47 protein-coding genes and 1 tRNA gene (1 of these 48 running past the window's edge) are annotated in these 57,671 nt (G+C 69.0%); 24 read left to right on the top strand and 24 right to left on the bottom strand.

Annotated elements, in window-relative coordinates; all coding sequences use genetic code 11:
- Positions 1-324: 324 nt before the first annotated feature.
- Positions 325-1,221: a transcriptional regulator GcvA gene (gene gcvA, locus BUE30_RS03800; RefSeq protein ID WP_170865607.1), complete on the bottom strand. Its 897-nt coding sequence runs from the start codon at positions 1,219-1,221 to the stop codon at positions 325-327.
- Positions 1,222-1,388: 167 nt separating this feature from the next.
- Here gcvA and BUE30_RS03805 point away from each other — a divergent pair, with 167 nt between their 5' ends.
- The 13 genes from BUE30_RS03805 to BUE30_RS17465 all read left to right on the top strand — a co-directional run bounded on the left by BUE30_RS03805 (position 1,389) and on the right by BUE30_RS17465 (position 17,383).
- Positions 1,389-2,567, top strand: a complete 1,179-nt coding sequence (locus BUE30_RS03805; RefSeq protein WP_212590705.1) for a hypothetical protein — start codon at positions 1,389-1,391, stop codon at positions 2,565-2,567.
- A 5-nt stretch (positions 2,568-2,572) separates the two neighbouring features.
- Positions 2,573-3,655 (top strand): ketopantoate reductase family protein, encoded by a 1,083-nt coding sequence (locus BUE30_RS03810; protein ID WP_073326551.1) that lies wholly within the window; start codon positions 2,573-2,575, stop codon positions 3,653-3,655.
- Positions 3,652-4,761 carry a Gfo/Idh/MocA family protein gene (locus tag BUE30_RS03815; RefSeq protein WP_139300478.1) on the top strand — a complete coding sequence of 370 codons (1,110 nt, stop codon included), beginning with the start codon at positions 3,652-3,654 and terminating at the stop codon, positions 4,759-4,761. Before BUE30_RS03810 ends, BUE30_RS03815 begins: the two co-directional genes overlap by 4 nt.
- Positions 4,758-6,353, top strand: a complete 1,596-nt coding sequence (locus BUE30_RS03820; RefSeq protein WP_073326553.1) for a DUF885 family protein — start codon at positions 4,758-4,760, stop codon at positions 6,351-6,353. Before BUE30_RS03815 ends, BUE30_RS03820 begins: the two co-directional genes overlap by 4 nt.
- Complete coding sequence (locus tag BUE30_RS03825) at positions 6,350-7,360, top strand: ABC transporter ATP-binding protein (RefSeq protein ID WP_073326554.1); 1,011 nt, start codon at positions 6,350-6,352, stop codon at positions 7,358-7,360. The genes BUE30_RS03820 and BUE30_RS03825 overlap by 4 nt, the downstream gene beginning before the upstream one ends.
- On the top strand, positions 7,357-8,343 hold the full coding sequence (locus BUE30_RS03830) for an ABC transporter ATP-binding protein (protein WP_073326555.1): 987 nt from the start codon (positions 7,357-7,359) through the stop codon (positions 8,341-8,343). Before BUE30_RS03825 ends, BUE30_RS03830 begins: the two co-directional genes overlap by 4 nt.
- 100 nt (positions 8,344-8,443) lie before the next feature.
- Complete coding sequence (locus BUE30_RS03835) at positions 8,444-9,370, top strand: 2-hydroxyacid dehydrogenase (RefSeq protein ID WP_073326556.1); 927 nt, start codon at positions 8,444-8,446, stop codon at positions 9,368-9,370.
- A gap of 71 nt (positions 9,371-9,441) precedes the next feature.
- Positions 9,442-11,052 (top strand): ABC transporter substrate-binding protein, encoded by a 1,611-nt coding sequence (locus BUE30_RS03840; RefSeq protein ID WP_212590706.1) that lies wholly within the window; start codon positions 9,442-9,444, stop codon positions 11,050-11,052.
- 85 nt (positions 11,053-11,137) lie between these two features.
- Positions 11,138-12,091 (top strand): ABC transporter permease, encoded by a 954-nt coding sequence (locus BUE30_RS03845; RefSeq protein ID WP_073326558.1) that lies wholly within the window; start codon positions 11,138-11,140, stop codon positions 12,089-12,091.
- Positions 12,084-12,971, top strand: coding sequence for an ABC transporter permease (locus BUE30_RS03850; protein WP_083601111.1), 888 nt, complete (start codon positions 12,084-12,086; stop codon positions 12,969-12,971). Before BUE30_RS03845 ends, BUE30_RS03850 begins: the two co-directional genes overlap by 8 nt.
- Positions 12,972-13,004: 33 nt before the next feature.
- Positions 13,005-14,228, top strand: a complete 1,224-nt coding sequence (locus BUE30_RS03855; protein ID WP_073326559.1) for an aminotransferase class I/II-fold pyridoxal phosphate-dependent enzyme — start codon at positions 13,005-13,007, stop codon at positions 14,226-14,228.
- 815 nt (positions 14,229-15,043) lie between these two features.
- Positions 15,044-16,369 carry a DUF6538 domain-containing protein gene (locus tag BUE30_RS03860; protein WP_073326560.1) on the top strand — a complete coding sequence of 442 codons (1,326 nt, stop codon included), beginning with the start codon at positions 15,044-15,046 and terminating at the stop codon, positions 16,367-16,369.
- A 129-nt stretch (positions 16,370-16,498) separates the two neighbouring features.
- A complete protein-coding gene (locus tag BUE30_RS17465) occupies positions 16,499-17,383 on the top strand; it encodes an AcrVA2 family anti-CRISPR protein (protein WP_139300479.1) in 885 nt (294 codons plus the stop codon).
- A gap of 50 nt (positions 17,384-17,433) precedes the next feature.
- Here the strand turns inward: BUE30_RS17465 and BUE30_RS03865 are convergent, their stop codons facing one another.
- The 3 genes from BUE30_RS03865 to BUE30_RS03875 form a co-directional block, all read right to left on the bottom strand.
- On the bottom strand, positions 17,434-17,697 hold the full coding sequence (locus tag BUE30_RS03865) for a hypothetical protein (RefSeq protein WP_073326561.1): 264 nt from the start codon (positions 17,695-17,697) through the stop codon (positions 17,434-17,436).
- 196 nt (positions 17,698-17,893) lie between these two features.
- Complete coding sequence (locus tag BUE30_RS03870; protein ID WP_139300480.1) at positions 17,894-18,322, bottom strand: hypothetical protein; 429 nt, start codon at positions 18,320-18,322, stop codon at positions 17,894-17,896.
- Between the two features lie 236 nt (positions 18,323-18,558).
- A complete protein-coding gene (locus BUE30_RS03875) occupies positions 18,559-19,776 on the bottom strand; it encodes a plasmid recombination protein (RefSeq protein ID WP_139300481.1) in 1,218 nt (405 codons plus the stop codon).
- A gap of 484 nt (positions 19,777-20,260) precedes the next feature.
- Between BUE30_RS03875 and drt3a the strand changes: the two genes are divergently transcribed.
- The 4 genes from drt3a (at position 20,261) to BUE30_RS03895 (ending at position 24,733) form a co-directional block, all read left to right on the top strand.
- Positions 20,261-21,535, top strand: a complete 1,275-nt coding sequence (gene drt3a, locus BUE30_RS03880; RefSeq protein WP_083601113.1) for an antiviral reverse transcriptase Drt3a — start codon at positions 20,261-20,263, stop codon at positions 21,533-21,535.
- A complete protein-coding gene (drt3b, locus tag BUE30_RS17470; protein ID WP_139300482.1) occupies positions 21,528-23,444 on the top strand; it encodes an antiviral reverse transcriptase Drt3b in 1,917 nt (638 codons plus the stop codon). The genes drt3a and drt3b overlap by 8 nt, the downstream gene beginning before the upstream one ends.
- Before the next feature lie 296 nt (positions 23,445-23,740).
- Entirely contained in the window at positions 23,741-24,238 is a 498-nt protein-coding gene (locus tag BUE30_RS03890) for a hypothetical protein (protein WP_073326566.1), read from the top strand.
- Between the two features lie 54 nt (positions 24,239-24,292).
- Positions 24,293-24,733 (top strand): hypothetical protein, encoded by a 441-nt coding sequence (locus tag BUE30_RS03895; protein WP_073326567.1) that lies wholly within the window; start codon positions 24,293-24,295, stop codon positions 24,731-24,733.
- A 219-nt stretch (positions 24,734-24,952) separates the two neighbouring features.
- Here the strand turns inward: BUE30_RS03895 and BUE30_RS03900 are convergent.
- From BUE30_RS03900 to BUE30_RS03910, 3 genes are all read right to left on the bottom strand, one after another.
- A tRNA-Ser gene (locus BUE30_RS03900) sits at positions 24,953-25,042 on the bottom strand.
- A gap of 119 nt (positions 25,043-25,161) precedes the next feature.
- Positions 25,162-27,156: a putative bifunctional diguanylate cyclase/phosphodiesterase gene (locus BUE30_RS03905; protein WP_073326568.1), complete on the bottom strand. Its 1,995-nt coding sequence runs from the start codon at positions 27,154-27,156 to the stop codon at positions 25,162-25,164.
- 11 nt (positions 27,157-27,167) lie between these two features.
- A complete protein-coding gene (locus tag BUE30_RS03910) occupies positions 27,168-27,686 on the bottom strand; it encodes a molybdopterin-dependent oxidoreductase (RefSeq protein ID WP_073326569.1) in 519 nt (172 codons plus the stop codon).
- A gap of 136 nt (positions 27,687-27,822) precedes the next feature.
- Here BUE30_RS03910 and BUE30_RS03915 point away from each other — a divergent pair, with 136 nt between their 5' ends.
- Both BUE30_RS03915 and BUE30_RS03920 read left to right on the top strand, forming a co-directional pair.
- Positions 27,823-29,058 carry a putative DNA modification/repair radical SAM protein gene (locus BUE30_RS03915; protein WP_073326570.1) on the top strand — a complete coding sequence of 412 codons (1,236 nt, stop codon included), beginning with the start codon at positions 27,823-27,825 and terminating at the stop codon, positions 29,056-29,058.
- 4 nt (positions 29,059-29,062) lie between these two features.
- Positions 29,063-30,559 carry a UdgX family uracil-DNA binding protein gene (locus BUE30_RS03920; RefSeq protein WP_073326571.1) on the top strand — a complete coding sequence of 499 codons (1,497 nt, stop codon included), beginning with the start codon at positions 29,063-29,065 and terminating at the stop codon, positions 30,557-30,559.
- A gap of 3 nt (positions 30,560-30,562) precedes the next feature.
- Here BUE30_RS03920 and BUE30_RS03925 read toward each other — a convergent pair whose 3' ends face one another.
- The 6 genes from BUE30_RS03925 to BUE30_RS03950 all read right to left on the bottom strand — a co-directional run bounded on the left by BUE30_RS03925 (position 30,563) and on the right by BUE30_RS03950 (position 37,291).
- Entirely contained in the window at positions 30,563-31,498 is a 936-nt protein-coding gene (locus BUE30_RS03925; RefSeq protein WP_073326572.1) for a phosphatidate cytidylyltransferase, read from the bottom strand.
- Positions 31,495-32,172, bottom strand: a complete 678-nt coding sequence (locus BUE30_RS03930; RefSeq protein WP_073326573.1) for a lysophospholipid acyltransferase family protein — start codon at positions 32,170-32,172, stop codon at positions 31,495-31,497. Before BUE30_RS03930 ends, BUE30_RS03925 begins: the two co-directional genes overlap by 4 nt.
- Before the next feature lie 209 nt (positions 32,173-32,381).
- Positions 32,382-33,704, bottom strand: coding sequence for an extensin-like domain-containing protein (locus BUE30_RS17265; RefSeq protein ID WP_083601115.1), 1,323 nt, complete (start codon positions 33,702-33,704; stop codon positions 32,382-32,384).
- Complete coding sequence (locus BUE30_RS03940; RefSeq protein WP_073326574.1) at positions 33,701-34,639, bottom strand: prephenate/arogenate dehydrogenase family protein; 939 nt, start codon at positions 34,637-34,639, stop codon at positions 33,701-33,703. Before BUE30_RS03940 ends, BUE30_RS17265 begins: the two co-directional genes overlap by 4 nt.
- On the bottom strand, positions 34,636-35,727 hold the full coding sequence (gene hisC / locus BUE30_RS03945; protein WP_073326575.1) for a histidinol-phosphate transaminase: 1,092 nt from the start codon (positions 35,725-35,727) through the stop codon (positions 34,636-34,638). The genes BUE30_RS03940 and hisC overlap by 4 nt, the downstream gene beginning before the upstream one ends.
- Positions 35,728-35,860: 133 nt before the next feature.
- Positions 35,861-37,291 (bottom strand): homospermidine synthase, encoded by a 1,431-nt coding sequence (locus BUE30_RS03950; RefSeq protein WP_073326576.1) that lies wholly within the window; start codon positions 37,289-37,291, stop codon positions 35,861-35,863.
- 193 nt (positions 37,292-37,484) lie between these two features.
- Between BUE30_RS03950 and BUE30_RS03955 the strand changes: the two genes are divergently transcribed.
- Complete coding sequence (locus BUE30_RS03955; protein ID WP_073326577.1) at positions 37,485-38,342, top strand: DUF4394 domain-containing protein; 858 nt, start codon at positions 37,485-37,487, stop codon at positions 38,340-38,342.
- A gap of 277 nt (positions 38,343-38,619) precedes the next feature.
- On the opposite strand, the gene rpsD is transcribed toward BUE30_RS03955, so the two are convergent.
- The 8 genes from rpsD to selD all read right to left on the bottom strand — a co-directional run bounded on the left by rpsD (position 38,620) and on the right by selD (position 49,729).
- The gene (gene rpsD / locus BUE30_RS03960) at positions 38,620-39,240 is read right to left on the bottom strand and encodes a 30S ribosomal protein S4 (RefSeq protein WP_073326578.1); all 621 of its coding nucleotides are present in this window, start codon (positions 39,238-39,240) and stop codon (positions 38,620-38,622) included.
- A gap of 238 nt (positions 39,241-39,478) precedes the next feature.
- Complete coding sequence (locus BUE30_RS03965) at positions 39,479-39,931, bottom strand: cupin domain-containing protein (protein ID WP_073326579.1); 453 nt, start codon at positions 39,929-39,931, stop codon at positions 39,479-39,481.
- A 68-nt stretch (positions 39,932-39,999) separates the two neighbouring features.
- Positions 40,000-41,043, bottom strand: coding sequence for a Hint domain-containing protein (locus tag BUE30_RS03970; protein ID WP_073326580.1), 1,044 nt, complete (start codon positions 41,041-41,043; stop codon positions 40,000-40,002).
- A 468-nt stretch (positions 41,044-41,511) separates the two neighbouring features.
- The gene (locus tag BUE30_RS03975; RefSeq protein WP_073326581.1) at positions 41,512-42,438 is read right to left on the bottom strand and encodes a lipid A-modifier LpxR family protein; all 927 of its coding nucleotides are present in this window, start codon (positions 42,436-42,438) and stop codon (positions 41,512-41,514) included.
- Between the two features lie 445 nt (positions 42,439-42,883).
- Positions 42,884-45,451: an HWE histidine kinase domain-containing protein gene (locus BUE30_RS03980; protein WP_073326582.1), complete on the bottom strand. Its 2,568-nt coding sequence runs from the start codon at positions 45,449-45,451 to the stop codon at positions 42,884-42,886.
- Positions 45,448-46,113 (bottom strand): heme oxygenase-like domain-containing protein, encoded by a 666-nt coding sequence (locus BUE30_RS03985; RefSeq protein WP_073326583.1) that lies wholly within the window; start codon positions 46,111-46,113, stop codon positions 45,448-45,450. The genes BUE30_RS03980 and BUE30_RS03985 overlap by 4 nt, the downstream gene beginning before the upstream one ends.
- A gap of 211 nt (positions 46,114-46,324) precedes the next feature.
- Positions 46,325-46,954, bottom strand: coding sequence for an SOS response-associated peptidase (locus BUE30_RS03990; protein WP_073326584.1), 630 nt, complete (start codon positions 46,952-46,954; stop codon positions 46,325-46,327).
- A gap of 645 nt (positions 46,955-47,599) precedes the next feature.
- Positions 47,600-49,729, bottom strand: coding sequence for a selenide, water dikinase SelD (gene selD / locus BUE30_RS03995; protein ID WP_073326585.1), 2,130 nt, complete (start codon positions 49,727-49,729; stop codon positions 47,600-47,602).
- 379 nt (positions 49,730-50,108) lie between these two features.
- Between selD and BUE30_RS04000 the strand changes: the two genes are divergently transcribed.
- Complete coding sequence (locus BUE30_RS04000) at positions 50,109-51,314, top strand: TCR/Tet family MFS transporter (RefSeq protein WP_073326586.1); 1,206 nt, start codon at positions 50,109-50,111, stop codon at positions 51,312-51,314.
- Between the two features lie 47 nt (positions 51,315-51,361).
- On the opposite strand, the gene BUE30_RS04005 is transcribed toward BUE30_RS04000, so the two are convergent.
- A complete protein-coding gene (locus BUE30_RS04005; RefSeq protein WP_073326587.1) occupies positions 51,362-52,318 on the bottom strand; it encodes a DUF2125 domain-containing protein in 957 nt (318 codons plus the stop codon).
- Positions 52,319-52,398: 80 nt separating this feature from the next.
- On the opposite strand from BUE30_RS04005, the gene BUE30_RS04010 reads away from it, so the two are divergent.
- From BUE30_RS04010 to BUE30_RS04020, 3 genes are all read left to right on the top strand, one after another.
- Positions 52,399-52,926: a gamma-glutamylcyclotransferase gene (locus tag BUE30_RS04010; protein ID WP_073326588.1), complete on the top strand. Its 528-nt coding sequence runs from the start codon at positions 52,399-52,401 to the stop codon at positions 52,924-52,926.
- A gap of 71 nt (positions 52,927-52,997) precedes the next feature.
- Positions 52,998-54,188, top strand: a complete 1,191-nt coding sequence (locus BUE30_RS04015; protein WP_073326589.1) for a biopolymer transporter ExbB — start codon at positions 52,998-53,000, stop codon at positions 54,186-54,188.
- 3 nt (positions 54,189-54,191) lie between these two features.
- A complete protein-coding gene (locus BUE30_RS04020; RefSeq protein WP_073326590.1) occupies positions 54,192-56,294 on the top strand; it encodes a peptidoglycan -binding protein in 2,103 nt (700 codons plus the stop codon).
- Between the two features lie 57 nt (positions 56,295-56,351).
- Here the strand turns inward: BUE30_RS04020 and BUE30_RS04025 are convergent, their stop codons facing one another.
- Both BUE30_RS04025 and clpA read right to left on the bottom strand, forming a co-directional pair.
- A complete protein-coding gene (locus BUE30_RS04025; RefSeq protein WP_073326591.1) occupies positions 56,352-57,317 on the bottom strand; it encodes a M23 family metallopeptidase in 966 nt (321 codons plus the stop codon).
- A 112-nt stretch (positions 57,318-57,429) separates the two neighbouring features.
- Positions 57,430-57,671, bottom strand: partial view of an ATP-dependent Clp protease ATP-binding subunit ClpA gene (clpA, locus tag BUE30_RS04030; RefSeq protein WP_073326592.1) — the 3' portion only. It continues 2,098 nt past the right edge of the window; only the last 242 of its 2,340 coding nucleotides appear in the window; its start codon lies off the right edge, out of view — the gene reads right to left on this strand; it ends in the stop codon at positions 57,430-57,432.

Here is a 57,671-nt window from a genome sequence, read left to right on the forward strand (position 1 = left end):
CCATCCACATTCCGCGCTGGCCATGCGCTCGCCTGTCGAGTTCAGATCAGCGCTCAACCCCAGCCAGGCTGTCCGGTGAAACGGGGGGCACTCCAGCGCGACCGGGCCGATAGCGTGGGATCTGGACGTGCGCCTTTCTGGAAGTTTCAGGCCTGGCCCTCCTTCACTCCAGAGAAGACGCCGATCGATATCGACCCCTCGGATGCAGTCTCGCACGTCCGCACCGCACCCCACCGGGCCGGCAACTTGAGGGCCGCTTTCCCGGCTCATGACCGCGATGACCGGCGAGCCGAGCCGTCTCGCGGCCCGGGCCCCTGTCCCATTTCACCAGTCCTTCGCCTCCTTGGTGATCCAGTCGCTGAAGGCGCGGATCCGGGGAAGGTCCGTCTTGTTCTCGGGCGTGACGAGGTAGTAGCCGCCCGGGCCGTTGACGCGGTTGGGAAAGGGGGCGACGAGGTTGCCCGCCGCAATGTCGCTCTCGACCAGGAAGCTGGGCAGCAGCGCGACGCCGAGGCCCGAGACGGCGGCCTGCAGGACCATGAAGAAATGCTCCAGCTGCAGCCCCCAGCGCATCGCCGAGGGATCGGCCCCGGTGGAGCGGAACCAGTGGTCCCACGCGCGCGGCCGGGTGGAATGGATGATCAGGCTGTGCTTCGCCAGCATGTCGAGATCGACGAGAGGGTAGGGGCCGTCCATGATGCGCGGGCTGCACACGACGACCAGTTCCTCCGACATGATCGGCTGGCCGACATGGCCGGGCCATTCGCCGTAGCCGAAGCGGATCGCGGTATCGAGCCGGGAATCGCCCCCGTCGGGGGCACCGTCGGCAGAAACGACGCTGAGCCGGATATGCGGATGCCGGTCGATGAACGAGCCGAGGCGCGGAATCATCCACTTGGTCCCGAAGGTGGGTAGGATGCCGACAGTCAGCGTCCCGGCCCCGGCGCGGGTGGACATCAGCTCGGTCGTGCCGGATTCGATCCGGCCCATCGCATCGCCGACCACGCCGGCATAGTAGCGTCCCTCGTCGGTCAGCTCGATGATGCGGCTTCGGCGGGTGAAGAGCTCCACCTCCAGGTATTCCTCGAGACTGCGGACCATGCGGCTGGCGGCGCTCTGCGTCACGTTCAGCTCCTCTCCCGCGCGAGTGAAGCTGCCGTGCCTGGCCGCCGCCTCGAAGGTGCGCAGCGCGTTGAGGGAGGGCATCGTGCGTCCGGCCATTTCCCATTCCTTCATCTCATGCATGGTCAAGGTTAAAGCCGGTTGCCGGCCGAGGCCAGATCGTCTGTCATCGGACCGGAACCGGGGGCGATCCCCGTCGAGAAGCCGCCGGCGCGAACATCGTCTCCACATGCCCGAGCGCCCGCCGAATGCAGAGTAGGACAGCCATGTCACTTGCCGATACCGGTCGCCGGATGACCGCCATCACCATGGGAATAGACCATTTCGAACGGTCGAGGAACGACGGGCGGAGCCTGCTGGACGGTGAGGGGCTGGTGCCGATCTACATGGGCGCCGATATCGTGGCGCCCAACGACTACAACAGCTGGGACGAGGTCCAGTCCGATCTCGAGGCTCTGTCGAAGGAGATCGACGGCCTGCCCAAGGGTGAGCGCAAGGTATTCTTCGAAGGCATGCTCATTTCGCTGAAACTGGCGGTGCGGCTGTTCTCGGGTGGCTCGCCGACCTTCGAGGAAAAGGTGGTCGATCTGGTCGGCGCGCCCCGCGGCAAGGTCGATCCCGCAATCATTGAGACAGCGCGCGACAACCTCGACCGGCTGTTGGCCGGCTCGGGCTTCACCAGGGGCTCGCTCCATGACCGCGTCATCGCCTGGGAAGAGGACCGGGCCATCGATGCGGAGCGGTTGGAGGCAGTCTTCACCGAGCTAATGGACGAGGCGCGGCAACGCACCAACGAGATGATCTTCGATACCGGCGACTACACCATGCAGCTGCACCCGGTCTCGGACGTGCCCTACACCGCGCGCTGCAACTTCAACGAAGGCCAGATGGACCTGAACACGGACCTGAGCTTCACGCGCGCCGCGCTGAAGCACCTGGTCTGCCACGAGGTCTTTCCCGGACATTCCACGCAGCTCATCTCGACCCGGGCCGAGGTCGATGCCGGCCGCGCCACCGCCGACGCGCTGCTGATCACCGCCAACGCGATCACCGGCTGCGTGCAGGAGGGGATCGGCGACCAGGGCGTGCAGCTGATCGACTGGATCGAGGACGACGACGACCAGATCCACCTGGAACTGCGCCGCCTGCGCTCGGCCGCGCAGACGACGGCCGCCTGGGTCTACATGGTCGAGGGCAAGCCGGCCGAGGAAGTCATGCGCTACCTGCGCGAGGTCGCGATGGGGCAGGAGGCCTGGGCTCGGGGCCGCCTGCGCATGGCCGCCCACCCGTTCCGGGGCCCGTTCATCGCCAGCTACTGGGCCGGCAACGAAGCGGTTCGTACGGTGCGCGAGCGCATCCGCCCCGCGCAGAAGGCCGACTTCCTCAAGGCGCTCTACGGCCGGGCACAGAGCCCGCGCAGCCTCGACATGTTCCCGGCGGAGTGAGCGCGATGAAGTTCACCATCATCGGATCGGGCGCCATCGGCGGCCTCGCGGGCGCCTGGATGACCGAGGCGGGGCACGACGTGACCCTCGTCGACCGCTGGGCCGAGCATGTCGCCGCCATGAACGAGAGTGGCCTGCGCATCGACGGTGTGCGCGGCGACAAGCACGTGGCGGTGAAGGCGGCGACGCCGGACCAGCTGACGGGGGAGCTGGGCGTGGTGCTGATCGCCACCAAGTCGCAGCACGCGGTCGAGGCAGTGGAAGACATCGCGCCGCTGCTGACGCCCGAGAGCTGCGTCGTCAGTTTCCAGAACGGCTTCAACGAGCCCGACCTCGTCGCCGCGCTGGACGCGGCGGGCCTGCCGGGCGAGCGGATGGTGATGGGGTCGATCCCCAATTACGGCGGGGCGCTGGTCGATCCCGGCGAGATCGAGTTCGTGCACGAGGGTCCGATCCAGCTGGGCGAGATGGACGGCGCGATGTCGGACCGACTGAAGGACATCGCCGAGGCACTCTCGGCGCTGACCGAAGTTCAGGTCTCGGACCGGATCTGGGGCCAGATCTGGGCCAAGGAGGTCTATGCCAGCCAGGTCGTCTTCTCCGCACTGGTCGATGCGCCGATCCGCGAGGCGCTGGGCAACGAGCGCTATGCCCGCATCGCAGGCGCCATCGTGAAGGAGGCGCTGGAGATCGCGGATGCCAACGGCATCGACGTTCAGCCCTTCGACTTCTTCGACCCCGCGAACTACCGGGTGAGGACTGCGGAGGACACGCGAAAGCTGCTGGACAACGTCAATCACGCGATCTGGCTGCTCAAGAAGGACCAGGACACCAAGCCGCAGCACGACTTCAAGAAGAAGGGCAGCGGCATCTGGTGGGACATCGTTTACCGCAAGCGGCCCTCCGAGACGCGCTCGTCCAGCGGCAAGCTGATCGCCTATGGCGAGGCGGTGGGTGCCGATACGCGCCTGAACGCGAAGCTGTTCGAGATGATCTACGAGATCGAGGACGGCAGACGCGAGCTCGGCTTCCACAACTACGACGAACTCGAGGCCTACGTGGCCGAATGCGGAAAGACCCTGCCATGAGTGACACGAAACTCGGCGTCGGCGTGATCGGCACCTTCGCCTGGGCCGACAAGGCGCACCTGCCCGGCTACAAGGCGCATGAGCGCGTCGACCTCGTCGCCGTCTGCGACGTGGACGAGGGGCGGGCGCGCGCAGCGGCCGACAAGTTCGGGGCCCGCAAGGTCTATACCGATGCGGCCGAGCTTATCGCGGATCCCGAGGTGCAGATGGTCGACGTCTGTACGCCGACCCACACCCACCTGCCGTTGTCGCTGGATGCCATCGCGGCGGGCAAGCACGTGCTGTCGGAAAAGCCGCTGCATACGGAGGCGGCGCCCGCTTTCGACGCCGCCGCGCGAGCCGACGCGGCGGGCGTGCGCACCAAGCTGGGCTTCACCTTCCGCTACTCGCCCGCGATCCGCTGGATCCAGCAGGCCGTGGAGAGCGGCGAACTGGGCGAGATCTATCACATCCACGGATTCGAGCAGAACCAGCAATGGCTCGACCCCGACTACCCGCTGCGTCAGGTCGCCCCGGACGCCAAGCGGGACGAGCTGATCCCGTCCTCCATCGTCGGATACGGCAGCCACCTGATCGACCTGATGCGCTGGATCGGGGGCGAGTTCGGCAGCGTCGTCTCCTCGATGAAGAACTTCATCCCCGAACGCGTGATCCGGGGCGAGGAAGGGCGCCAGCGCGTCCTGATCGACGATGGCACCGTGGGACTGGTGGAATATGCCAGCGGTGCGCAGGGCACTTTGCAGACAAGCTACATCGCGGTCGGCAACTACCCGGGCGTCGAGATCCGGGTCTACGGCTCCAAGGGCGCGGCCATCGCGCGGCTGATCTCGGAATACGACGTCCAGGAAACGCTGATGGTCGCCACGAAGGAGAACTACGAGTTCAGGCGTCTCGACCTGCCCGAAAGCACCCTGCCGCCGGGCACCACGCTCGCCACGCCCTGGCCCGAACTCTACTACCGCAACCTGGTGCGGCATTTCGTGGACGAGATCCTCGAGGACCGGCCGCAGGAATGCACCTTTCTCGACGGGGCCAAGAGCCAGCAGATCGTCGACGCCTTCATCCTGGCGCATCGCGAACGCCGCTGGGTCGATATCGACGCATGAGCGGGACGCTGGATCGATACCTCGCTTGCCGGTTCGAATGGCGGCCGGTCGATGCCACCTTCATGGGGGCTTCGGGACACGATCATCGCATGCCGCGCACCGGCCCGGAGGCGGCGGAGGCGGAGCGGGAAGAGGTGGCAGACCTGCTGGCCGCTGTCGGGGCGGCCGAGGACCTGGATCCCGCCGACCGGCAGTTGCTGCTGGGAGAGCTGCGGGTCGAGCATGACGCGCTGGCGTTGCGGCCGCGCCACCGCAATCCCGCGTGGCATACCGGCGAGGCCGCCTTCGGCATCGTCTCGCTGTTGCTGCCGCGGGCCTTGCCCTTCGATACCGGGGCGGTCGCCTCCCGCCTTGCCGCGATCCCCGGCTTTCTTTCCGATGGCGCCGCTGCACTGGCCGGTCACGCCGTACCTGCGGGCTGGGCCGACCGCGCCCGCCGGGAATGCGCCGCGATGGCGACCTTCCTGCGCGAGGACATCGCCCTGCACGAGGGTCACGCCGCGGCCTGGGACACCCCGGCCGAGCACGCGGCGCGGGCCTTCGAGCGTTACGCCGATGCGCTGGACGGTCTGCCGGACGCCGATCCGGCTTGCGGAGCCGACCATCTGTCGTTCGTGATGCGCGAGCAGCACAAGCTGCCCTACGGACCTGCCGAGGCAGTGGAGCGTGCCCGCGCCACCTTCGAAAGCACGGGGCGCGAGCTGCAGGAGATGGCCCACGCCATCGACCCGGGCCGCAGCTGGCAACGGCAACTCGCCGACCTGACCGACATCGGTCCCCGCTCGCAGGACGAGGTGATCGAGGACCTGCGCCGGCTGGACGACGAGGCGCTGTCCGCCGCCGACGGGCTGGTGACGCCAGAGACGGAATACGGGCTGGATTACCGCTTCTTCCCCGACTGGACGCGGACGATCCGCGGCGCGCTCTACTTCCTGTTCTATCGCTCGCCCCCCGCGTTCGCCCCGGGGCAGGGCAGCGTCTACTGGGTCGCGCCCGAGGGTGGCGACCGCGCCGCCTATCTCGCCGCCCATTCCACCGCGATGCTCAAGACGATCCATGCCGTCCACCACGGATCGGTCGGCCACCACACCCAGAACGCCAATGCCCGCCGCGCACCGACTCCGCTCGCGCGGATCGCCGGGACGGATTGCGCGATGGGCCTTGCCTTCAACGGCGCGGGCACCCTGATCGAGGGCTGGGCCTGCTATGTCGAGGACCTTCTGATGGAAGCGGAGGGGTTCTACTCGCCCGCGGAATGCCTTCTGCTCAAATCCTTCGAGCGCCGCAACGCGGCCAGCGTGCTGGTCGACGTGAACCTGCATACCGGGACGTGGAGCCAGGACGAGGCGACCCGCTTCTATGTGGATGAGGCGGGCTTCGCCCCCGCACGGGCGCCGGGCGAGGTGGTGCGCAACTCGATGTTCCCGGGCTCTCGGCTGATGTACTGGGCGGGGGTCGAGGGGATCCGCGCGCTGCGCCGCCGCTGGACCGGCAATCTGCAGGACTTTCACGACCGCTTGCTGGCGCAGGGGCACGTGCCGCTCGCCGTGGTGGGAGAGGCTATGGACGCGGAAGGATCCTTGCGCGCATGAGTGCCAAGTTGCTCGATATCCGCGACCTGGTGGTGGAATTCCGGACCGAGGCGGGATTGCTGCGCGCGGTGAAGGGGGTCGACCTATCCATCGCCGCCGGCGAGACGCTGGCCCTTGTCGGCGAGAGCGGGTCGGGCAAGTCGGTCACCTCGCTGTCCACGATGCGGCTGATCCCCGAGGGCGTGGGCCGGATCGCGGGTGGCGAGATCCTGTTCCGGGGCCGTGACGGCACGGTGCGGGATCTGGTGCACCTGCCGGGGCGCGAAATGGCCGGCATCCGGGGCAGCGAGATCGCGATGGTCTTTCAGGAGCCGATGACCTCGCTCAACCCCGCGCACCGGATCGGCGCCCAGATCGCCGAGGCCGCGCGTCTGCACGAGGGGTTGGGCCGCAAGGCTGCCCGCGCCCGCGCGGTCGAGATGCTCAAGCTGGTCGATATCCCCGAGCCCGAACGCCGGGCCGAGGCCTATCCGCATCAGCTGTCGGGCGGGATGCGGCAGCGGGTGATGATCGCCATCGCGCTGGTCTGCAACCCGACCCTGCTGATCGCGGACGAGCCGACGACTGCGCTTGATTCCACCGTCCAGCTGCAGATCTTGGTGCTGCTGCGCCGCCTGCAGGACGAACTCGGGATGGCGATCCTCTTCATCACCCACAATCTCGGCGTGGTGGCCGAGATCGCCGATAGGGTCGCCGTCATGTATGGTGGGCGGATCGTCGAGGATGCGCCGATGGCCGAGATCCTGACCGCCCCGCGCCACCCCTATACGCGCGGCCTGCTGGCCAGCGTGCCGCGCACCGATCACGCCGCCCGCGCCGCCGGCCGGCGCGACCGGCTGCAGGCCATCCCCGGCAGCATGGTCGATCCGCTGAAGCCGCCGCCGGGTTGCGACTTCGCCCCCCGCTGCGCCTGGGCGCAGGAGGCCTGCACCGCGGCGGTCCCCGTGCTGGAGGGCGTCGCGTCCGGCCACCATGCCCGCTGCCGCCGCTGGAGGGAGATCGTATGACCCAGCCGCTGATCGAGGTGCGCGACCTTGAGGTCCACTTCCCGGTCGGGCGCACGATGTTCAACGCCGGCGCCACGGTGCGCGCGGTGCACCGCGTGTCGTTCGAGATGGGGCGCGGCGAGGTCGTGGGCCTCGTCGGCGAGAGCGGCTCGGGCAAGACGACACTGGGCCGATCGCTGCTCCGCCTGATCGAGCCCACGGGGGGCTCGGTCCGGTTGAACGGGAAGGAGGTGACCGGGATGTCGCCCGCCGATCTGCGCCGCGCCCGGTCGGACATGCAGATCATCTTCCAGGACCCCTTCGCCAGCCTCAATCCCCGGATGAGCGTGGGCGAGATCCTGTCCGAGGCGCTGCACCTGCACTCCATCGGCAGCCGCGCCGACCGCCGCGACCGCGTGGCCGCGCTGCTGGAGACGGTCGGCCTGCCGCCCCAGGCGGCCGAGCGCTATCCGCATGAGTTCTCCGGCGGGCAGCGTCAGCGCATCGGCATCGCGCGCGCCCTGTCGGTGGAGCCGGCCTTCATCGTCGCGGACGAGCCCGTCTCGGCCCTCGACGTGTCGATCCAGGCGCAGATCGTGAACCTGCTTGCCGAACTGCGCGAGAAGATGAAGCTGTCGATCCTGTTCATCGGGCACGACCTGTCGGTGATCGAATACCTGTGCGACCGGGTCATCGTCCTCTACCTTGGCAAGGTGATGGAGAGCGGCACGGTCGCCGAAATCTATCAGCGGCCCAGGCATCCGTATACACGTGCCCTTCTGGACGCGGCACCGCAGGTGGACGCGAACAGACGGACCGACCGGATCATGCTGACGGGCGACCTTCCCAGTCCTGTCTCGCCGCCTTCGGGTTGCATCTTCCGCACCCGCTGTCCCTTCGCCCAGCCGGAATGCGCCGCCACCGTGCCGCCGCTGGAAACGAAGGGGGCGGACCACCGCGTCGCGTGCATCCGCGCCGACGAGATCGACCTGGTGCCTGGGTGAGCCGCCCGGTTGCGCCCCGCCCCGTGCATGAGTTCAATGCAGGGCATCACCGATTTTTTGGCGCGTTGTTCGTCCCCCGACACCCGGTAGCGTGATTGTCATGATACGCATCTGCATCGCATCCAAGGGCGACCGCGAAGGCCTCGCCCGCATGTTCCGCCAGGAACTTCCCGAGGCCGAGGTCCTGACCGATCCGGCCGCGACGGGCGACGCGCCCGTGCCCTACATCGTCGTCGGGCGGCCCGATCCCGGCACCATCGCCTCGGTTCCGGGGGTCGAGGTCGTGCTCAGCCTCAATGCCGGGGTGGAGCATCTGCTCGCCTCGGGCGAGGTGCCAGACGGGATGCCGATCGTCCGCATGGTCGATGACGGCCTCGCCCGTGGGATGACCGAATGGGTGCTTGCGCAGGTCATGGCCTGGCATCGCAACATCCTTCATTACCATCGCATCCAGCCGGAGGCCCGCTGGGCGCCCGAGCGCGAGAGGCTCGCCGACGAGCGGACGATCTGCGTCCTTGGTGCCGGCGCCCTCGGTACCCCCGCCGCCCGCGCCTTGGCCGCCCTCGGGTTCATGACGCGGGTGTGGAGCCGGTCGGGCGGCGCGGTCGAAGGATGCGAGGCCTTCGGGGCCGAGGCACTGGGCGAGGCGGTTGCCGGGGCCGACGTGCTCGTCAACCTGCTGCCTCTGACCGAGGCGACCCGCGACATCGTCGATGCCGCCTTGCTGGCGCGGCTGGCGCCGGGGGCGTTCTTCGTCAACGGAGCGCGCGGTGCCCATGTCGTGGACGCCGACCTGATCGCCGCATTGGACAGCGGCCGCCTGTCGTGCGCCGCGCTCGACGTCTTCCGCACCGAACCCCTGCCGAAGGACGACCCCCTCTGGCGCCACCCGAACGTCCTCGTCTCGCCCCATGTCGCCGCGCCGACCCATCCCGGGCCGGCCGTCGCCGAGATGGCCGCCAATATCCGGCGCCACCAGGCGGGCGAGCCCATGCACAACGTCGTCGACCGCGCGGCGGGCTACTGACCCGCCGCGTCCGCGAGAAGCCCGGGGCCAACCCGGCACGATCCATGACATCACCGACAAGGAGACCCTCCATGATGACCACCACCCGCAGAGCCATGCTGAAGGCCGGGGCCGCCGGCCTCGCCCTCGCCGCGATGGGCGGCACCGTCGCGGTCGCGCAGAATTACGGCGGCACGCTCAATGTCGGTCTCACCTACGAGATCGACACGATGAACACCTATTCGACGGGCTATCTCGCCGACGCCCAGCACACGATCATCGAGGGCCTGCTCGCCCCCGACGAGAACGCCCAATATGTGCCCGTCCTCGCCACCGAGGTTCCGACGGTCGAGAACGGTGGCATTGTCGTCTCCGAGGACGGCCAGTCCATGACCATCACCTACACGCTGCGCGAAGGCGTGAAATGGCATGACGGCGAGGATTTCACCTCCGAGGACGTCGCCTTCACCTGGGAAGCGGTTCGCGATCCCGCGTTCATCGCTGAATCGAAGTCCGGCACGGAATCGATCACCTCGATCGAGACGCCGGACGATTACACCGTGATCGTGAACTACGACTCGATCGTGCCGGACTTCGCATCGACCCTGTTCACCTTCGGCATCATGCCCGAGCACATCCTGGCAGGGCAGGACCTGAACACCCACGAATACAACGAGTTGCCCGTCGGGACCGGCCCGTTCATGGCGACCGAATTCGCGCGCGGCCAGTATGTCGTCCTCGACCGGAACCCCGATTACTGGCGCACCGCCGAGAACGGGGACCAGCTGCCCTATCTCGACCGGCTGGTCTTTAACATCGTGCCCGACACCAACACGCTGATGACGCAGCTGCGCTCGCGCGAGCTCGATATGGTCGTCAAGACGCCCTACAACCAGGCCGCTCAGGTCGAGAGCTTCGGCGGCTACGAGCTGATCGTCGGCCCGCTCCTGTCCTGGGGCCATCTCGACTTCAACTTCGAGAACGAGTTCCTGGCCGACATCGCCGTGCGCCAGGCCTTCGCCCATGCGATCGACCGGAACGTCCTGATCCAGGCGCAGGGCGGCTTCCCCGAGGCGATCAAGTCCATCGTCGTGCCGATCTTCGAGTTCTACGACGAGAACACGCCCGAATACGAGTTCGACCCCGAGGAGGCGAACCGGATCCTCGACGAGGCCGGCTACACGATGGGCGAGGACGGCATCCGCACCAAGGACGGCGAGCGACTGTCCTTCGAATACGTGACCGCCGCCGGATCCGCCGATGACGAGAACATCCAGCAGATCATCATGGCCCAGCTTGCGCAGGTCGGGATCGAGATCGTCCCCGACAACCGCGCCGGCGTCGCCCTGCGCGAGGCCCGCTACAACGGCGATTACGACCTCTACTACGGCCGGTGGATCACCTCCGCCGACCCGGTCTACTCGATCTTCTACGGGACCGAGGGCGCGCTGAACGGGCAGGGCTATTCGAACCCCGAGCTCGACGCGGTGTTCGAGACGGTCGAGAACAGCATCGACACCGAGACCCGGATGCGGGCCTTCTCCGACATCCAGCGCATCGTGGCCGAGGACCTGCCGACCCTTCCGCTCACCACCAACGTTTCGCTGATCACGGTGACGGAGCGGCTGCAGAACTTCACGCCGAACCCGACGAACATGACCAACTTCGTCGACACTGCCGAGTGGTATCTCTCGGAGGAGTAAGCTCCCCCTGGGGGCGCGCCCGCAGGCTTCCGCGGGCGCGCCCCCCCTTTTTTTCGATCCTTTCACCGCGAGAGCCCGCCGCCCCGTGAGCCTGTCCTTCCTCATCCGCCGCCTGCTCGGGGCCATCCCGCTCCTCTTCGGGATCTCGCTGGTGCTCTTCACCATCATCCACCTCGCCCCCGGCGGCCCGCTCGATGTCTATGCCGACAATCCCTCGGTCAGCGCCGAGGCGTTGGACCAGATCCGGGCGCGCTACGGCCTCGATGATCCGGTGCCGATCCAGTACGTCAAATGGCTCTCGGCCATGGTCGTCGGCGACTGGGGCCTGTCGATCCGCACCGGCCGGCCCGTCCTCGACGAGATCGTGCTGCGGCTGGGACCCACGCTCCTCCTCGGCGGCATCTCGATGGCGCTGGCCTTCTGCCTGGCCCTGCCGCTGGGCGTCATCAGCGCCGCGCGCCGGGGCAGCCGTCTGGACGAGGCGGTGACGCTGGGGGCCTTCGCCGGCATCTCGCTTCCGGTCTTCTGGTCGGCGCTTCTGCTTCAGCTCATCTTCTCGATCTGGCTGGGCTGGCTGCCCTCGGCGGGGATGAAATCCGTCGGTGACGGCAGTCTGAGCGACCGCCTTCTTCATCTCATCATGCCGGTGACGGTCCTGTCGCTGGCCACGATCGCCAGCTGGAGCCGCTACATCCGCTCGGGCATGATCGACGTGCTGGGACAGGACTACATCCGCACCGCCTATGCCAAGGGACGGCGCGAGACGGCGGTCATCGCGCTGCACGCCCTGCGCAACGCGATGATCCCGGCGGTGACCGTGATCGCCATCGACTTCGTCACCATCATCTCGGGCGCCGTCATCACCGAGACCGTCTTCGCATGGCCGGGCATCGGCCGTCTCTTCATCGAGAGCATGAACGGCCGCGACTACCCGATGCTGATGGGTTTGATGATGATGGGATCCGTCGGCGTGGTGCTGGCCAACATCATCGCCGACCTCGCTTATGCCGCGCTCGACCCGAGGATCCGCCATGGTTGACCTGACCACCCAGACGCTCGAGGTCGAGACCGCCCGCAGCCGGCGGCCCTACCGCCAGATGGCCGCGCGGTTCATGCGCCATCGCCTGGCCGTCGTCGGCGCCGTGGTGCTGATCCTGATGGCGCTGATCGTCATCGCCGCGCCCTGGTTCCTGCCCTATCGCTACGACCAGCAGGACTTCACCATCCTCGGCGTGCCGACGCCCCCTTCCGCCGAGCACTGGCTGGGCACGGACGAGCTGGGGCGCGACGCGCTGACCCGGCTGGTGTATGGCGGGCGCGTGTCGCTGGGGGTGGGCCTGCTGGGTGCGATCATCTCGACTCTCGTGGGCACGGCGATCGGCTCCGTCGCGGGGTTCTATCGCGGCATATGGGACATGCTGCTGATGCGGTTCACCGACGTCATGCTTTCGATCCCGACGCTGCCGCTGGTGCTGTTGCTGTCGACCCTGTTCCGGCCCAGCCCCGGCCTGCTGATCGTCATCGTCGGCGGCCTGATCTGGATGGGCACCGCGCGGCTCGTGCGCTCGCAATTCCTCGCGCTGCGGGAGAGGGAATATGTCGAGGCAGCTCGCGCGCTCGGCGCCGCGGGCCCCCGACTGATCCTGCGTCATATCCTGCCCAACGCGCTGGGGCCGATCACCGTCGCGGCCACTCTCGCCGTCGGCACGTCGATCATGCTGGAATCGGGCCTGAGCTTCCTCGGCTTCGGGATCCTGCCCCCCGTTCCGACCTGGGGCAACATCCTCAACAGCGCCAGCGGTTGGCTGTCGATCGCGCCCTGGCTCGCGATCCCGCCTGGGCTGTGCATCTTCTTCACCGTGCTTGCGGTCAATTTCGTAGGCGAGGGCCTGCGCGACGCCATGGAGCCGCGCGGCTGAGCCGGCGCGCCCGTCCTTCGAGGAGATCCCTACATGACTAGCACCGACAGGCCCGCGCGGCTCGAGCGGCTGCGGCTGCCCGGCCGCGTCGCCGGCGCCAGTGCCCGCGACGCCGACCTCGCCCTCATCGCGAAGGCGCCCGAGGGCTTTCTCGACACGACCCATTTCGACACGATCCGCTTCCCGCCGCCGGACTGGGCGGCGCGGGCGTTCCACGCGGCGGCGATCGACGGCAGCCGCGCCTACAGCCCCTATCGCGGCCACCTCGACGTGCGCGAGGCCGTGGCGCGCAACGCCTCCGCCCTGCTGGGGCTGCCGATCGATCCGGAGGGGAACGTGATCCTGACAGCGGGGACGCAATCGGCGCTCTTCGCCTCGATCTCGGCCACGGCGGCGGAGGGCGGCGAGATCGTCCTGCTGTCCCCCGAATACCTCTTCGACGAGCGGATGGCCCGTTTCCTCGGCGCATCGGTCCGCCACGTGCCGCTGGACCTCGCCGCCGCTTCCCCCGACCTCGACGCGCTCGAAGCAGCCTTCGCGGGCGGCGCCGGCGTCTTCGTCTTCTCGCATCCCAACAACCCGACCGGCACGGTGTTCGACGCCGCCACCGTCTCCGCCATCGCGCAGCTGGCCGTGGCCCACGACGTGACGGTCGTCGCCGACGAGCTCTATTGCCGGCTGCTGCATGACGGAACGCCATTCCGCCACATCGCGTCCGAACCGGGCATGGCCGAGCGGACGATCACGCTGCTGGGCCCCAGCAAGACGGAATCGCTCAGCGGTTACCGGCTGGGCGTCGCGATCGGCCCCGCCGCGCTGATCGACCAGATGGAGGATGTGATGTCCGTCACCTCCCTGCGCGCGCCTGCCTATGCCCAGTCGCTGCTGACACGCTGGCTGGGCGACGATGCCGACTGGCTCGCCTCCCGCCAGCCGGATCTGACCGGCCTGCGGGCGATGACCCGCCGGGCGCTGGAGCCTCTGGACTGGTTGAAGGTCACGACTGGGCAGGGCACGGCCTACGCCTGGTGCGACGCCTCGGCCCTCGGCCTGCCCAGCCGCGAGCTGGCCGAACGCCTCCTCACCGACGCGGCCGTTCTGGTCAGCCCGGGCTACCAGTTCGGTCCCGATTGCGAGGGCTGCTTCCGCCTGTGCTACGCGAGGGACGAAGCGGGCTGGTCCAGCGCGCTGGAGCGAATGGTGGGGGTTCTCTCTGCGATAGCGGTAGAGCAGGGGGTCGTGGAGCGGGCGGTCTAGCGGGGCCCCGAAGGGGAGAGGTGTCTTTCGCAAGCTCTGCGAAGCGACGTTGCCCGCAAGGGTTACCTTCCCTGCTTTCCCTGACCGCGCTGCACCGACCCGGGCATTGGCTAGGCCATGCATGGCTCGCTGAAGCAACAGACCGTGCGACGACGGCCCGATCGGCACCCCCACGGTGAGTACCGTCTAGCTTTCCGTCATGACGATCAGGCAGGCCGCGTCAAAGCTCTCGCCGCACTTCGTCGGATCCGGGTTCGACCCCTCCTTCAGCTTCGAGATCACGGAGCCTTACTCGCGTCGGAGTCCGGCAGGGTCCTGGAACGCTTCTGACGCTTCCGCGTCACTTTGGGGATCGGCCGCCACGGAGCCGTCCTCGCGACCGTCCTGCGCCTCCGTGTCAGTATCCATTCCCGAATTGACCGCGAACGGAGCGGACGTGTGAGCGCGGCAACGCTTCGGGAATGCGAGGATGCTTTACGCCGTCCCGTGGCCGTCGAGGGGCGCTAGAAGAGGGACGCAGAGCAATCGGAGATTCATCCTGCGTCGCCACCCAGTCTCCGAAGGGCGGATGGCCCTGCCAAGGCCCTTTGAAACGGAAAGAGGTCCCCGTTCGGGGCCCGTGGATGGATTCCGTGTTTGAATGTGGCGGAGACGAAGAGATTCGAATGCGACGATCTGCGCGCTGAAAATGCCTTATTTCTATGATGTTTCTGCCATCATCGGACTTCAGTAAAAAGGTCGAATGTGTAGCAAATTGTGTAGCAGGCCGTTGGCCCGCTCTCGACGACAACAAACAAGAAAAGCAGGTGCCACGAATGGCGGGACTGATCAAGCGCGGGACAACCTGGCACCTGCGGATGCGCGTGCCGAAGCGGTATCTGGCGGTCGCAGGGCGCAATGAGATTCACCGCAGCCTTGAGACCGACAGCGAGCGCCGGGCGCGGGAACTGCTGCCGGACGTGAAGGCGAAGCTGCTCGCCGAGCTCGACCAGATGACCGTCATCAAGGAGCGCCCGGAGGAGGCCGACGCGTATCGCGCGGCGCAGAAGATCGCTCAGGCCCGAGGCTTTGCCTACAGGCCGCTTTCCGACCTCCTGGAGGCGCCGCTGGAAGACGTTCTGGAGCGCGTGGAGGCGTCCTCTGCCGATCCCGCGACAGAGACCGCCAAGGCGCTCCTCGGCGCTGTGGAGGAGCCAGCTCTGCGGCTCTCCGGCCTCGTCGAAGAGGTCGAGCGTATTGCGGCCCACGACAACCGCTACAAGAGCGAGAACCAGATGCGCCTATGGCGCAACCCGCGCAAGCGCGCCGCCGCCAACCTTCAGGCTGCGCTCGGCGGGAAGGATGTGCTGGTGTCCGAGATCGACCACGCTGCCGCGTTGAAGCACAAGGCTTGGTGGCAGAAGAAGATCGCGGCCGAGAACCTCTCGATGGAGAGCGCCAACAAGGATTTTGCCAACATGGCCGGGATGCTGCGCCGTTACTACGAGAGCATCGCGCAACCCGACCCACCGTATCCGTATCATCGCGTCTCGCTGAAGGATCGGCACAAGGCCGAGAGCCGCAAGCTCGAGATCCCCGTGGATTGGATCACCGAGAAGTGGTTCGCGCCCGGCGCATTCGATGGCACGAACGACGAAGCGCGGGACATCCTGCTGATCTCCGTCGAGACGGGATGCCGCCAGTCGGAGATCTGCGACCTGCCGCCGGAGGCGATCATGCTGGATCACCCGATCCCGCATCTTCGGCTGAAGTTCGAAGAAGGCGAGAACCGCCGCGAGATCAAGAACACGTCGTCTGTTCGCGAGGTCCCCCTGGTCGGAGTGGCGCTGGCTGCGGCGAAGCGCCATCCCGGCGGCTTCCCGCGCTACCGGGGGAAGAGCACCTATTCGGCGACGATGAACCAATACATGCGCAACAACGGGCTGCTACCGTCGCCAGATCACACCATCGGAGGGGTCCGGCACACATGGGAGACCAGGATCCTCGCCGAAACGAAGCGAATGGATCTCAGCGGCGAGATGATGGGGCACAGCGTAAGGCAGATCAGGAACCGGCCGGTGTATGGGGACGCCACACCGCTGGCGAAGCGACACGCACTGTCCAAGAAAGTCATGTTGCCTGTGCCCGGCCATTTGGAATAGGACGGCATAAGTAAAAAAGTGTCTGCGGTTTCAGTGTCGCCACGCTAAAAGTTCTGCATTCAGCGCCGACGAAACTATGGGTGTGATATGAAGGCCAGTATAGGGCGTGCAATCAAGTTCCGAGAGCAGGTGCTCAAGGATCTGCGAAAACCCTCAAGTCTTTTGATTTCGAATGGTGATGACGCCTTCGCGCGAGACATCGAGCAACGGATCAAGGGCGCCTTTGCATTTTACGTTGACCCCGCCGGCGTCGATTTTCTTCAGGAGGGTGTTCAAAAGCTCAGCCAAGAGGATTTTTTTCAGGCAGTGAGTCAGGTGCAGCTGCCATTTGAGACAATCTGGTTGGAGTTCGACGCGAAGACTGAAGACAGAAAGAATGAGGGTCGCATCGGTGTTGTGGCCGATTTTACATCCGAAGGGTTGCGGGTATTCACAGCACAACTGTTCAAGGTGCCAGAAGATAAAGAACTGGTGATTCTCTACGCTGGCTCGGAGGTGCTCTTCAAACGCAATGGGCACGTCGAGATGAGCGACACGCCTGTCGCATTCCATCAAGATTTTTTCGCCGAACAGAAGAAAGGTCGTTTGAGGCGCGGAATACCTGTTCGCGACCAGATTGGCAGAGATACGGTTGAAGAACGCGAAGAAGAGACTGTTCGATACGCAATACGCTGTGTCGCCTTGCTCTTGGCTATCGCTGGGCTCCATCGCCGGCCTGAGGTGCTCGACGTAGAAGAATCTCGTCCACCATCGAAGCAGATAGCAAAGCAATTCGAGCGCCGGGGGGAGAATGCTCCGAAATATGGCCTTTCGATAATCCGTCTCGGGAAGGAAGGCTATTCTGCCGCAGAGCTCCAACACGAAGAGGCCAAGGCGGATGGAAGGCTCAGGAGGTCGGCGCACTGGGTGAGAGGCCACTTGTTCTTGGCGAGAAACGGAAAGCTCACATGGAGAAAAGCCCATGTTCGCGGGGAGGGGAAGCCACTCATGAAGCCTCGGCACATCACATCATAGACTGCTTGTCGGCGAATTTTTCTATAGTGATGATGCCTGCGCGAAACGCATCACGCCGCCCGGTGAAGGGCGGCGTGGCTGGCGATTTCGGTGGCTTGGAGGAGGAGACCTTGGGTCTCTTCGAGCTGGGCGAGTTCGGCGTTGAACCGTTTCAGTAAGGGTAGCATCCACTCTTCGCCGCTGGTGATCTGTTGGGCAATTTTCGCCCTGGCGTGGCGGACCCTGTCGATCTTGCGTTGCAGCGATACGGTCGGGTTTTGGCGGATGTGGGCGGTTTCGGGAGCCGCGGCCCGGGCGGCGTGTCTGGTCGACATGGCACTCCATACCCCACCACCGCAGGAGCGCGGCTGGTTTCGGGGGACGGGGGCTGGGTGCTTACATGTCGGGTCTCCTGTGTTCGGACCGTTCATATAGCGAAGGCGGTCGCATACGGGTAGTTCGTGATGTGGAAACACTGCGTTCGCGGGTTTGGTTTGGCCCCGCGCACGTTCTGCGCACGGGGCAATGAGATCACGCATGGCCTTCGGCATCGCCGGACTTGCCTTGCGCCTCTTCGACTGCGGCGGCCTTGGCTGCTTCTTCCTCAGCCTTCCACTGGTCGACCTGCTCCTGCGCCCGCTCAGCGACGCCCTCCGGCGCCTTGGCATGCTTGAACATCCGGCGACGGTTCGTGGCGGTGGCGAAGCAGCCGAGCTCGAAGAAGACGTCTTCGACCTGCTCGGGTGCCGTCTCCTCCATCCAGTCGAGCCACGCGTCGAAGGTCTCAGCGATAGCCAGCCGCGCCTCGCGTTGGACCTTCTCGTCCTTTCGCGTCACTTTCTCGGCGACGACTGCAACTCGGGCATTCGCTTTCGCTATTTCTCGATAGACCTGTTCGGAGCCGAGGATCGTCGACGACCGGGGCTTGCGGGCGGGTTTCTGGGACAGCGATTTTTTCATTTGGAATACTCCGGTTGTTTGGTTGCGATGTCACCGGAGCCTTGGGTTTGCCGCCCGCCGCATCCGGCTTGCGCAACAAATGGAGTCGCGGCCGGTGACTGACTCCATCTTCCGAAGACGAAAAAACTCTTGCAGCGGATTCTGACGGAATAAACGCATGATATACATGGAGAATATTTTCCCCTCCCAGCATCCATGACCTTTCATGTGAAAGATTTTGCGGTTAGCTGCGCCATTCATCGCGGGTCTCCGTCTCCTGTCTTCGAAGCATCCGGGCGTCCGTTCGCCCGCGGATCGAGCGCCATGATTTTCGCGGTCAGCTTTCGCCGGATCTGCGCGATCCGCTCACGCTGATCCCGCGAGAACGAACGGGTGATCTCGAGGATGATTTCATCCGCCGCCCTGATCTCTGCGACCTCGGACGCGATGTGCTCTTGAGCCTTTTCTTCGGCCCTCGCGCCGAGCCGCATTGCAACCGCCCGGAAGGCCTTGCGCGCAGTGGCGAAGCCAAGCGTTGTCTTCTTGACCGGTGACTGCAGGTGCAGGCTTCTGTCTGCGCTGACGCCGTTGACCGGTTGCCCGTTGGTGTCGATCTTGCCGATAGCCACCGCGTCGGCGAAGTCCAAGACAGCTTCCGCATTGTCTTCGCGCTCGACGACGTCGCGCTCGCGCGTCTCGAGTTCTGCGGCCTTCTTGGCGAGGCGCTTTTCCTCTTTCGCGCGCCATTCCGCGGGTCGCACGTGCCGCGGATTGATCGGCGGGTTCCGACCGTCGTTCAGCGCGTCACGGATGGCCTGCTTGCGTTTCTCGCCGCGCCGTAGACCGATTTCGCTGAACCACTCGCCGACGCTGTCCTGCGCGGCCTCATAGTCCTTGATGAGCGGATGAATCGAGGGCTGCAGAACCCGACACTCGGTCCCGTATTTCCTGACGGTCGCGCGCGGCATGATGACTGCATGGATGTGATAGGCCTGCTCGTCGAGATCAGCGCGAGCATGGATGACGTCGTCGCCGAAGTTGTCGCGCAGCCAGGCGACGGCACGCTCCTCGAACAGTTCCTCTCGCGACGTGCTGAACTCGACGTCACTGCTCTCGGTCTGGTCGAACCAGTCCTTGTTGGCGGTCAGGATGAGTTCGCGCATCGGACCGTGACGTGAAGTCCGCCAGGGATCCCGAGGCCCCTCGATCTGCCGTTTTTCGAGATCCTTGCGCCGGTTCCTCCGGTCGAGATCCTCGAGTTCAGCCGCAAAGGTCTCGACCTTCATCAGCTCGATCTCGGCACGCGCCTCTTCCGCCCAGGTCTCGGAGCCGATCAGGCGGCGGGGCTTCGGCTTGTTCCGGTCGATGTGCCCGAGATCGCCGCCCTTTCGATAGCGATGCGCCTCGTAGCCGCCGATGTCGCTCGGGTCCATGCCCTCGAACCGCAGGACCACCGGGTGCTTCTTGCTTGCCATGTCTGACCTCCAAACGTTGAGGTCAGAAAATGGGTTGATGTTTTCCCGCACCGGAGAAATCGGCCAGACGCAGCCACGAACGGATGTGTGGGGTCATTACTCACTAAACAGCCCGCACTCCGGCACCTGCGGTGCCTGCGTTCGGCCTGCCGTTCGCCCGGGGCGCTGCCCCGGAACCCCGCCCGCCGGGGGCGCCTGTGCGGCGGGCACTCCTGCGCGGAGGGCGGCAAGGTCATCGTTCCGCACTCCCCTTGCAACCCCTGCTCCCGGGGGAGCGTCGTTCCGCACTCCTCCCCCGAACCCCCGCCTGCTCGCAGGGGCCGTTCGCCACGCCCCTGCACCCCTCGGCGGCCACATCGGCCGATCAACTAACGCACACGCAAGACTGCCTTTGCTCTCCACATTTCGCCGGCATATGCTCACCACAAACGATAAGTGATCACGAGGACTTCGGACCAATGCGAACGGAAATGCGCCGAAATAAATGCTAACCTCTGCCTTTTCTCCACAAGCCATCGCAAACTGTCTACGTGTCGGAGACTCCGGGCGATGGGGAGTCGATCTGGAAACAGGCAAGGACGCTTTGATCAACAGAACGATTTCTCGCCTCGATACCGCCCCGCCCACACTAAACTTAGGCCACAAGAATACGCCCAACGGGAAGGCGAGGTACTACGCGCAAGATTTTGAAACTGACCTGATACTTCGGGCCACCTATCGTAGGCTGTCCAAGCAGTACTCCGTTCGGCCGCCAAATAGAGACCTGATGGTTCTTGGCCTCCAAGAAGCTCTGAGTGAGGCGTCACCTTTCATAGTTACAAGATGCGACGTCAAAGGGTTTTATGAGAACATAGCTGCGCGAAAACTGAACCAGCAAATCATATGCGATACTCGTACGGACCCAAGGATCCGGACAATCCTTCAACACCTGCAAGATACAGACGTAATCGCAGAAACATCTGTACCGAGAGGGCTTGCGCTCAGCACGCTGTTGTCCGAAATCTACCTAGCAGAGTTTGACAAAACCATTCGAAGGCTTCCCAACGTCCACAGGTATTTTCGATACGCAGATGACATCGTCGTTTTTTCACTTCCCGATAAGCCTACACTGGATCGCATCAGTGAAGAGCTCGCGGAAATTGGACTCGAGCTCAACGAAAAAACAGCAGAAGTCTACATTAAATCTATGAAATCATCCCAAACCGCAGACCCGCGCTTGGAATCATTCAACTTTTTGGGTTACGACTTCAAGATTGATAACGTGACGAAAAGCTATCAAACAAGAGCATTTGACGTTGCAATCGCCCAAACAAAACTAAAGAAGCGCCAGTCACGTATGCACCTCGCATTCAAGGACTTCTCCCAGAATGGAAACACCGATCTTCTTTTGGACCGGTTGCAATTCCTGACCTCTAATTATTCAACATACAAGACTCGGCACACTCGCGGCGCACGCAAGCAGAAGATAAGAGCGGGAATATACTACAACTACAAGCACTGCGGTCAGTTCCCCTCGAACAAGTCAGGAAGAACAAAAGAGCCATACAACGCGAAAGAGCTGGCGGCCCTAGATGCTCACATGAATGCATTATTGTTTAGACCGAACAGTACCTACTCCACTGCAATAAACGCACTATCCGCGCCCATAAAAGAGCAATTCAGGAGGCTGAGCTACCTCCAGGGATATAAAAAACGAATCGACAAGCGCTTCACTAGAGCGCGAATGCGACAAATATGTCGGATTTGGATCAATGACTAATATCGACTCAAAGATGAAAGAACTTCGCGCACTCTTAACCGAAACGTTGCCCTATGAACTGCCCTTTGGCTTTACGAACGAAAACTTCTTTCTTTCTGAGCTGAAAATCGGCGACCTGAGCGACGCTCAACGAAAAAAGTTGGATTTCGTGAGACGATCCCGGAAGGGCTATACAAAGCCCTTCTCATACAAGATTAACAGATCGCATCGCGAAAAAAACACTATAAGCATCATTCACCCTACTATACAGCTTCGGATAGCCAAGCTGTATAGCGAGTTCGAACAGACAATATTGCAATCTTGCGCGAGGAGTCCGTTTTCGCTCAGATATCCGGCCGCTTCGCAACGCATATTCACTAAGGGAAGTTCAAAAGATGTCCGGAGAAGGTGGGAAGCTGACCTGCCAGACGATTTACCTGGGCAAAAAATATCGACCCCCTATGTACCCTCGTACTTTGCGTACCAACGGTTCCTACTTCTCGATAGGTTTTTTTCTTCCAACGAGCTGGTTCGCCTTGAGAGCCGGTTCTCACGGCTCCGAACCCTCGATGTATCGCGCTGCTTCTTCAATATATATACGCACTCAATTTCTTGGGCTGTTAAGGAGAAAGATTTTTCTAAAGATAATTCGAAGATGTACTCTTTTGAGCAACAGTTTGATGAGGTTATGCAGCACGCGAATTACAATGAAACCGCGGGACTCTTGGTTGGACCTGAGGCATCCAGAATTTTCGCCGAGATTATCTTGCAGCGCATTGATCTGGAAGTTGCGGCCTCGGCCGAACAAACGGGGCTAAGAGAAGGTCGAGACTATACGGTACGAAGATATGTAGACGACTTCCATATCTTTGCAGACGAAGAAGGTACACTCGATAGAATTGAGCGCTTTCTTTCCGACAGCCTCGAAGAGTATAAAATGTTTCTGAACTTGGACAAAGCTAGAGACTTTGAACGGCCTTTCGTAACTTCCGTTTCTAGAGTTAAATTCGAAGTACATGGAGTCGCAAGGCGAATTGAGGAATGCCTAATTAAACGACCTCAGGCAGATGATGAACCAAGGAAGCAAACTAAGAAAGCAATTAGGTCCTCCTTGGACGCGCTTCGGCACATTGGTGGCTCCGAAAGAGCGGCAATGGTAAGCTCCACCTCCGAAATCTATGGAGCGCTCCATTCGTCGATTGCAAAAATGTCAGAATTCGCCAAAGAAGACCTTAGCGAAGACGAATGGATCGATCTTTCCGAGCGCGCGAAATTTTTGGTTCGCATACTTTATTACCTACTCTCCTTGGACTTTCGCGTTCCTCCACTAATTCGCTCGGCGGAAATCCTTAGAAAGCTTAGTGAACTTCTAATCAGAGCTCCCGAAGCCATGTCACACGACATCAGGTCGTATGTCATTTTTGAGACTGATCAGTTGATTTCATCTAATTACGACTCGCACGGATCGAACTTGCCTCTTGAAATTGCGAACGCTTTCCTCATAGGGCTTCTCATTGACCCTGGGCTTTTTGTTTCGCAAGCGGGCGCGAAGTTAGTTCTGTCAGACATCCTTGAAGAAAAAAAGACATGCTACTTCTCTATGTTATGTCTGCTTCATGCACACGGGAGCGCAGGAAGCGTAGAGGCTGGCGAGTTCGCGATCGCAATTCGAAATCGCGTTCTATCCGATGAGTTTGACATTCATAAAAGCTGTGAAGATCACCTTATTTTCTGTGACTTCGTTTCCTGTCCTTACGTGGATTTTGACCTCAGATGGACGACATTTAATGATGTTACGGGAGGAGTTGAGATAGGTAAGGAAGAGTTTGACAAAATCTGTCCCCACCTTAGATTTGTGAATTGGCAGGAGACCGGAATTCAGTTCGCGATCTTGCAGAAACGCTTGCCTCCAGTATACTTTTCAAGTTAGTGAGATATTGACGGTGTGGTTCCTGCGCTAGATCGCTGAGGGTGCTTTTGCATTGGATGCTTCCATCTTGGCCAGGCCTTTCTTTTGGCTTGACCAGTTGGTCTTACACACATGAGCGTGTTCCACATCGTCGCAACTCCACATTTTGGCACGAGCAAGTAGTCGCGCACTGTCGCGTCAAGAATCGTCCAGACCTCCGAACGGCTGCGCGCTCAATTTGACGCGCAGCCGTTCGGAGGTCTGGAGCAAGCAGGCTGTCCAGCTGGCGTCGTTGTCCCACGCCACAGGAGGCCTTCATGTATCACCACCCCCAACCCTTCACGCCGGCCGGCAATAGCGTGCATCTGCAGCGCGGCGATGTCGTGCTGTTCCGCTTTCCTCTAGCCGAGGAGGATGACGAGTCAGGTGCGCCGAAGCGCCGTCCCTGCCTCGTGCTCGACACGATGACCAAGGGCGACGAGCGCTTCGTGGAGATCGCCTACGGCACGTCGGCGGACACGCGCGCGAGCCGCGGCTACGAAGTCATCGTCAAGCGGTGCGCCGCGCGGGAGACAGCCGGGCTGTCGAAGCCCACGCGGTTCGTCTGCGCACGGCGCATCATCGTGCACGTGAACCACAGCGGCTTCCACGGACGCTCCAAGAGCCCGCACATCATCGGCCGCCTCGATGAAGCTCTGCTGGACCGGATGAACGCCGTCCGGGCACGGATCCAGGCCGAGGCCGACATTGCCGCCTACTACTACGAAGAACAGCGGCGGGAAGAGCAGGCGCGCGAAGACCGCGGTTTCCAATAGGGAACCGCGCTCTCGCAGCTGCTCCTCCCTCTCAATCAACACAAGGAAAGACCAATGGATATGCCTTTCAAATCCGCCTCCGAGATCACCGCCATGGCCGCCTCGTGCTTCCCGCTGGCGCGGGCTGCAGCAACCGGGATCGACCAGGACGTGCTCGACCTCGTCGCGCCGAAGCCGAAGCAGGAGGCCAAGAAACTGGCCGCGCTGCTGCGGGCCGGACAGATCTTCGACAAGGGCATCCTGGCGATGCTGCACGAGCTCGTCGGTGTCCTCGATGCCGAGATTGCCGAGGGCACCTACGTCGAGACGCGCTACGACCACAGCCCGGAGAACGTCTCCGACTACAAGACCTGGGGCCAGGAACGCCTCACACCGGAGGCTGATCGCCTGTCGAACGCCCTCGCGGTGCTGATCGAGCTCTACGCCACCCTTTCGGCGGTGCACGACATCCTGCGCGCCGAGAAGGCCCTGGAGGGGCTGCGCTCCGCAGCCTGATGAGACACGCGGGCCGGAACACCCGCGTCAGGGCGTGCCGACGAACCTTCTGCTGCTACCAGATGTCGGCGCGCCTGCTTCACTTTCTGCTTCATACTGGCGGAACGCATCCCGGAAATGTGTAGCAAATTGTGTAGCAATGCCTGGACCGCTTTTAGGGTAGGATAGTGCTAAAGCTCTGGTATTATTTGATATTTTCGGCCTGAAGGGCAGCGAATATGGCGGAGACGAAGGGATTCGAACCCTCGAGACGGTTTCCCGCCTACTCCCTTAGCAGGGGAGCGCCTTCGACCACTCGGCCACGTCTCCGCCGACCCGTCTACGCATCGCGTGGCAGGGAAACAAGGCCAAATCGCCGGCCCTGCCGTGCGGGTGCGCGTGCCTCGCCAGGGGAGCGGGCAGGAGGCGGGGTCGGGCGGCGAGGCCCGTCATCCCGCGCGGCGGCGGGGCGGGGCGGGGGGGAAGACCGCCTTCGCGGCGGGAGCGGGGCTGCCGTAGAGGAATCCCTGGCCGACGTCGCAGCCCAGCGCGCGGACGATGGCCGCCTGTTCGGGCGTTTCCACCCCTTCGACCACCGTGGTCAGGCGCAAGGAGCGGGCGATGTCCACGACGGCGCGCACGATCTGGCGCGCGGGCGCGGAGTGGTCGATCCCGACGAGGAAGCTGCGGTCGAGCTTCAGTTCGTCGGCGCGGATCCGGCGCAGGTAGCCGAGCGAGGAATAGCCGGTGCCGAAATCGTCGAGCGACACGCGGCACCCGAGCGCGCGGATCCCGTCGATCACGCCGTCGACGCTGGCCCAGTCCTCCACCGCGACGCTTTCCGTCAGTTCCAGCGTGAGGAGCGGTGGGGGCAGGCCGCTCTCCCGGAGGGCCGCCTCGACCGTGGCGCAGAGGCCGGGCAGCCGCAGATGCCGGGCGGAGATGTTGACGCTGACCGGCAGCGCCGTGCCGGCCCGCGCGTTCCACTCGGCCATCCGCCGCGTGGCCGCGCCCAGCATGTAGGTGTCGATCTCGACGATCAGGCCGCATTCCTCGGCGAGCGAGATGAACTCGTCCGGCAGGATCAGCTCGCCCTCGTGGCGCCAGCGGACCAGCGCCTCGAAGCCCGCGGGGTGGCCGTCGGCCAGCGTCACCTTCGGCTGGAACCAGACCTCGAGCCCGCCGGAGGCGACCGCCCGCTCGAGCGCATGGAGCCTGGTCCGGCGCAGGCGGAAGGCCGCGATCGCGGGCTCGTCGAACAGCGCGGCGCGGGCGGCGACCTCGCCGCGCTTGGCCCGGTAGAGCGCGAAATCCGCCGCGCGGGTCATCCCGTCGATGCCCCGCAGGTCCAGCCGATCGGCGGCCGCCGCCGTGGCGACGCCGACAGAGGCCCGGATCGGCAGGGCCGTCCCGTCGGGGGGCGGGATGGCCGCGAGGACCGAGAGGATCGCCTCCCCCAGCTCGCCGGGGGTCAGGCCGCCCGGCGAGATCACGGCGAACTCGTCGCCACCGAGCCGGGCGGCGAAGAGCGCATGGTCCCGGGCCAGCGCGGACAGGGCGGTCCCGACCCGCGCCAGCACGGCGTCCCCGGCCTGGTGGCCGAGGGAATCGTTGATCTGCTTGAATCCGTCGAGGTCGAGACAGGCGAGGGCCGCGTCCGGGGCCCCGCCGGGGGCGAAGATCACGGCCGCGCGCTCGGTGAAGAAGGCGCGGTTCGGCAGGTTCGTGAGGCTGTCGTGATAGGCGAGGTAGCGCACCCGTCCTTCCGCGCGGTTGCGGCGGCGGCGAACCCGTACCTCGCGCGCGAGCAGGCCGCTGACCAGAAGCCAGAAGGCGAGGATGGCCCCGATCAGCACGGCGTGGAGCCGCGAATTGCGCAGCAGCGCCGCGAGCGCGGCGTCGAGCGCGTCACGCTGGGCGTGGTGCGATTTCTCGAGCCAGCGGGCGATCGCGCGCTCGGTCTCGTCCACCGGACCGGAAACCTGCGCGTAGAGCGCGCCGATATCGTCCTGCCCGCCGGCGAGCCAGTCGTCGCCGATCTCGCCCAGCCGGATCAGCCCCTCCATCGTCGCCACGGCGTCGCGATCCGTCGACCCCGGGGGAACGAGGGTGGACAGGTAGCCGGCTCGGGTCACGAGCATGTCGACGGCGCGGGTCACGGCCGTCAGGGCCGCCTGCTCGGGCGGGTCCTGCCCGGCGAAGCGGGCCGCCACCGTCTCCAGCCGGTGGATGTCGACCAGCGCGGCCGCGCCGGTGCGGATCGTGTCGCGGTCGAACCTCTGCTCGGCCTCGGCGAGGCGGGCGATGCCCTCGCGCAGGCTCATCGCGTTGATCGCGACCACGGCGAAGATGACGAGCAGGATCACCATGCGCCCGGCGCGCGACCCCGCTACGTCGAGGCCGCGGTCGAGCGGGCTGGGATCGGGGGCGGAGGCCTGCGGCATGCGCCGGGCGATCAGCCGGCGGCGGCGATGCGGGCGGCCATCCAGACAAGGTAGCGCTCGCCCACCGGTCCGCCCCGATCCTCGCGCAGCTCCGCCGGCACGACGAACAGGAACGGGCCGCGGTCGCGCAGCACCAACCGGTCGCCGTCGGCGCGGGTCGCGATCAGCACCGCGTCGCGCGCCGCCGCCCCGATGTCGAAGATCGTGGCGTAGTCGTTCTCGGCAACGACCTCGAACGCCATCCTCGTCAGGCCGTGCCGTTCCAGAAGGTCGGACAGCAGGACCCCCTCGAAGCGCGTCGACGCGTGCCACGGAGTGTCGGTCATCAGGGCGTAGGTCGGCAGCGTCTCGAGCGCCGCCTGATCGTAGGTCACGGTCCGCCCGTCCGCCCCGGTGACGGAAAGCGTCGCGGTCGCGGGCAGGGGGGAGAGGGTGACGGGAACGGCCCCCTGCGGAGGATCGGCGAGCGCGGGAAGCGTCGACAGACACGTCAGGACGAAGAGGAGGCGGAAGAGAACGGGAGGGACCATCGGCGGCTCGCGCTGTGTTTCCCCCAGCCTAGGCGGGCTTCCTTGCCAGCGGGTTAAGCGATCACTTTCCCGCCAACGACCTGCGCGCGACGCGATCCCGGTTGCCGGGAACATTGCGCGAACATATTGTCGGGCCATGGCCAGGAAATCTCTTCAGGAAAAGCTTGCGATCCTCTCGGACGCCGCCCGTTACGACGCCTCCTGTGCATCGTCCGGCACGACACGGCGCAATTCGCGGGACGGCAAGGGCCTCGGATCGACCGAGGGGTCGGGGATCTGCCATGCCTACGCGCCGGACGGGCGCTGCATCAGCCTGCTCAAGATCCTGATGACGAACTTCTGCATTTACGACTGCGCCTATTGCGTGAATCGCGTCAGCTCCAACGTGGAACGCGCGCGGTTCAGCGTCGAGGAGGTCGTGACGCTGACGCTGGAATTCTATCGGCGCAACTACATCGAGGGGTTGTTCCTGTCCTCGGGGATCATCCGCTCGCCGGACGACACGATGGCCGACATGGTGCGGATCGTCCGCACTCTGCGCGAGGAGCACGGGTTCAAGGGGTACATCCACCTCAAGACGATACCCGATGCGGATCCGAAGCTGATCGAGGAGGCGGGATTGCTGGCGGACCGCGTGTCGATCAATGTCGAGCTGCCACTCGATGCGAGCGTGAAGGCCTACGCGCCCGAAAAGAACCCCGACCGGATCCGCGGGGCGATGGGGCGGACGCGGGCGCTGCGCGACGCGTCGGCCGACAGGTCCCACACCGGCAAGCGCCCGAAGCGGTTCGCCCCGGCGGGCCAGTCGACGCAGATGATCGTGGGGGCGGACGGGGCGAACGATGCCGCGATCCTGGGGCAGTCGACGCGGCTCTATTCCGATTACAAGCTCAAGCGCGTCTACTATTCCGCCTTCTCCCCGATTCCCGATGCGACCGCCGCCCTGCCGCTGGTGAAGCCGCCGCTGATCCGCGAGCACCGGCTCTACCAGGCCGACTGGCTGATGCGGTTCTACGGCTTCGACGCGACCGAGATCACGGCGCAGAGCGCGGACGGCAATCTCGACCTCGCAGTGGATCCCAAGCTTGCCTGGGCGCTGGCGCATCGCGAGCGGTTCCCGGTCGACGTGAACCGGGCCGAGAAGGAGGTCCTGCTGCGCGTGCCGGGCTTCGGGACCAAGACGGTGACGCGCATCCTCGCCACCCGCCGGCACCGGACGCTGCGCTGGGACGACCTTGCCCGGATCGGGGCGAACCTGAAATCGGCGCGGCCCTTCGTGACGCTGGGCGACTGGCGCCCGGGGCGCCTGCTCGACACCGCCGACCTGCGCGCCCGCTTCGCGCCGCCGGCGGAGCAGCTCTCGCTCTTCTAGACCCGTGCGGCAGGTCCAGCTTCCCCGGATCGGCACCGACAAGGCGTGGCGCGGCGCCGCGCGGGGGCTGCTGGCCGCGCGTATCCCGCCCGAGGAGGTGATCTGGGACCACGGGGGCGCCGCGCCCGGCCTGTTCGAGGGGGAGGCGGCGCCGACCGGCCCCGCGACCGTCAAGGTGCCCAAGGCCTTCGTCGACCTCGCGAACCGCGTCGTCTGGCACCGCGACCCCGAACGCTTCGCCCGGCTCTATGCCTTTCTCTGGCGGCTGCGCACGCAGCGCGGCCTGATGGAGGATCGGGGCGATCCGGCGCTGGCCGATCTGCGGCGGATGGAGAAGGCGGTGAACCGCTGCCGGCACAAGATGACGGCCTTCGTCCGCTTCCGCGAGATCGGGCCGCGCGACGCCCCGCGCCGCAGCTTCGCCGCCTGGTTCGAGCCGACCCACCACACGGTCGAGCTGACGGCGCCGTTCTTCGCCCGCCGGTTCGGCGACATGGACTGGCTGATCGCGACGCCGGATGTCTCGGCCAGGTTCGAGAACGGGGCGATCACACTGCACGAGGACCTGCCGCGCCCGGACCTGCCGCAGGACGCCCACGAGGATCTCTGGCGGACCTATTTCTCGAACATCTTCAACCCCGCCCGGGTGAAGGTGGGGGCGATGATGTCCGAGATGCCGAAGAAATACTGGAAGAACCTGCCCGAGGCGCAGGCCATTCCGGGCCTGCTCGCCGAGGCGGAAGCGCGGGTCCGCAGGATGGCCGAGGCGGCGCCGACCCTGCCGCCGCTGCGCGCCGAACGGATCCGGGAGCGTCTGGCCGCCCCGGGCGTTGTCCGGGCAGACCCGACAGGACAGGAGCGTGCCGTGGACCTCTTCGACAAGGCCGATATCGACAGCGGCGGGGCCATCCCCGATTTCGCCGCGCTGCGCGCCCGCGCGGCGGAGGAGGACCGGACCACGCCCGAAGGCTACGGCCGTTTCGTCCTGGGCGAGGGGCCCGAGGATGCCGACCTGATGGTCGTGGGCGAGCAGCCCGGCGATGTCGAGGATCGCGAGGGGCGGCCCTTCGTCGGGCCGGCGGGGCAGGTCTTCGACCGGGCGGCCGTCGCCGCCGGTCTGGACCGACGCGAGGCTTACGTCACCAATGCGGTGAAGCGCTTCAAGTTCACCCTGCGCGGCAAGCGCCGCATCCACCAGTCGCCCGGTGCCCCCGAGATCGAGCAGGCCCGTTGGTGGATCGCGCGCGAGGTGGAGCTGGTGCGGCCGAAGCTGCTGCTGGCCATGGGCGGCACCGCGGCCGAGACGCTGACCGGCACCAGGGCCGGCATCCTCAAGCGGCGCGGCCATGTCGAGGAAACGGAATACGGCCTCGTCTTCCTCACCGTCCATCCCAGCTACATCCTGCGCCTGCCCGATGCCGAGCTGCAGCGGGAAGAGGAGGCGCGTTACGTCGCCGACCTCGCCGCCGCGAAGGAGGCGCTGGGCCGGATGGCGGCCTGAGCGTCAGCCCATCCAGACGAGCACGATCATGTAGTAGAAGACCGGCGCGGCGAAGATCACGCTGTCGAGCTGGTCGACGAAGCCGCCCTGGCCGGGGATGAGGTGCGACCAGTTCCTGACGCCCCGGTCGGCCTCGATCGCGGCGAAGACGAGCGCGCCCCCGGTCCCGGCGGCCGAGATCGTGACCGCCATCGCCGCCGCCCCGAAGAGGCCGAAGGGCGTGATCCAGGACAGGCCCGCGCCCAGGGCGGCGGCCACGGCGAGGCTGGCCACGAACCCCTCCCATGTCCGGGGCGACAGGTCCGGCGCGATCCGCCGTTTCCCGATGCGGCGGCCGATCCAGTAATCGGCGAGGTCCGCCAGCTGCACGACGAGGACGAGGAACCCGACCAGCAGGACCGACCGCTCGCCGAGCCCGCCCGCGTCCAGCATGGCGAGCGCCGCGAGGTGGCTCACGCAGAAGATGCAGACCATCAGCGCCCATTGCGTCTCGGCCACCCGCACGAGGTAGCGCCGCGGCGCGCCCCTCGCCGCCGAGACGACCGGCAGGAACAGGAAGGCGAGGACGGGGATGAACAGGGCGGTCAGCCCCGTCCAGCCGAGCCAGATGAAGAGATACTGCGCCGGCAGGATGACGTAGAAGGCGAGGGCGAGGCTGGTATGGTCGGCCTTGTCCTTGGTCGTGAAGGTCAGGAACTCGCGCAGGGCCGCGAAGCTGGCGAAGAGCGTCAGCAGCAGGATGCCGGTCCGACCGGCGATCAGCGCCAGCGAGATCAGCGTCACCATCACCCACCACGAGGCGACGCGTGTCATGTAGGTGTCGAGGACCGGCCCCGTCCGGCCGCGCCAGCGGGCCAGCTCGCCCACCGCCGTCAGGACCGCGAGAAGCGCGAAGACGCCGAGCGTGAGCAGGGCGATCTGGCTGTCGGCCTCGCTCATGTCCGGATCTCGCGCTGCGCCTCGCCCGGGGCGGGCGGGGCGAGGGCGGCGAGCGCCGCGGCCGCGCGGGCGAGGAAGGCGTCCTTCTCCTCGCCTTCCTCCACGTGCAGGGGCGCGCCGAAGGTGACGGTGCACATGAGCGGCAGCGGCACGATCTCTCCCTTGGGCATGATCGCGTTGAGATTGGCGACCCAGGTGGGCACGAGGTCGACCTCCGGACGGGCCCGGCCGACATGGTAGAGGCCGGAGCGGAAGGGGAGGAGCGGCTCCTCTCCCATGTTGCGGTTCCCCTCGGGGAAGAGGATCAGCGAGGCGCCCCCGTCGAGGGCCTCGACGATCTTCTCGACCGGGTTCTCGGTCCGGCCCTCCGGGCGGCGGTCGATCAGGACGGCGTTGAAGATGTCGCGCCCGGCAAAGGCGCGCAGCGGCGTCTTCAGCCAGTAATCCGAGGCCGCGACCGGCCGGACCTCGCGCCGCAGCGCGGTGGGCAGGACGGACCAGATCATCGGCATGTCGCCGTTGCTGACGTGGTTGGCGTAGTAGATGCGCTGCCGGGGGACCGGCTCTATCCCCTGCCAGACGGGCCGGGCGGCGGTCACGAACCGGGCGAAGAGCCGGATCGCGGTGCCGGCGATCTCGGCGGCGGGGCGGCGAAGGGGGGCGGGCAGGCGCATGGGCGCACCTTGGCGCGGGACGGTCCGGATGGGAAGCGGTGGAGGGCGGGCCCCGGCGATCCGGCCCGGCCGCCCCCGCGGGGGGCTCGGGGCGCGCGGCGCGGTGCCCTCCTCCCCCCGGGAGGGGCGGGCGCCGGGGGCAGGAGGGGGCTCTGCCCCCGCTGCCTGCGGCAGCCCCCCGCGGTATTTGATCCCCTGCGAAGGGGGGATCAGCGGCAGTAGGATCCCGAGCGGTAGGCGGCCGTGTCGAAGTGGAAATGGTCCCGATGGGCGGCGTTCGCATTGGGGCCGAGCACGGTGCCGAAGGGGCCGCAGGCGGCCTGCCAGAGCGTCCGCAGGTAGCCGCCATCGGTGCCCCGCCAGTCGCCGAGCAGGGTGATCCGGCTGCCGTCGCGCATCCGGAACCCGCCGATATCGACGGCATTTCCGAAGCTGTGCTCGGACAGGCGGGCGCCGGGCGTTCCGTTCCGGCCGCGGCAGGTATAGCCGCCCATGATCTCGAGCCGTTCGAGACCGCCACCGACATGGCGGAAGGTCGGGATCGCGCTGCTCTCGACCCAGCCGAGCAGGGCGCGGGCGGTGTCGCAGTTGATCTCCAGCGGCTGCGAGAGCTGGATGCCCCCCACGCTGCGGACCCGTACCGCATCCTCGACGCCGCAGGCGCCGGGGCCGGAGATCGCGCCCAGCCGGTCGCCCTGCAACCCGACCGCGCCGCAGAGCGCGCCGCGCTGCCGCTCGGCCTGCTGGGCGGCGACGCGTTGCACCAGGCTTTCGGGACGGTCCGGCGGGCGGAAGGCGGCGGCGACGGCGTAGACCGTGACGCCCTCGGCGCCGTCGCCCGCATCGCCCTGTTCCAGGTCCGGGGCCTGCACCACGTCCATCCAGGGCTGGTGGGGCCGCAGGGCGGGCCGTGCGGGGGCGAGCGCCATCGGCTGGACGGCGAGCCGCGCGAGGTAGCCGGGGCGCAGCCGCGCCTCCTTTCCGGTCCAGTCGCCGGGCAGGTCGAGGATCGCGGGCTGCATCCGCAGGTCGGCCTGGATCAGCACCTCGGAGGGCAGGCGCTCGGGCCGGACCGACATGGTGGAGAGGACCTGCAGGTCGTAGGCGGGCGCGCTGCTGCCGCTGAGATCGGGCGCAGGCGGCGCGTCCGCGAGCGTCGCATCGGGGCCCGCCGCCTCCGCCGCGGGCTCGACCGCGGCGGCCATCTGCGCGGGAGCGAGAGGCCGCGCCGGAGAGCGGCGATCCGGCGCCGCGGCGGGTCCGGCGGGCGGCCTCGCCGGGGATGCATCGCCCGCCGTGACCTGCCGCAGCGGCGGCACGAGAAGAGGCGGCACGAGGAGGGGCGGCGGCGCGGCCTCGGCGACCGGGTCCCCCATCCCCGCGAGGCGCGTCTCCCCCGGGCGCGCGGCCGGCCGTCCCGGGGCCTCAGGCAGGGGGCGGGCGGCGGGGCGCGGGGCCAGCTCCGGCGCCTCGGCGAGGAGCGGCGCGGGCAGGGCGCAGGTCAGCGCCAGGCAGGCGAGCAGGGCCTTCATGAAGCGGTGTCCTTCCCCTGGGACAGGGCCGAGCGCCCGAAATCCGGCGCCTCGGTATCCTGCCCGGCCTCGATGATGCCGCGCCGGATGGCCCGCGTATGGGTGAAATACTCGTGCAGATGCGCGCCGTCCCCGGTCCGGATCGCGCGCTGCAGGGCGAACAGCTCCTCGGTGAAGCGGCCGAGGATTTCCAGTGTCGCCTCGCGGTTCGTCAGGAACACGTCGCGCCACATCGTGGGATCCGAGGCGGCGATCCGGGTGAAGTCGCGGAAGCCGGCGGCGGAATACTTGATGACCTCGCTGTCGGTGACCCGGCGCAGGTCGTCGGCCACGCCGACCATCGTGTAGGCGATGAGGTGCGGCGTGTGCGACGTCACGGCGAGGACGAGATCGTGGTGATCGGCCTCCATCTCGTCGACATTGGCGCCCATCGCGCGGAACAGCCCGGCCAGCCGGTCGGTCGCGGCGGCATCCGCGCCGTTCGGGACGAGGATCCACCAGCGATTGCGGAAGAGGGTCGCGAAGCCCGAGCGCGGCCCGGAATACTCGGTCCCCGCAAGCGGGTGGGACGGGACGAAATGCACGCCGTCCGGGACATGCGGGGCGACCGCCTCGATCACCGCCTGCTTGACCGATCCGACATCGGTGAGGGTGGCGCCGGGGGCGAGATGGGGGGCGATCTCCTCCATCACCGGGCCCATCGCACCGACCGGCACGGCGAGGACGACGAGATCGGCGCCCTGCACCGCCTTGGCGGCGGTGTCGGTCACGCGGTCCACCAGCCCGATCTCGGCCGCGATGGCGCGGGTCTCGGCGCTGCGGGCCGTGCCGACGATCTCTCCTGCCAGGTTGCCCGCGCGCATCGCATGGGCCATCGAGCCGGCGATCAGGCCCAGCCCGATCAGGGCGACGCGGTTGTAGATCGGCGCGCTCATGCCCGGCCCAGATGCTTGGCGAGGAGGTTGGCGACCCGGTGGCAGCCGACCTCGTCGCCCACGGTGATCCGCAGCGCCTCGGGGAAGCCGTAGCCGGCGACGCGGCGGACCAGGATGCCGTCGGCGCGCAGCGCGGCATCGGCCGCGAGGGCGGCCTGTTCGTCGGCGAAGCGGACCAGCAGGAAGTTGGCGTGGCTCTCGTCCACCTCCAGCCCCAGATCGAGAAGGGCCTGCCTCAGCCAGGCCCGCATCGCGGCGTTGTCGGCGCGGCAGAACTCGACCCAGTCGGTATCGCGCAGCGCGGCCTCGGCGGCGGCGAGCTGCACGGTGGACAGGTTGAAGGGCTGCCGCACCCGGGTCAGCACGTCGATCATGTCGCGGGCGGCATAGCCCCAGCCGATCCGCAGCCCGCCGAGGCCGTGGATCTTCGAGAAGGTGCGCGTCGCGATGACGTTGGGATGCGCGTCCACCAGACCGATGCCGCCGTCGAACCCGTCGGCGAACTCGGAATAGGCCCCGTCATGGACGAGGATCGCCCGCCCCTCCAGCGCGCGGGCCAGACGCGCGGCCTCCTCTCCCGGGATCATCGTGCCGGTGGGATTGCCGGGATTGGTGAGGAAGACGATCCGAGTCCGGTCGGTCACCGCGCCCAGGATCGCGTCCACATCGACGACGCGGTCGCGCTCGGGCACCTTGACCGGCGTCGCGCCCGCCGCGCGGATCAGCACGGGGTAGAGCGAGAAGCCGTGCTCGGTATGGATGACCTCGTCGCCGGGCCCGGCGAAGCACTGCACGACGAATTGCAGCACCTCGTCCGATCCGACGCCGCAGATCACGCGGTCCGGGTCGATCCCGTTCACCTCGCCGATCGCGGCGCGCAGGGCGGCGTGGTCCGTCGGCGGATAGCGGTGGAGCGTGGACAACGCCGACTCGATCGCGTCCTTCACCCGGGGCGAGCTGCCATGCGGGTTCTCGTTCGACGAGAGCTTGAGCACCTCGTCGCGGCCGGGCAGGGCGGATTGCCCGCCGACATAGAGGTCGATCTCCATGATCCCGGGCTGTGGCGCGGGACCGGTCTGGGTGGTCATGGAATGCTCCGGGGCAGCTCCGGGGTCGGTCCCGTCGCTCATAGCGGGGCGCCGGGGCGGATGCCAGCGCAAGCGGGGCGCCGGGGACCGCCGCGGCGCCCCCCCGCCGAGGCGGACGGCGCCGCCCGGCCCGTCAGGTCGCCAGCACGTTGCGGAACTGCCAGGGATCGCTTTCGTCGATGTCCTCGGGGAAATGCTCCCAGCGGTTCACCAGCGGCGTCCAGTCCGTGTAGTGCCCCTCCACCGGGCCGAGATAGGGGCGCTGCACCTCGAGGCAGCGGGCATGGTCCATCTCGTCGGTCTCGACGATGCCGGCCTCCGGGTTCTCGATCGCCCAGACCATCCCGGCGAGCACGGCCGAGGTGACCTGCAGCCCCGTCGCGTTCTGGTAGGGGGCGAGATCCTTCGTCTCCTCGTTCGACAGGCGCGAGCCGTACCAGAGGGCGTTCTTCTCGTGGCCGTAGAGCAGGACGCCCAGCTCGTCGATGCCGCCGGCCTCGATCTCGTCCACGTCGAGGATCTCGTGCACCTTCTGCTGCACGCCCGAGCCGAACATCTCGTGCAGGGAGAGAACCGCGTCGTCGCAGGGATGATAGGCGTAGTGGCAGGTCGGGCGGTATTCGGGATCGGCCCCCGACCCGACCGTGTAGTAGTCGCTGATCGAGACCGCCTCGTTATGGGTCACGAGGAAGCCGAATTGCGGCCCCGGCGTCGGACACCAGGTATGGACGCGGGTGATCGCGCCCGGCCGTTCCAGCCAGATCGCCGCCTGGCACCCGGTGGTCTGCCGGTGGCCGTTCTCGGGGAACCAGGTTTCGTGCGTGCCCCAGCCGAGCTCGGCGGGCTGGAACCCCTCGGCGATGAAGCCCTCGACCGACCACGTGTTGACGAAGACGTCGCGGGGCCGGGGCCTGCGGCGGGCCTGGGTATCGCGCTCGGCGATATGCACGCCCTTCACCCCCAGCTCCTGCATCAGCTTCGCCCAGCCCTCGCGGCTGTCGGGCGCCCTGGGGTCGCGCCCGGTATCGCGGGCCAGCATCTGCAGCGCGTCCTTGACGAACCAGGACACCATGCCGGGATTGGCGCCGCAGCAGGACACGGCCGTCGTCCCGCCCGGATTGGCCGCCTTCTCGTCGCGCACGGCCTGGCGCAGCGCGTAGTTCGTGCGCGCCTCGTTATCCATCGTGTCGAAGTAGTAGCCGGCCCAGGGCTCCACCACCGTGTCGATATAGGGCACGCCCATCTCGCGGCAGAACCGCATGATGTCGAGCGAGGAGGTATCGACCGAGAGGTTCACGCAGAAGCCCTTGCCCCGCTCGAACAAGCGGCCGAGCACGTCCCTGTAGTTCGTCGGCGTGAGCTCGTCGGTGACGTATCGCAGCCGGTGCTGGCGCAGGAAGTTGTGGTTCGCCTCGTCGGGCTCGATCACGACGAACTTGTCGGCGTCGTAGTCGAAATGGCGCTCGATCAGCGGCCAGGTCCCCTTCCCGATGGAGCCGAAGCCGATCATCACGATCGGCCCGTCGATCCGGCCGTAGACGGGGTATTCCTTTTCCTGGGCCATCTGGCGCCTCCTGCTTGGACTTGCCGGCCAGATTAGGGCCTGCCGCCGGGGATGACACCCCCCAAGGCGCCGAGGGCGCGGGCGATTCCGGGAACCGGCCGCAATCGGGGCTCTCGATGCAACTTCCCCGGTCCCCGCCCCGTATCCCCCACGAGCCCGGCATCCTGCCGAGGTCCAGAGAAAGGACGCACAGATGAAACTCATGTCGACCCTGATCGCCACGACCGCCCTTGCCGCGGGCGCCACGTCGCTGCACGCCGAAGCTCACGCTGGCGGCGCGATGGGCTTCGCCCTGACCGGCGACGGCACCACGCTCGTGACCATGGCCGATCTGAGCGCCCCCGGCGAGGTCGGGACCGTGGAACTGACGACCCCGGTGCGCGCCATCGCCTGGCGCCCCGTGACCGGCGACCTGCTCGGCTTCGCCGATGGCAGTGTCGTGACCATCGATCCCGCCACCGGCGAGACGACCGATCTCGGCGCGAGCTTCGCCGAGGACGCGATGATCGGCGAGGGGCCGGTCGCCTTCGACTTCAACAACGCGATCGACGCGGTGCGCGCGGTGGGCGGCGACGGCGCCAACCTCGTCTACTTCCCCGAGGGCTTCGGCGACGGTGACGAGCGCGCCGGATCGGTGATGCGCTTCACCGATGCGGCCTATGGCGAGGGCGACGCGAATGCCGGCGCCACGCCGATGATCTTCGCCAATGCCTATACCAATGCCGTGTCCGGGGCGACGGCCTCCGAGACCGCGCAATACGCGCTCGACAGCGAGACCGACTCGCTGGTGACGCTGGCGAACAACGACGGCACCCTCGGCACCGTGGCCCCGCTCATGGTGCAGGGCGAGACGGTCGACGTCTCGGCGATGGGCGGCTTCGACATCCTCTCGATGGAGGAGGGCGACAATACCGGCTACGCCATCCTGCAGATCGAGGGGAACGAGAGCGCGGGTCTCTACACCGTCGATCTCGAGAGCGGCGCCCTGACGATGATCGCCGATCTCGGCATGGGCGATTTCGGCGGCTTCGCCGTCGCGCCGTCGATGTAAGGGATCGAGAGCCCCCCTGCGGGGGCGGTTCGGGGGGTCGTCCGGCGGGGCGGCCCCCCTTTTTTCGTGCGGGAGGCTCCGGGGCGCGGTCCGGCCGGGCGTGCCCGGACGGGTGGGGCTGCCGGGACGGGCGGATCGCCCTTCCGGCTCTCCCTCGGGCAGTCGGGCCCTGCCCAGCCCGTTCGGACCGGCCGCTGCGGGGCCGGGAGGCAAGGGGCGGAACGCGAAAGGGCCGCCCCGGGGGCGGCCCTTCCTGCCGTCGACCGATCCCGGGGGATCAGTTCTTGGCGTAGAATTCGACGACGAGGTTCGGCTCCATCACGACCGGGTAGGGCACGTCGCCGAGCGAGGGCTGGCGGACGAAGGTCGCGGACATCTTGTTGTGGTCGGCCTCGATGTAGTCGGGCACGTCGCGCTCGGGCAGGCCGACGGCCTCCAGCACGATGGCGAGCTGGCGCGACTTCTCGCGCACGGTGATCACGTCGCCTTCCTTCACCCGGTAGGAGGGGATGTTCACCCGGCGGCCGTTCACCTCGACATGGCCGTGGTTCACGAACTGGCGCGCGGCGAAGACGGTCGGCACGAACTTCGCACGGTAGACGACGGCGTCGAGCCGGCGCTCGAGCAGGCCGATCAGGTTCTCGCCCGTGTCGCCCTTGACCCGCTCGGCCTCGGCGTAGATGCGGCGGAACTGCTTCTCGGTGACGTCGCCGTAATAGCCCTTGAGCTTCTGCTTGGCGCGCAGCTGCGTGCCGAAGTCGCTCATCTTGCCCTTGCGGCGCTGGCCGTGCTGGCCGGGGCCGTATTCGCGGCGGTTCACCGGGGATTTCGGGCGGCCCCAGATGTTCTCGCCCATGCGGCGGTCGATCTTGTACTTGGCAGACGTGCGTTTGGTCACGGCTGATCTCCTTCTTTGTTGGTCGCGCAGCCTGTTTCGAAAACCGGTTCCCCCTTTTCGGGGTGCGCTCCGGCGCCCCGACGGGGAGGGTCTTCGTCCGCGACTGCTCGACGCGGGGAAGGGCGTTGTCCTTTGGGCCGAAGCTCCGACAGGCATCCCCTTGCGGGGGCCACCAACACCAACGAAGCGCGCCGTATAGACGACGGGGCGGGGGAGTCAACGGCCGTCGCGCGGGACCTCAGCCGGTCTCGCCCTCGCGCAGGACGCGGCCCTCCGCGTCCTCCATCCACCAGCGGGGCGGGCTGTGGTGCAGCACCTCGCCGTGATCGGGATAGTGGCAGACGTCGCGGGTCGCGCCGCCCGCGCCCGCGACGAGGTAGACCACCTCCGCGTCCGAGCGGTTCACGACGTGATGGGCGTTCGCCACCCCGGCGGGCCAGCAGCAGACGTCGCCGGGGCCGATCACGTGCGCCCCGTCCTCCTCGATCACCGTGGCCTCGCCCGAGATCACGTAGAGGAACTCGTCCTCCTCCTCGTGCCAGTGCCGGCGGGCGGACATCTCGCCCGGTGCGAGGGTCGTGACGTTGAAGCCGAGCCGCGTGAGGCCCCCCGCATCGCCGTAGCGCTGCTCCGTCCGCGTCGACGATCCCGTCACGCGGGTGGGCGGGACGCTTCCGTTCGTCAGAATCATCGCGCAGCCTCCCCGTGGATCGCCGGCATGGTCCGCCCGGCGGGGCGGTCTGGCAAGTGCCGCTTGCGTCAGGCGGCGCGCAGCAGCGCGGCGTCCGGCCGCGAGAGCAGGCGCCGCACCGGCGGGCCGTAGGCCGCGGCATCCGAGACCGGCATCGCGGCGCGGAGGCGCGCCCGCTCGGCCCGGGGCATCGCGCCGAGGTCGATCATGCCGGGATGGAAGCTGTCGGTCTCCACCCCGTTGGCGAAGACGATCTCGTGGCAGGGCAGCATCAGGTGGATGTAGAGCACGTCGCGCAGCCCTCGCTCGAACCGGATCCCGGCCGTGTCGACGAGGTCGCGCGCGGCGACCAGCACCTCGCTCTCGCCCCAGAGGGCGCGGGCCCGGGCGCCCCGCAGCAGTACCCGGTGATCGGGAGAGACGAGCAGCCCCGCATCCGGCACGCCGCGATCGAGCGAGCCGGGGGCGAACCGCACGGGGGCGAGATGGGGCAGGGCATGCATCCGCGCCCCGGTGAGCCGCCGGGTGCCGATCCAGAGCAGCTCCTGCGCGCCGTTGTCGCGGGTCTGGATGCGGTCGCCGGGGCGCAGCGCCTCCACCGGGGCGAGCCCGGTCTCGGTCAGGATCCGCGTGCCGGGGGTGAAGCAGACGATGCCGCCCGGGCGCACGGGCCGCGTCGCCGGGCCGAGATCGGCCGAGACGACCCAGAGGTCGGTCTCGCGCGGGGGCGGCGATCCGGCGGACACGACGAGCGGCGCCCGCGCCTCCCCCGTCTCGACGAGGAGGAGGTCCCAGGACCGCTGGCCGTCCGTCACGGTGAAGCCGCGTTCGGGCAGGGCGTCCGTCCCGGGCGGGACCGGCCGCGGCGGCGCGCCCCCGGCCCGGACCAGCAGATGGCGGACGGCGGCGGCGGCGCGACGGCGCGCATCCTCCGCTCCCGGCGTGCCGAGGGACAGGATGCCGGTCGGGCCGTCGACTCGCAGCGCCTCGCCCCGCCAGAGCCATGTCGCCCCCCGCGCGAGCAGCGCGACCGGCGCGCCGGGTCCGCCGTCGAGTTCCGTCTGTGCCCATGACAGGACGAACGTGCCGGTCCGGCCCGCGGGTTGTCCCATGTCTGCTCGCCTCGATGCCGGCCCGCCTCGTTCGCCGGGCGGGTCCTCGGTGGCCATTCTGCGACACCGGCCCCGCATATCAAGGGGGCGCCCCCCGGCCCTCCCGGGCCTGTGGCCGACGGGACGCGGGCGCCCCGGGGGCATCCGGGCAGGCGGGCCCCCTAGCCGGAAAGGCGACAATGACGGGGCCGGGGTACATGGTTCATCCGCCCGGCACCCGACCGGGCGGGGCGAAAGGGCGAACCGGGCGCGACAACGCCGCGATCTGGTATCGGCCGGGACCGCGCCCCGATGCCTGCAGGCCGGCGGGGGCCGGGGGCGGACCGTCGCCAGGACCGTCCGACCGGGTGAGGCGGGGGCGGTGGCACGGCTCGGGAGGGCGGCCTCCGGGAGGGCGGGACGGACGACCCGGCCGGAAGGGCGCCCCGGCCCTCCGTCCCGGTCCCGATCCGTCCGGAGGTCCGGCGGTCAGAAGTCGACGCCGATCCTCAGCGATCCGACCACCTGCGGCTCGGGCTGACCGACGAATTCCTCGGACATCCATGTCAGCCCGTAGAAGGCCGAGATGCCGCGGGCGAGGCCGAGATGCGCCCCGGCCCGCAGGCGCAGCCGTTCTGCTTCCGCGCGGGCGGGGCGGTCGCGCGGGAACCAGGCGCTGTCGTCGAGGCGGGTCCAGTCGCCGCCCGCGACCAGCGCCCAGCCCCGGTCCCGCCCAGGGGCAACCGCCGCGCGCACGAGGTGGCCCGTCACCTCGTCGCGGACCAGAAGGTCGTCCTGCGCGAGCGGGCCCCAGATCGCGTCGATACCGGCCCGGGCGAGATCCTCGGGGCCGCGGCGCAGTTCGGCATAGGGGCGCAGCGTCAGCCCGCCCGTGACCGGGACGGGCAGGGCGATCTCGACCGCCGCGCCGGGGATCACCGCGTCGCCCACCTGATCCGCGAGGCCCGGCGGATCGGCGAGGCCGAAGAGGTCGTGGAAGCCGCGCTGGAAGTCCGACACGCCGGTGCCCGGCCCCAGAGCGGTCGCCGAGAGTCCCGCGGTCAGGTGGGCCGCGCCGAGCGCGGAATGGGAATACAGGCCGAGACCCAGCGCCCCGACATAGGGCCGGTCCCAGGGGGCCCGGCCGTCGCCCGTCGTCGGCACGATCACCTGCGTGGCGAATCGCAGTTCGACGAGCGCCCCGGGCCGGGCGGGCGGCGCAGCGCTCCAGCCCCGACCGTGGATCACGGAGAGTTGGTAGGACCCCGTGCGCCAGCGATCGTGCCCGTCGCCGAGCGCGTCGTTGGTGAAGATCCGCCCGATGCCGAGCACCTCGCCTCCCTGCGCCACGGCGCCCGAAGGCAGGACGAGGATCAGGCAGAGGATCGCCGCAACGACTGTCGGGGTGGGGCGCATCGCGGATCTCCGGGCCGGGTGGGACAGGTCGGCGCTATCTCCTGCCCCTGGCCGGATTAAGGCCGCGTGCACGGCAGGCTGGCGGACCCGGGGCGCACCATGGCTGTCCCGCAACAGGAGGGCGCGTTCCGGTCCGGTCGTCCGGGCCCGGGCGTGCGGGTCCCGGCCCTTCGGTCGCGGGGGATCGCCGCCCGCGCGGTGCCGGCAAGCGCCACCGGCGAGGGGATCTCGCGATCTGCCACCGGCCGCCCCGCCGCCCGCGCCGCGATGGAGCGGGCCTGCGCGCCCCTCCCGGGCCCGCCCGGCGCCGCGCAGCGCCGCGATACGGCTCCCGGCTGCGTCGTCCAGGGCGCGCCCGGCCCGCGATGGGGAGGGCGAGGTGCCTGCCCCGCCGCGTGCCCCGCATCACGAGGCGCCGGCCCGGACCAGTCCGGCCTCGCGCCGCTCAGCCGTTGCCGGCCAGCGCGTGCTCCACGTGCTCGATCGTGTAGGGCTTCTTGATCACGACCGTCGCGGGGTAGGTCGACAGGATGTCGTCCGCCGCCCCGTAGCCTGTCGCCAGGATCGCGCGGATGCCCAGCTCGGCACATTTCTGCGCCACCGGCAGCGACAGCTCGTCGCCGAGATTGACGTCGATCAGCGCGAAGGTCACCGGCACGCGTTCCAGCACGCGCAGGGCCTCGCCGACGCTGCCGGCGGTGTGCACCTCGCTCGAGCCCAGGATCGCCAGCATGTCGGCGGCGTCCATCGCGATGATCATGTTGTCGTCGACCACGAGCGTCGGACCCGACAGCACGGCGGCGCCGGTGCCGGACGGCCCGGTCTCCTCCGCCTCGGGGGCGGGGGCATCCTTGATCCCGCCCGCGCCGGGCCGGACATAGGTCGAGGGCAGCCAGAACTCCGCCTCGACCCCCGTCATCCGGTAATGCAGCTCGGCCGTGCCCTTCAGTTCGAACGGCACCGACCGCTCGATGATGGTGGAGCCGAAGCCGCGGCGGCGGGGCGCTTGGACTGCGGGGCCGTTGCGCTCGCGCCAGGTGATGCGCAGCGAGCCGTCCTCCTGCATCGCGAGCCCGATCAGCACCTCGCCCGAACTGTCCGACAGGGCGCCGTGCTTGGCCGAGTTGGTCACCAGCTCGTGGAAGACGAGCGCCAGGGTCGAGAAGGCGGCGGGCGACAGATCGACCGCGTCCCCCGAGACCCGCACCCGGTCCGCCTTGCCCTGGACGAAGGCCTGCGCCTCGGTCTCGACCAGCGTGCGCAGCGGCGTCCAGGTCCAGTCGGTCCGCGTCAGCTGGTCGTGCGCGCGGGCGAGGGCGTGGATCCGCGCGTCCAGCACCCGGGCATATTCCTCGATCCCGGTCGTGCCGCCGCGACCCTGGCTGACCAGCGCCCGGATGAGGTTGAGGATGTTGCGGACCCGGTGGTTCAGCTCGGCGATCAGCAGTTCCTGCTGCTCCTGCGCGCGAGACTGGGCGATGCTGGCCGCGTCGGTCAGCTTCAGCACCACTTCCAGCAGGGTGACCCGCAGCGCGTCGGCCGCGCGCAGCTCGGCCGCGCGCCAGGGGGCGGAGCGGCCGCGCACCACCTCCTGCCAGGCCTCGAAGCTCTTGCGGGGGGTCAGCCGCTGTCCGTTCGGCCCGGTCTCGACCGGCTTCTGCGGGTTGCCGGCCCAGCGGACCGTCTGCGCGATCTCGCGCCGGAACAGCACGATGTAGTCCCGCGGCGTGCGAGAGATCGGCAGCGCGAGAAGCCCGACCGCCCGGTCGGCGAAGCTGTCCGCCCGCTCGTAGCCTCGTCCGATCTCGTCGGTGGAGAAGGTCGTCGAGGTCTGCGCGGTGTTGAGGAACCGGGCGAGGCCGAGGAATTCCTCGCGCGTCGGCGCCCTGCCGCGGCAGCGATACTCGCCCCCCGAATAGAGCGCGATCCCGTCGAACTCGATCACCTCGGCGATCTGGTCCGCGATCGTGTCGAATCCCTCTGCGATGTCCGTGCCGCTCGACACCTGGCTCATCAGGCTGTCGTGCAGGGCGCGCGCCTTCTCGACGTCGCCGATCTCGGCCTCGGATTCCAGCTGCGCCAGCTCGTAGTTGAAGAGCTGGGCGAAGAGCTCGATCGCCGAACGCTTCTCGTAGCCGAGATGGATCGGCGTCCGGTGATGGCAGGCGAAGAGACCCCAGAGCCGCCCCCCCTTCAGGATCGAGACCGAGAGCGAGGCGCCGACGCCCATGTTGCGGAGGTATTCGAGATGGATCGGCGAGACCGAGCGGGTGACCGCCAGCGACAGGTCCAGCGGGCGGCCGTCCGGGCCGAGGGCCGGGATCACCGGATGGCCCTCGTCCCGGGAATCGCCGATCAGCCGCAGCAGGCTGCGCTGGTAGAGCGCGCGCGCCTGCCGGGGGATGTCGCTCGCCGGGTAGCGCAGGCCGAGATAGGGCTCCATCCCCGGGGCCATCGCCTCGGCGATGACGGTGCCGGTCTCGTCCGGTTCGAAGCGGTAGACCATCACCCGGTCGAGGCCGGTCAGCGCCCGCAATCCCCGCGCGGCCTCCTGCGCCGCGTCCTCCACCGCGCCGCGCTGCCGGACCTTGCGGATCAGCGACTGCACCGTCGCGGCCTCGTCCTCCGCCTGCCGGCGCGCCTGCCGCGGCTCGAACTCGAAGACGAACGTGCGGCCCGAGATGTGAATCGAGGCGTCGAAGCGCCGCCCGTCCGCGAACAGGTCGAGGTCGAAGACCCGCGCCGCCCCCAGCTCCTGGCCGAGGACCTGCATCCGGGTGCGCAGGATCTGCATCGTGTCGGCGGGCAGGATCTCGCCCAGCGGGCGACCGATCAGGTCCGCGGCTTCGGGTCCGAGGATCGCCGCGGTGTTGGTCGAGGCGCGGGTGACGATCCAATCGGGCGAGACCGCGATCAGGCAGCCGAAGGACTGGACCCGGCCGAGGATGTGGATCGGCTCGCGGTCGCAATTGGTCAGGTCGACCTGCGGGTCGGGGGAGGTGGGGTCGGTCATCGTCTCTCGATCGTGATCTGGTCCGGCGGGCCGGCAGGTTCGGTTTCATCGCCCCTCGCCGCGTGCAGGAACGCGTCGAACAGGGCGGTCGCATCGGCGACGATCCGGTCCGCCGCCGCGCCCGCGGCCGGCATGGCGGCCGTCCGGTCGCAGAAGGCGCGCCAGAGCGCGGTCTCGGGCGGGCGTCCGAAATAGGTTCCGGCCGCGCGCACCGAGGGGTCGGTCGCGGCGCCCCAGCGCCGGGCCAGGACCTGCGTGCCCAGTTGCGCACCGAGCAGCAGGTAGGCGGCGGCGACGGGATCGCGCCCGGCGCGGCCCGGTTCGCGGACGGCGGGCGCCCCCGCGTCGGGCGGCCCCGCATCGGGTGCCCCCGGGTCGGGCGTACGCGCGTCCGGCACCGGCCGGCCGAGGCGGCGCAGGTCGGCCCCGGCCCGCGCCCGGATGTCCGCCATCATGGGGCCGAGCTCCGCCGGCGCGTGCGGCGCGAGAACGGCCAGCCCCCGGAGCTGCGCGCCGAGGAAGCCGGCCAGGCCGTCGGGCGTGGTCAGGTCGTGGCGGCCGATCTGCCGGTCGAGCCGGTCATGCGCCGCCTCGGTATCGCGCCGCAGGCGGCGGCGCAGGTCGGCGCCCTGAAGGGTCCGGGCAGGCGGGGCATGGGTCAACTCTGTCGGAACTCCACAAGCGCGTTCGCCGTCCGGTCGCGCAGGATGCCGGGCGGGATCGCTCCGGTAACACCGCATCCAGCCCGGATTCCACGAATTTCTGCGTGATCTGCCGGAAAGGGGAGGCGCGTTTCCGCAACGGGGCCGAAGCGAGCGCCGCCCCCGCCCCAACCTCCGGCCCCGCCCCGCCCGGGCGGCCGGACGGGCGCCGTCATTCCTGCGCGACCCGGCGCAGCGCGCCGTCGGGCAGCGGCCGCTGCAGGTCCCGCGCCACCTCCCACGGGGCCGAGAGCCAGGTCTCCCACGCGGCGGGATCCGTCAGGATGACCGGCATCGCCTTGGGATGCACGGCCCCCACCTCGGCGTTCGGAGGGCAGGTGAGGAAGCCGTAGAGATCGTCCGTCGTCTCGCCGTCCTTCAGTTTTCGCACGCTCGTCCAGCGCGTCCAGATCCCGGCGAAGACGGCCGGGGCGCCGTCCGCGGTTTCGAACCAGGCATTGCCGCGCCCCTTGCCCGCGGGCTCGGCGAAGCGGGTGAAGGGGACGAGGCAGCGATGGGCGGGCGCCAGCCAGCGTCGCCAGTGGGGCGAGCCGGTATTGCGGATGTTGGTCACGCCCCGGTCGGTCTTCTTCCCCTCGAGGGCGAAGCGGGGCGAGGGCATGCCCCAGCGCCCCGGCGCCAGCGCCCGGCCGGCCGCCTCCACCCGCAGGATCGGGGCGGCTTGGTCGGGATAGACCTCGTCCAGCGGCCGCTGGTTGCCCAGCGCATCCGCCGCGCCCAGCCCCTCGAAGAGGCGTCGCATCTCGTCCTGCGTGCGGGTCATGGAATAGAGGTTGCACATCGCGCGCGAGCCTAGGCTCCCGGCGCGGCCCCCGCAACGGCCGGCGCGCCGGGCGCCGGTCCCGCCCTTCGGTGCCCGCGCCGGCCCGGCGGACCCGCCGGCCATCGGCCAGCCCGGCGGGCGCCGCGACGGATCCGCGCCGCCCCGGCCCCCTCCGAGCGGACCCCTCCGAGCGGACCCGGAGCCGCCCCGCGGTGGCCCCGCGCGAGCGCCTCGACCCCGGCTCCGCGTCCTCTGCCAGGGGGTGCCCGCACCGGCCCGGGCCCGCCTGCGACCGGCGGGCCCGGCGATGGATCCGACCCGCCCGCGCACCCCCGATCCCGCGCGTCGCGGCGACCGCCCGTCACCCGGTGCCCCTGCCGGGATCGGGATCGGGCGGGGCCGGACTCCGCTCCGTCGACCGATCCCCCCCGGGCCGCCGCCGCGCCGGCGCCGGGCGGTGACCCGCCGGCCCCTCCCGCCCCCGTCATTCCGGGAGCCACGCCCCCCGATTCGCAGGGTCGCAAATACCGTCCGCACTCTCCGCCCGCGCCTCCCGCCGGGCGGGCGACCGTACCGCCGACCGTCAGCCCCCGGGGCCGTCCCGCCGGCCGGCAGAGCGCCTGCGCCGGTTCGCCAACCGATGGCCCGCCTGCGAGACCCTGCCTAGCGGCAGACCACCTGGGGCGGTCCCGCGACGATCCGGCCGATCACCGCCGCCCCGTCGCAGCCCGCCGCCCGCAGCCGGGCCAGCGCGTCCGCGCCGTCCGGGACGGCGGCCAGCAACCCGCCCGAGCTCTGCGGATCGAAGAGCAGCGCCCCCCGCGCCCCGTCCGCGCCGAAGACGGGGCCCGCCCCGGTCCGGTTGTCGGCCCAGATCGTCGAGCGCACGCCCAGATCGGCCAGACGTTCCGCCCCCGCCATCAGGGGCAGGGCGGCGAGGTCGATCTCGGCGCCCGCGCCACTCGCCTCGCAGATCCCGGCGAGGTGCCCGGCCAGGCCGAATCCCGTGACGTCCGTCATCGCATGCGCGTCCGCCAGCGCGGCGGCCGCCGCGCCCTGGCCGCGCGCCATCGCCGACCAGCAGGCCGCGACCTCGGCGCCGCCCGCCCGCCCGGCCATCGCCGCGGCGAGGATCATGCCCGAGCCCAGAGGCTTCGTCAGGACGAGGGCGTCGCCCGGCCGCGCGCCGGCCAGCGTGATCGGCGCGGCCTCGCAGAGGCCGGTCACCGTGAAGCCGATCGTCAGCTCGTCCCCCATCGAGCTGTGCCCGCCCACGATCCGCGCCCCGGCCGCGTCCATCACATCGGCCGCCGCCGCGGCGATCTCGGCCAGGGTGCGGCGCTGCAGCTCGGCGCTCATCCGTGGCAGGATCAGCGTGGTGAGCGCCGCCTGCGGCCGCGCCCCCATCGCCCAGACATCGCCCAGCGCGTGATGGGCGGCGATCCGCGTCATCAGCCACGGGTCGGGCGTGACCGCCCGCAGGTGATCGACCGAGACGACCTGCCGCGCGCCCCCCGTCTCCAGCACCGCCGCGTCGTCCGTGGGCACCTCGCCCGCTCCGGCCAGGGCCGTGCGCAGCGCGCCGCGCCCGACCTTCGCCCCGCAGCCGGCGCACATCGGCGCGGCCAGACCCTCGCCGCCTGCCGCCCTGTCGCGGGGCGGGGGGGCGGCCTGCATCGGCGGCAGGTCGTTCAGCCGCGCCATGAAGCGGCGGTCGATCCGGTCCTTCCACCGCCAGAGCAGCGGATGGGCGAGGGCGGTGCCGAACCTCTCTGCCAGCGCCGCCCGGCCGCCGAGCGAGACCAGCTTGAGGTAGTCCCGCTGCGGCCGGTAGGCCCGCAGGGGCCGGCCTGCCAGCGCGGCCCGCAGGTTGTGGGCCAGGACCGGCGCCTGCCGCACGGCGAAGACGCCGGCCTTGGGCCGGGGGGTCGCGGTCATGTGCGCGCAGTCGCCGGCGGCGAAGATCGCGGGGTCCGACGTGGCGAGATACGCGTCGATGTCGAGGAACCCGTCCGTCGCGGCGAGCCCGGTCTGCGCCAGCCAGGGCCAGGGCGCCGCGCCCGCCGCGCCGATCGAGAAGTCCGACGCGATCTCCGTTCCGTCCTGCAGCCGCAGCGTCGCCTCGGTCACCTCCGCCACCGGTGCGTGATCGCGCAGCTCCACGCCGAGCGCACGCAGCCGGTCCTTCAGCACCCGCCGGCCGCGCGGCGTCGCCTCGGCGAGGAAGGCGGAACGGTCGACCAGGGTGACCCGTCCCTCCCGTCCGCTCCGCTGCAGGCGGTAGGCGACCGCCATCGCGAGTTCGGCGCCCGCGACGCCGCCGCCGATCACCGCGACCCGCGCGGGGCCGCGCTCCTCCACGAAGGCCGCCCAGCGGCGCGAGAACGGGCCGAGCGGCTTGGCCGGGATCCCGTGCTCGGCGAAGCCCGGAAGGCCCGGCATGGCGGAGGTGATGCCGATGTCGATCGAGGCCACGTCGAAGGCGACGGGCGGCCGCCCCTCCACCTCCACGGTCCGGGCCCCGAGGTCGATCCCCCGCGCCGCGCCCAGGATCAGCCGCGCGCCCGCATGCGCGGCGAGGCGCGGCAGGTCGATCTCCAGCGCGGCGTGCGGGTAGTGCCCAGCGACGAAGCCGGGCAGCATCCCCGAATAGGCCGCCGCGGGGGCGGGATCGATCAGCGTCAGCCGCGCCCCCGGCAGCGGGTCCATTCCCCATCGGCGGAGCACGAGGGCATGGGTATGGCCGCCGCCGATCAGGACGAGGTCGCGGGTGAGGGGATGGGCGGCACGCATGGCCGCGCAGGTAGCGCGGCCCGGGCCGCAGGGCCAGCGGGAGGGCGTGTGCCGGGATGCGCGGCGCCGATGGTCGCGCGGGGCCCGGTCCGCTCGTCCGATGCTCGTGGCGTGGCGCCGCCGCCCGATCCGCCCGCCTGCCCGGCGGGTGAGGGTGCCGCCCTTCCGTCCGCAGCCGGGCGGTTCGTGGCTGCCGCGCAGCGCGAGGGCGCCGCCTCCCGGTCCGCCCGCCCGTCCGGCGGTTCAAGGTGCCGCCCGTCCGTCCGCGCCCGGTCGGTTCGGAGCTACCGCCCGTCCCGGGCGCCGGGAAGGCGGCGCCCTGGGTTCCACGGCCACCGGGCACCTTCCCCCGCCCGGTCCGCCCGGCTAGTGCTCGTCCATGCGGCTGCCCCTCCTCTTCATCCTCGCCACGGTCTGCATCGACGCGATGGGCATCGGGCTCATCCTGCCGGTCATGCCGGATCTCATCCGCGAGGTGCGGGGTGGCACGCTCGGCAGCGCGGCGGTCTGGGGCGGCGTGCTGGCCACGGCCTTCGCGGTCATGCAGTTCGGCTTCGGCCCTCTGCTCGGCGCGTTGTCCGACCGGTTCGGGCGGCGGCCGGTGCTGCTGGTCTCGCTGGCGGTGATGGCGGCGGACTACGTGGTGATGGCCCTGGCGGGGACGATCTGGTGGCTGCTCGCCGGGCGGATCGTCGGCGGGATCACCGCCGCGACCCAGGGCACGGCCGCCGCCTTCATCGCCGATATCAGCCGGCCGGAGGAGAAGGCCCGCAATTTCGGTCTGATCGGCGCGGCCTTCGGCCTCGGCTTCGTCGTCGGGCCGGTGATCGGCGGGCTGCTCGGCGCCTGGGGCACGCGGGCGCCGTTCTGGGCGGCGGCGGCGCTGGCCGGCTGCAACGTCACGCTCGGCTGGCTCGTCATGCCCGAGACGGTGACGGACCGGATCCGCCGTCCGTTCCGCTGGGCGCGCGCCAACCCGGTCGGGGCGTTCCGGCAGATCGGGATGCTGCCCGGCCTCGCCCCGCTTCTGTGGATGGTCTTCGTCTACGGGGTGGCCTTCTTCGTCTACCCGGCGGTCTGGGCCTATTATGGGCAGGCGCAGTTCGGCTGGGGGCCGGGCATGGTGGGGCTGTCGCTCGGCCTCTACGGGATCTCCATCGCGGTGGTGCAGGGGCTGCTGATGGGACCGATCGTCGCCCGGCTGGGCGAGGCGCGGGCGGTGATCTGGGGTCTGTGGGTCGAGATCGCGGCCTTCCTCATCCTCTTCGCCGTGACCGACGGCCGCGTGGCGCTGGGCTTCATCCTGCTCGCCTCCTTCGGATCGGTGGTGATGCCGGCGCTGCAGGCGATCCTGTCGCGGACCGCCGCCGACGACCAGCAGGGCGAGCTGCAGGGCGCGCTCACGGCGATCAACGCGCTCGCCTCGATCGTGGCACCGCTGCTGATGACGCAGATCTTCTTCGCCTTCACCACCGGGCCGGGGCCCACCCTGCCGGGGGCGCCGTTCCTGCTGTCGGCGCTGCTGACGACCGGCTGCATCGCGCTCTTCGCCCTGTCGCGGCGGCGGGCGACCGTGGCCTTCTGACGGGCTCCGCGGGCAGCAAGACCCTCCGGCCGGCCCCGCCCGCGCGGTCAGAACCGTGGCGCGGCGCCCAACGGGATGGGACCGAGCGAGACCCGGCCGCCCTCGAAGACCAGCGGCAGCGTCAGGTCCGACTGGCCGAGCGCGGCGATGCGCGCCCCCTGCCGGATCGCCGGGGCCGCCTGTGCCGGGACCAGCCCCGCTGCGATGGCGGTGTCGAGAAGCGGGGCCCAGTTCCGTACCGCGATGTCGATGCGCCCGGTCGGAACGCCGTCCGGGCCGACATCGAGACGCCCCCCCGCCTCGACCATCGTTTCGCCCCAGGCGAGGGTCAGGTGCCGCAGCTCCAGCGCCGTGGGGCGCACCTCGCCGGCGCTCGCGGCCGCGAAGACGGTGTCGGTGGACATGAGGGCGTCGATCTCCAGCCGCTCGATCGTGGGGGGCAGGGCGGCCTCGGGCAGACCCGGCGGGACGATTCGGGTCGCGCGGGCAAAGAGATCGTAGGCCGGATCCTCGCCCTCGGCCCGCCGGATCGCGGCCAGCAGGGTCGTGAGCTCGGCCGTCCACTCGGCCCCCTCCAGGCGGGTCGTGCCGCTCTCGAGCACCGCCTCGGTCAGTTCCAGCCCCGGCGGCAGCGTCAGGTCGAAGCTCGCGCGCATCCCCTCCGCCTCGACCGCGATGGCCTCGCCCCCGATCGTGACGCCCTGCTCTTCGGGGAAGGCCAGGATCAGCCCCGTCGGGCGGTAGGACAGCGACAGGATCTGCAGGAAGGGCGCCGACCAGGTCCAGGCCTGCTCCGGCGCTGCGAGGCGGGGAGCGTCGATCGTGGTGTCGAAGCGGCTGGGAAAGCCGGTGGTCGACACCTCGTCCCAGGCGACCTCCCAGCCCTCCGCCTCGAGCCGCTGGGCGGTCTCGTCCAGCACCCGGGCGGTCTGGCCGCGCCCGAGGACCCACCAACCCGAATAGAGCGCGGCGGCGAGAAGGACGATCAGGGTCAGGGCACGCATCGTGGGACTTCCGCTTTGTGAATCCGGGCGGCGCGATGTATCACGCCGGCCGGCGAAGGGCAGGGGCGGAGCATAGGACGATGTGGGTTTTCGGCTACGGCTCGCTTCTGTGGAATCCGGGCTTCACCCCGGTCGAGGCGGTGACGGCCCGTCTGGACGGCTATGCGCGCGGCTTCTGCATGCTCTCGATCCACCATCGCGGCACCGAGGCCGAGCCGGGCCTCGTCCTCGCCCTCGACGCCGAGCAGGGGGAGAGCTGCACCGGCATGGCCCTGCGCGTCGCCCCGGACGAGGAGGCGGAGGTGCTGGCCTATCTGCGCGAGCGCGAGCTGATCTCCTCGGCCTATCTCGAGCGGCACGTGGACCTCGCCCTCACGGACGGGCGCGCCGTCTCGGCGCTGGCCTATGTCGTCGACAAGGACCACCGGCAATATGTCCGCCACGACCTGGAAACGCAGGCGCGGATGATCGCGCGGGCGACCGGCGGGCGGGGACCGAACCACGAGTATCTCGCCCGGACCGTCGATCATCTGACCGGCATGGGCATCGCCGATCCCGACCTTACCTGGCTGGCCGAACGTGTTGCCGCCCTGCGGCAGCCAGGATAAAGCGATTTCCTCTGCGCGCGATGCGCCCTACCATTCCCGGAAACCAGACCCCGAGGGGAGATCCGTCCGTGATGGACCTGCGGGAAACCGAGGCCGAGCCGCACTTCACCAGGCCGATCCGGCAGATCACCACGATGGTCGTGGTGATCGTGCTCGTCGCGGGTGGCGTGTCCGTCGCCTGGCCGATCCTGTCGTCGATCTTCCTGTCGAACCCCTGGCTGAACGGCGTGATCGCCGCGGTCTTCGTGCTGGGCGTGCTGTCCTGCTTCCGGCAGGTCTGGCAGCTCTGGTATTCCGTGCGCTGGATCGAGCGCTTCGCCTCGACCCGGGGCGGCCAGAACCTGCCGCAGGCGCCATCGCTGCTGGCGCCGCTGGCCACGCTGCTGCGCTCGCGCGGGGCGCGGATGCAGCTGGCGGCCTCGTCTACGCGCTCGATCCTCGATTCCGTCGCGCAGCGGATCGACGAGGATCGCGAGGTGACGCGCTACCTCACCAACCTGCTCATCTTCCTCGGCCTGCTCGGTACGTTCTACGGCCTCGCCACGACCGTGCCCGCGCTGGTCGACACGATCCGGTCGCTCAATCCCGGCCCCGAGGAAAGCGGGACCGAGCTGTTCGGGCGCCTGCAGCAGGGGCTCGAGGCGCAGCTGGGCGGCATGGGAACGGCCTTCTCCTCCTCGCTGCTCGGCCTCGCCGGCAGCCTCGTCGTCGGCCTGCTGGAGCTCTTTGCCGGGCACGGACAGAACCGGTTCTACCGCGAGCTCGAGGAATGGCTGTCCACCATCACCCGCGTCGGCTTCGCCGGCGAGGGGGAGGGGGCCGGCGAGGCGGGCGCGGTCGCGCAGGTCGTCGATCACCTGTCCGACCAGCTCGAGACGCTGCAGATAATCTTCACGCGCAACGACGAAAGCCGGGTGGAGACGGACGAGCGGCTGGCCCAGCTCGCCGGCGCGATGACCCGGCTCGCCGACCGGCTGGGCGAGACCGACGCGACCGACGCCCTCCAGCGCGTCGCGGACGGGCAGGACCGGTTGCTCGAACGGATGGGCGAGGCGGGCGAGGGGATGGACGCCGAGAGCCGGATGCGCCTGCGCTCGATCGACGTGCAGATGCTGCGCCTGCTGGAGGAGCTGGCCGCCGGTCGACAGGAAAGCGTGGCCGAGCTGCGGGCCGAGCTGCAGAGCCTGACACGGGCGGTGCGGCAATCCGGCCGGCCCGTGCGCGAGGTGCCGAACTCGATCCTCCGCGAGAGGCAGGGCTAGGCCATGGCGCTGCAGCGCCGCAACTCCAACCGCTTCCAGGCCTCGATCTGGCCGGGCTTCGTCGATGCGATGACGGGCCTCTTGCTGGTCCTGATGTTCGTCCTCACGATCTTCACGGTCGTGCAGTTCGTCCTGCGCGACCAGATCAGCGGGCAGGCCAACCGGCTTGACGAGCTCAGCGGCGAGGTCGCGACCCTGACCCGCGCGCTCGGGCTGGAACAGGAGCGTTCGGCCGGCCTCGCCGACCGGGTCGGCTCGCTTTCCGAGCGGCTGGGCGAGGCCAGCGAGGCGGCGCGGCGGCAGGGTGCGCTCATCGCCTCGCTCACCGCCGAGCGCGACGCGCAGGCCGCCGATCTCGCCGCCGCGCGCGAGGAGATCACGGGCTTCGAGGCGCAGGTCGCGGGCCTGCTCGCGCAGCGGAGCGAGGACGAGGGGCTGATCGCCCGCCTGCAGGGCGAGGCGGAGGCCGCGGATGAGCGGATCGCCACGCTGCAGGACGAGGCGGCGGGCATGACGGCCCGGATCGAGGATCTGCAAGCCGCCGAGACCCGCCTGATCGACGAGCAGGAGGCCCTGAACCTCGCGCTCGCGCAGGCCCGCGACGAGGTCGACGCGCAGGAAGAGGCCGCGCGGCTCGCCGCCGCCCGGCGCGAGGCGCTGGACGCCCTCGTCGCGGAACTCCGGACATCCGCCGAGGCCGACGCGACCCGGATCGCGGCGCTGGAGAGCGACATCGCCGAGAATGCCGCCGCGCTGGACGAGGCGGAGGCCGCGCGTCTCGCCGAGGCCGCTGCGGCCGAGGCCCTGCGCGCGCGGCTGGAGGAGTCCGATGCCGAGCTGACGGCGATGACCCTGTCGCTGGAGGCCGCGCGCGCCGAGGCGGAGGAGACGCTGACACTGCTTGCCGCGGCCGAGGCCGCGCGCGAGGATCTCGACCTGCAGCTCGCCGCCGCCCTCGCCGCGCAGGTCGCGGCCGAGGCCGAGGACGCGGATCTGACCACGCGCCTCGCGGCCGCGCTCGATGCGCGCGACACGGCCGAGGCCGATCTCGCCGCCCTCGAAGACGCGCTCGCCGCCGCGCGCGAGGAGGCGGGCCTCACCGAGGCCGACCTGCAGCGCCGGCTGGCCGAGGCGCTGGCCCTGCAGCAGGATGCCGAGGACCGCGCGGCGGGACTGGACGAGCGGCTTGCCGCGCTGCTTCTCAGCGAGGAGAGCCTGCAGGCCGAGCTGGCGGCCCTGCGCGATTCCTCGACCGATGACGCGACCGACCGTGCCGCGCTGTCCGCCCGGCTGGCCGATGCCGTCGCGCAGCTCGCCGCCGCCCAGACCGAGGCCGATCGGCGCCTGTCCGAGGCCGAGGAACAGGCCCGCCTGCTCGCCGCCGCGCAATCCGCGCTCGCCGACGAGGAAGAGCTTTCGACCGAGGCGCAGCGCCAGGTGGAGGCGCTGAACGCGCAGGTCGCGCAGCTGCGCGCCGATCTCGCCGGTCTTCAGGAGACGCTGAACCTGCAGGGCGCGGAGGATGCCGATGCCGGCGTGCAGATCGAGAACCTGACGCAGCAGCTCAACCAGGCCGCCCTGCGCCTCGCGGCCGAGCAGCGCCGAGTGCTGGAGCTCGAGCGGGCGGAACGCGAGAGGCTGGAGGCGGCGACGCAGGATCTCGAGGGTTTCCGGTCCGAGTTCTTCGGCCGCGTGCGCCAGATCGTCGCCGGGTTCGACGGGGTCGAGGTGGTGGGCGACCGTTTCGTCTTCTCCTCCGAGGTGCTGTTCGACCTGAACTCGGCCGAGCTGACCGACGGGGGGCGCGCCCAGCTGGCCAATGTCGCGCAGCTGCTGCGCCAGATCGCGGCCGAGATCCCCGAGGACATCGACTGGCTGATCCGGGTCGACGGCCATACCGACACGACGGGCGATGCGGATTACAACTGGCAGCTCAGCCAGGAACGGGCGCTGTCGGTCGTGCTCTACATGACCGAGGAGCAGGACATCCCGCCGCAGCGCCTCGCCGCCGCGGGATTCGGCGAATACCGCCCGCTGGTCGAAGGCGACAGCCCGGAGGCGCGCGCCGCCAACCGCCGGATCGAGCTGAAGCTGACCGAGCGCTAGGGCCGGTCGGCCCGGGTCGCGGGCTGCGGTCCCGGGGGGCGCCTTGTGGCCACTGTCTCAGGGCGCGATCTCGAACGCGATCGGCCGGCGCTCCAGCTCGGTCCCGTCGCGGGTCAGGGTGGCGGTCCCCTCGTAGCGTCCCGGCGCCCAGCCCCCCTCCGGCGCCCGCAGGCCCGCGGCGCGGAAGAGGCGTGCCTGGTCGCGCTCCAGCAGCTCGGAATGGTCGACGAGCCCCTCGCCGTCCGGCCCCGCCACCCGCAGGACGAGCACGTCGCCCGTGCGACCGCCATGGACCTGCGCCCAGAGGACCAGCGGCTCGCCCCGGCCGGGAACATCCCGTGCCGTCCCGTCCTTGACCGCCACGAAGTCCGGCACGGCGGTCGCCACCCCTGCCGAGACCAGACCGCCCGGATCGTAACCCACCGGGTCGAGCCATAGCGGCTCGCCCGCCTCGCCGCAGGCCCCCTCCGCGAGGGGCGCGAAGGGGTCGACGACCACGCCGTCCCGGCGGACGGTGAGGTGCAGGTGGGGGAATTCCGTGTTGCCAGACAGGCCGATCCTGCCGAGCGGATCGCCCGCCGCGACCTGTTGCCCCTCGCGCACGACGAGCGAGCCGCTCGCCATGTGGCAGTACTGCGTCTGCCAGCCGTTCCCGTGGTCGATCAGCACCCCGTTGCCGCATTCCCGGCCCGCCACGTCCGGGACGCCCGGCCTTCCCTGGGCGCTGTCCGGCTCGCCGTCGCGCAGGCCAAGCACGATGCCGGCGGCGGCGGCGCGCACCTCGACCCCGGCATCCATCGCCGCGTTGGAACGCAGCGCGATGTCGGTGCCCTGATGCCCCTCGTAGCTCTGCGGGCCGCAGGTGAAGTCGGCCGCGCCGGGGCCGGGATCGGCGTCGACATAGTTCTGCAGGAAGCAGTCCTCGCCGAGCGTGCACTCCACCGGCCAACCCAGCGCGGGATCCTGGGCGGCGGCGGCCATCGGCAGCGAGAGCAGGGCGGCGGTGAGGATCGGGCGGGTCATGCGGGGCCAGCCTCTCTGTCGGGGCGGTGGCCGGATGTCCGGGCCGGCATTCGAAGATGACGGTCGACCCCGCAAACGAAAGGGGCCGCCCGAAGGCGGCCCCGATCCGGTCCTATTCCGCGGTCAGGAGCGGCGGCTTCTTCGACGAGAGCTGCTTGTTGCCCGGCGCCTCGAAGCGCAGTTCGATCTGGTCGTCCTTGACGCCGACCTTCACGACACCGCCCTTGGTCAGGGCGCCGAAGAGCAGCTCCTCGGCCAGGGGCTTCTTCACGTGCTCCTGGATGACGCGGCCCAGCGGGCGGGCGCCCATCTTGTCGTCGTAACCCTTCTCGCCCAGCCATTGCGCGGCTTCGG

This window comes from Wenxinia saemankumensis (assembly GCF_900141735.1).
Classification (GTDB): Bacteria; Pseudomonadota; Alphaproteobacteria; order Rhodobacterales; family Rhodobacteraceae; genus Wenxinia; species Wenxinia saemankumensis.

Bases quoted from the DNA above. Each gene is read 5' to 3' on its own strand.
- hisC (WP_073326575.1), bottom strand. From the start codon at position 35,727: ATGACCACCCAGACCGGTCCCGCGCCACAGCCCGGGATCATGGAGATC.
- BUE30_RS03815 (WP_139300478.1), top strand. From the start codon at position 3,652: ATGAGTGACACGAAACTCGGCGTCGGCGTGATCGGCACCTTCGCCTGG.
- BUE30_RS03840 (WP_212590706.1), top strand. From the start codon at position 9,442: ATGATGACCACCACCCGCAGAGCCATGCTGAAGGCCGGGGCCGCCGGC.
- BUE30_RS03870 (WP_139300480.1), bottom strand. From the start codon at position 18,322: ATGAAAAAATCGCTGTCCCAGAAACCCGCCCGCAAGCCCCGGTCGTCG.
- BUE30_RS04015 (WP_073326589.1), top strand. From the start codon at position 52,998: ATGGACCTGCGGGAAACCGAGGCCGAGCCGCACTTCACCAGGCCGATC.
- BUE30_RS04005 (WP_073326587.1), bottom strand. From the start codon at position 52,318: ATGCGTGCCCTGACCCTGATCGTCCTTCTCGCCGCCGCGCTCTATTCG.
- BUE30_RS03905 (WP_073326568.1), bottom strand. From the start codon at position 27,156: ATGCCGCAGGCCTCCGCCCCCGATCCCAGCCCGCTCGACCGCGGCCTC.
- BUE30_RS03940 (WP_073326574.1), bottom strand. From the start codon at position 34,639: ATGAGCGCGCCGATCTACAACCGCGTCGCCCTGATCGGGCTGGGCCTG.
- BUE30_RS03990 (WP_073326584.1), bottom strand. From the start codon at position 46,954: ATGTGCAACCTCTATTCCATGACCCGCACGCAGGACGAGATGCGACGC.
- BUE30_RS03810 (WP_073326551.1), top strand. From the start codon at position 2,573: ATGAAGTTCACCATCATCGGATCGGGCGCCATCGGCGGCCTCGCGGGC.
- BUE30_RS03910 (WP_073326569.1), bottom strand. From the start codon at position 27,686: ATGGTCCCTCCCGTTCTCTTCCGCCTCCTCTTCGTCCTGACGTGTCTG.
- BUE30_RS03865 (WP_073326561.1), bottom strand. From the start codon at position 17,697: ATGTCGACCAGACACGCCGCCCGGGCCGCGGCTCCCGAAACCGCCCAC.
- BUE30_RS03980 (WP_073326582.1), bottom strand. From the start codon at position 45,451: ATGACCGACCCCACCTCCCCCGACCCGCAGGTCGACCTGACCAATTGC.
- BUE30_RS03820 (WP_073326553.1), top strand. From the start codon at position 4,758: ATGAGCGGGACGCTGGATCGATACCTCGCTTGCCGGTTCGAATGGCGG.
- BUE30_RS03975 (WP_073326581.1), bottom strand. From the start codon at position 42,438: ATGCGCCCCACCCCGACAGTCGTTGCGGCGATCCTCTGCCTGATCCTC.
- BUE30_RS03855 (WP_073326559.1), top strand. From the start codon at position 13,005: ATGACTAGCACCGACAGGCCCGCGCGGCTCGAGCGGCTGCGGCTGCCC.
- BUE30_RS03915 (WP_073326570.1), top strand. From the start codon at position 27,823: ATGGCCAGGAAATCTCTTCAGGAAAAGCTTGCGATCCTCTCGGACGCC.
- BUE30_RS03890 (WP_073326566.1), top strand. From the start codon at position 23,741: ATGTATCACCACCCCCAACCCTTCACGCCGGCCGGCAATAGCGTGCAT.
- BUE30_RS03930 (WP_073326573.1), bottom strand. From the start codon at position 32,172: ATGCGCCTGCCCGCCCCCCTTCGCCGCCCCGCCGCCGAGATCGCCGGC.
- BUE30_RS03955 (WP_073326577.1), top strand. From the start codon at position 37,485: ATGAAACTCATGTCGACCCTGATCGCCACGACCGCCCTTGCCGCGGGC.
- BUE30_RS17265 (WP_083601115.1), bottom strand. From the start codon at position 33,704: ATGAAGGCCCTGCTCGCCTGCCTGGCGCTGACCTGCGCCCTGCCCGCG.
- BUE30_RS04025 (WP_073326591.1), bottom strand. From the start codon at position 57,317: ATGACCCGCCCGATCCTCACCGCCGCCCTGCTCTCGCTGCCGATGGCC.
- BUE30_RS04020 (WP_073326590.1), top strand. From the start codon at position 54,192: ATGGCGCTGCAGCGCCGCAACTCCAACCGCTTCCAGGCCTCGATCTGG.
- drt3b (WP_139300482.1), top strand. From the start codon at position 21,528: ATGACTAATATCGACTCAAAGATGAAAGAACTTCGCGCACTCTTAACC.
- BUE30_RS03965 (WP_073326579.1), bottom strand. From the start codon at position 39,931: ATGATTCTGACGAACGGAAGCGTCCCGCCCACCCGCGTGACGGGATCG.
- BUE30_RS03835 (WP_073326556.1), top strand. From the start codon at position 8,444: ATGATACGCATCTGCATCGCATCCAAGGGCGACCGCGAAGGCCTCGCC.
- BUE30_RS03830 (WP_073326555.1), top strand. From the start codon at position 7,357: ATGACCCAGCCGCTGATCGAGGTGCGCGACCTTGAGGTCCACTTCCCG.
- BUE30_RS03805 (WP_212590705.1), top strand. From the start codon at position 1,389: ATGTCACTTGCCGATACCGGTCGCCGGATGACCGCCATCACCATGGGA.
- BUE30_RS03950 (WP_073326576.1), bottom strand. From the start codon at position 37,291: ATGGCCCAGGAAAAGGAATACCCCGTCTACGGCCGGATCGACGGGCCG.
- selD (WP_073326585.1), bottom strand. From the start codon at position 49,729: ATGCGTGCCGCCCATCCCCTCACCCGCGACCTCGTCCTGATCGGCGGC.
- BUE30_RS03875 (WP_139300481.1), bottom strand. From the start codon at position 19,776: ATGGCAAGCAAGAAGCACCCGGTGGTCCTGCGGTTCGAGGGCATGGAC.
- BUE30_RS03895 (WP_073326567.1), top strand. From the start codon at position 24,293: ATGGATATGCCTTTCAAATCCGCCTCCGAGATCACCGCCATGGCCGCC.
- BUE30_RS04010 (WP_073326588.1), top strand. From the start codon at position 52,399: ATGTGGGTTTTCGGCTACGGCTCGCTTCTGTGGAATCCGGGCTTCACC.
- BUE30_RS03850 (WP_083601111.1), top strand. From the start codon at position 12,084: ATGGTTGACCTGACCACCCAGACGCTCGAGGTCGAGACCGCCCGCAGC.
- drt3a (WP_083601113.1), top strand. From the start codon at position 20,261: ATGCTAACCTCTGCCTTTTCTCCACAAGCCATCGCAAACTGTCTACGT.
- BUE30_RS03970 (WP_073326580.1), bottom strand. From the start codon at position 41,043: ATGGGACAACCCGCGGGCCGGACCGGCACGTTCGTCCTGTCATGGGCA.
- BUE30_RS03825 (WP_073326554.1), top strand. From the start codon at position 6,350: ATGAGTGCCAAGTTGCTCGATATCCGCGACCTGGTGGTGGAATTCCGG.
- gcvA (WP_170865607.1), bottom strand. From the start codon at position 1,221: ATGGCCGGACGCACGATGCCCTCCCTCAACGCGCTGCGCACCTTCGAG.
- BUE30_RS03925 (WP_073326572.1), bottom strand. From the start codon at position 31,498: ATGAGCGAGGCCGACAGCCAGATCGCCCTGCTCACGCTCGGCGTCTTC.
- BUE30_RS04000 (WP_073326586.1), top strand. From the start codon at position 50,109: ATGCGGCTGCCCCTCCTCTTCATCCTCGCCACGGTCTGCATCGACGCG.
- BUE30_RS03860 (WP_073326560.1), top strand. From the start codon at position 15,044: ATGGCGGGACTGATCAAGCGCGGGACAACCTGGCACCTGCGGATGCGC.